Below are 57,671 nucleotides of genomic sequence, written 5' to 3' on the forward strand. Positions count from 1 at the left end.
GTCCTGGAGCGAGCCGTTCAGGTCGTTGGTGATCTCGTCCGCGTGGTTCTTGAAGGAGTCGAACGCGGCCTTCCCCGCCCCGTTGAACTTCCCCTCCAGCGGCTCCGCGGCCGCCACCAACTGCCGGATCAGCGTGCCCAGATCAGAACTCGAACCATCCGTGCTCTTCCCCAGATCGGACAGAGTCGTGGACCCCATATCGAACTTCACGCACACACCCCCGTAATCGTCGTAACCGTTGTAACCGTTCGCAGTGCCGGGCACCTGGTGCCCGAACCCGTTACCGGTCACCCGGTACCCGCGAATCGCCACACGTGCCTCGTGCGACGACTTCCATGTCTATCGAACGCGTGTAGCAGGTGCAACGCGCTTCCGTCGCAGGTTTGTCACCAGAGGTCGTCACCAGAGTTTGTCGATGGGGCCCGGGTGCAGGGCGATGCGCGCCGCCCGGAACGAGGGTTCGGCGGTCCGGGACTTCGCCGTGAAGAACGAGGCCAACGTGACCTTGTCGAACCCCGCCCGGTCGCTCGGGAACGGCTCTTCAGGCGTGCCGCCCACCAGCACGGCTCCCGACAACACCTGCCAGCCCGCACCCTCGTAGAACCCGGCGAGCGGGCGGTCGCAGGTGAACAGGCCGAGGTCGAGACCGTATGAGGGCATCGCCTCGCGGGCCGCGCTCACCAGGCGGTGGCCGCGGCCCAAGCCCCGCGCGGCCCGGCGCGTGACCACCGTGCTGAGGCCGCCCGCGCGCAGCCCGACGCCCGCGTGCTCGATCTCCTTGCGCAGGATGTCAAGGGCGGCGAGCACGACGCCGTCCTCGACGAGCAGCATCGACAGCGGTTCCAGCGCCGGATCGTGGCTCAAACCGCTGCTCGGTACGTCCGGCGGCCAGGCCTCGTCCTGGAGGGCGAGCACCTGGTCGCGCAGCGGGGGCGGGGTGTCCGCCTCGGGGTAGGTCAGGATCGGCATCCGACGATTATCGGCATCCCGCGACTATGGGCGCCGCCCGGCCCGAGGCCCACCGGATTGAAGCCGCAGTCCCGGAGTCCTCGCCGGGCCAGTGGTACATCACACGGCCCTCGGCGGGACGGTACTGGGCCGTGTACACCGTGCCCAGCGACTCGACGCACGCGCTGAGGTACAACGGCCGTCGGTGGCGCCCACTTTTTGTTATCGCCCGCTCCGTGTCCTGTCTCCTTTATGTAGGCACTTTCCCCACGAGAGCCGAGGAACGACGCAGTGACACTTCGGATCAGTCGGCGCAGCATGCTCAAGGCCGCGGGAGCGGCGACCGGCGCGGTCGGTATCGGTATCGGCACGGGCGTGGCCGCCTCACCGGCGACGGCGACGGCGACGGCGGCGGGCACGTCCTTCGCGCACCCCGGGATGCTCCACACCCGGGCCGATCTCGACCGCATGGCCGCCAAGGTGAAGGCGGGCGCAGCCCCTTACACGGCGGGTTTCGCCAAGCTCACCGCCAACCGCCACTCGCAGAGCACATGGCGGCCCAACCCGCAGGCGACCGTCGCCCGGGGAGGGGACGGTCCCCAGAACTACGGCATCCTCTACAACGACATCCACGCCGCCTACCAGAACGCGCTGCGCTGGAAGGTCACTGGCGACACCGCACACGCCGACACCGCGCGGGACATCTGCAACGCCTGGTCGGGAAAGCTGAAGGGCATTGCCGGAGGCTCCGAAGTCGTGCTCCTGGCGGGCATCTACGGGTACCAGTTCGCCAACGCCGGCGAACTCATGCGTGGCTACCCCGGCTTCGACATGGCCCGTTTCCAGGACATGATGGTCACCCACTTCTATCCGATGAACCACCACTTCCTGAACCGCGAGACCAATTGCTGGGGCCACTACTGGGCCAACTGGGACCTGTGCTCCATGGCCTCGCTCATGGCCATCGGGATCCTCTGCGACGACCGGGCCAAGTTCAATGAGACGGTGGACTACTTCCACAACGGCGCAGGCAACGGCTCGCTGGCCAAGGCGATCCCCTACGTCTACGACGACGTGGGCCTGGCCCAGTGGCAGGAGAGCGGGCGCGACCAGGCCCACAGCATGATGGGCATCGGCCTGATGGGCACCATCTGCGAGATGGCCTGGAACCAGGGCGTGGACCTCTATGGCGCGGACGACTCCAAGTTCCGCAAGGCGTGCGAGTACGTCGCCCGGTACAACCTCGGCCACGACGTGCCGTACACCACCTACACCTGGAGGAACGGCCCGCACTGCGTGGAAACGAAGCAGACCATCATCTCCGAAGGCGCCCGTGGCCAGTGGCGCCCGGTCTGGGAGCGGGTCTACAGCCATTACGCCAACAGGCGCGGCATGGCCATGCCGAACACCGGCGACATGGTGGCCCGCATGGGGCCCGAGGGCGGTGGCGGCGACTACGGCGGGAACAGCGGCGGCTTCGACGAACTCGGCTTCGGCACGCTGGCGTTCACCCGGGACAAGGCCACCCCGTCCGGGTCGGCGCCGACGCCTGCCGCCAAGTCCGGTTCACCCGGCCCCAGCGCCCAAGGCGGGAGGAGCGACGGCGATCTGGCCGCCACCGGTTCCTCCGACCTCCCGCTGTGGACGGCCGCGAGCGGCGCCGCCGCCCTCGCCGGCGGCCTCCTCCTGCTCCGCCGCCGCCGGGCCGCCGCGACGCCGAGTGACACCGCCGAGTGAGACCGGTCGTCCCCGGCGGCGTGGCCGAGGCCGGGGACGCACTCCTCACCCGTTGGGTGCGGGCGCCGGTTGGAGCGGTGCGGCCCTGCTCGCACTGGACGCGTACGAGCAGAGCCCGCTGTGCGGCGCCGCCCTCAGGTGAGGGGCGCCCCTTCCCGTGTGCCGGGTCGCCGAGGTGTGCCCGGCGCCCGTCAGGTGAGGGGAGCTGCCCCTTCCCATGACAGGAACGCGGTCCAGGCGTGCGCGGCGATGGAGAACGAGGGGCCGTCGGCCACCTTCGAGTCCCGTATGTGGACGGACTGGGCGCAGGCGGCCACCTCGACGCAGTCGCCGCCGCCACTGTCGCTGTACGAGGACTTCCGCCAAGGGAGGCCTACTTCTACGCAGTCGCCGCCGCTGGAGCTGCTGTACGACGACTTGTGCCAGGTGACCGCCACCTCGATGCACTGGCCTCCGCCGCTGTCGCTGTAGCTGGACTTGAACCACTGGAGGGTGCTGCTCATCTCTGCTCTCCCGCCAACTCCTCGATGAGGCCCAGCGATTCACGAGGATCCAGGGCCTGAGCTCGGATCTTCGCATAGCGCTGGGCGTACGTACTCACCTTTGCAGGGTCGGAGATCAGCAGGCCTTCGCCCTGGATTTCGAGGAAGGCCAGGTGGTCGTGCTCTGGAGTCTCCACCAGTGTCATTCCGCCACGGTCTCCCGCGTATTCGCCATCCATGCCACATTCCAGGGGGAGTACCTGGAGCGTCACGTTGCGCCTGTGTGCGCACGTGATGAGGTGCCGCAACTGATCTCGCATGATCTCGCGGCTGCCGATCGAGGAGGGCCTGGCGTTCCATGCGCGCTTGGACCAGTTCCTCGACCCGCTGCTCCGGGAGCGGCGGGTAACCTCCGCCGATCAAGGCTCGCGCGTACTCCTCCGTCTGGAACAGCCCGTTGATGACCAGGGTCTCGTACATCTGGAGCACCACCGCGTGCTGCTCCAGGGGCGCGAAGCCCTTGAACTGCACCGGGAACTTCTCCAGCCGCACCGGCACCCGCGCATCCTCAAAGATGTCCATCCCATCCCCGAGCACCCGCTCAAGCTCCACCAGCATGTCGTCGGACGCCGGCTGCGCCAGCGTCTCCATGGCGCTCACCGCCGCAGCGGAGAAGCCGAGTTCGGTCCCCAATTGCTCCTGTGTCCACCCCTTCCGTACGCGCAATTTGCGGGCCAGATTGGCCACCATCTGCGCTGTCGGTCCTGCCGTCACCTTGTTTTCCGCTCGTGCCATTTGTGATCACGCTCCGACTCAACCGGTCTCAACCGGTCACGACTCAGCCCCGCCGAATTCGACTCGCCTCAAAGGGAGTTGGAGCTGGTCAACGGCTGCCCGACGGTCCCTGTGCGGCCATGGAAAACGCTAGCGGGACGGATCGAAACTGTCCCCGTGGATACGCAAATTGGCGAGGTGAACCTCGACTGGATTCCGCTGGCAGGGTTCCATCTGAGAAAGGCGGGCGTGCAATTCGACGCCGTACGGATCGAGGGGGACGCGGGGCGCTGCGTGGCGGACTTGATGGAGGAGCTGACCGGGGGCGACCCGGGGCCGATCGTGGCGGATGCGGCGGGGCGGCGGCCGGTGTACTTCCTGGTGCCGCCGCGCAGTACGTCCCATCGGGCGTGGCCGGGGCTGGCGGTGCCGTTCAACTCGGGCCCCGGGAAGGTGAGTTATGTACCGGTTCCGGCGCTGTGCGGGCGTACCTGGCCGTTGTCGTGGCGGTGTCTGCCGTCGGGCCCGGACCGGTTCGTGCATACTCCGCTGCTGAACTCGGTGGTGAACCAGGCCATTTGGCGATAGACGTCCGGGTTGGTGTCTTGTGCCGCTCGTCGTAGGCGTAGGACTGGTCCCAGTGCATCCCGATCAGCGGATGCCCCGGCAGTGCGAAGACACCGCCGTCCGCCAGTGTCACCAGGGTGAAGACAGGTAAAGCCCCAGGCCAGAGGCCTGGGGCTTGCGTTTTGTGCGCCCGGTTCCCGCTTTCGCGCCGCCGGTCGGCACCGGCCGAGAAGTGCTCGGCGGGACGACGGGGCGCGCTGAACGCGGCCCCGTCGAAGGGTGGGCCGACCGGCTGCGGGTGGCTACTTGAGCGGTGTGCCGCCCGAGTTGCGGTACGCGATCGTCTTCCTGATCAGGTTTCCGCCGTCGGACTCGACCGTGGTCTGTTCCTGCTGACCCGGGCCGAACAGGAGGGCGGAGACGTGCGCGTTCGCCACCTGGTCCATGTGCGAGAAGAGCCAGTCGACCTTGTCGTCCTTGTAGTGGCCGAAGGTGTTGTTCTGCGCCATGTTGCCCAGGGGGATCTGCCACAGGACGACCGGCTTGCCCACCGACTCGGCCATCGTCTTGTAGAACCCGAGCGCGGCAGTGGCCTTCTGGTCGTTCCAGAAGGTGTCACGGCCGCCGTGCGCCGGCTGCGCGTACCAGCCCGCGTCGCGGTCCACCACGTCGGAGACCAGGAAGTCGGCGTTCTTCGCCCCGAGCTCCGAGTAGTCCTTGATGCAGCCCGTCGTGTTGGTCTGCCAGTCCCAGCAGGTCAGGTGGAACCCGGCGCCCGTGTTCGGCGCGTACTTGTGCACCATCGATATCAGGCACTGGGCCAGGCCGGCGGCGCTGTTCTCCTGCGATCCGCAGTCCGTCGGATTCGCGGCCTTGACCTGCGCGGCGACCTGGTGCGGATTGCCGAGCGACCGGACGTAGCCCCAGAAGTCGGGCTCGATGTCGAGCATGTCCTGCGATTTGCCGATCTTCTGGAGGAAGAAGCGGTAGTCGTTCATGTAGCGGGTGAGCAGGTCGGTCCTGTTGATGGCCTTGACCTCGCCCGGACCGTCGCCCTCGCCTGCCAGATCTCCGAGGTCGCGGAGCGAGTACCAGGTCCAGAAGAACTTCTGCGGACGCGGCTTGCCCTGGTACGTCGCCTTGGCCGCGCGGTCGTCGTTCCAGGGCACGTAGAAGCCGGGCGAGGTGGTTTCGCCGTTCCAGCAGCCCCACCAGCTCTTCCACTCGGCCTTGCAGCGCGATGCCGAGTAGTAGTCCGACGAGGGAGCGGGCTGGCTGTGGACGTAGGCGTACCGCACGTCGAACGGCGCGGCGTTCGACGAGGCGTCGTTCATCATGCCGCCGGCGAGCACCGTGTTACTGCCCATGAAACGCTTCGTCGAGCTGCCGCCGGTGGTGGCCGGAGACGTCGGGCGGGTACCGCTCGGAGCCTGGCTCGCCGGACCGCTGCCGCCCGGCTTGGTGGGCGTGGCGCTGCCGCCGGAGCTCCCCGCGTTCCCGGTGCCGCCGGCGCTGTCGGCCGGGACGAGCTGCCACTGCTGGTTGGCGCCGCCCCAGTCGTGGTACTGGGCGATGTGGCCCCCGTTGGCCTTTGCGCCGATCGGGACCTCGACGGCCAGGCCACTGAAGCGGTTGATCAGACGCACGTAGCCGTCCGGCGACTTCTCCAGGTGGAACTGCTGGTTGGTGCCGTTCAGGTCGCGCCACTGCACCAGCTCGGAGCCTTCGGTCTTCGACCAGTTGCGGTCGTCAAGGACCTTGCCGGAGTTCCGGTTCTGCAGCCGGTAGTTCCCGTCACCCGAATCGATGAACTTCCACTGCTGATTGGTCCCGCCGTTACGGCTCCAGTGCACCAGCGGAGCACCGTCGTGCGTGGCGTAGCCGAGGTTGTCCAGCGCCTCGCCGGTGTTGCGGTTGACCAGCGTGTACCAGGCGTTGGTGTCCACGGTTACCGCTGAGGCCGTGCTTCCCGCTGAGGCCGTGTTGACCACGACCACGGAGCCGCCCACGACCGCCAGGGTGACGGCCGCCCAGAAGCTCCGACGCTGGTACAGCCGACGGCTGCGATGCGTCTGCCGCCGCCCCAGAACAGCCGAGCGGAACGACCTGCGACCACGGCGGGCGTGGCCGCCGGGTGACGCCTCTGGCGACGCGGATGGGCGAGGGAACATGTCGATGCTCTCTTTCAGCCTTGTCTGTGACCAGACCTCCTGTGTCCGGACACCACCCAGTTGTCACCGCCCCCGGAAAGGTTGCCCCGGACCGCGAAGTCTTTTTTCAAGCACCGCGCGCCGGCCGGCGATCACGTCGTCGGGCGGGGCCATGCTCCGCTGAGCCTGGAGGACCGCTCCCGGCGGCCCGAGTCGACCGCCGGGGGCCTGAACCAGCCTGCGGGCAGGTCCAGTTGACGCACGATGCGGGAAAGGGATGTCCCTCAGCCGCCCCGACTGTTCTCAGCCGCGCGGCGAGTTCGCTACGCTGAACTCCCTTCCCTTAAGCGGCTGTTGGCGGCTCGCACGGCGGGGTTGAATCGGGGGTGGGCATCGTGAGTGATGCCATCGCGCTTGCGCAGGAGATCACGCCCTACATCGCATCAGCGGTGGGGGCCTACGGCGTCGCCGTCCTCAACCGCGCGGAGGACGCCGCAGCCGAAGCCACCGTCTCGTTCGGACAGCGGCTCCTGGGCCTCTTGACCCGCGGAAGCGGTTCTCAAGGGGTGGCGGTCACCGACGCCGTCGCCGCCCTTGCGGACTCGCCCGACGACGCCGACCTGCAAGCCGCACTGCGCCTGGCAGTTCGGCGCGTACTCCAGGAAAGCCCCGGCCTCATTGCCGCGATCAACGAGCTGCCTCGCCCCCCAGGCGCCTCGACCCGGACCAGCATCACCGCTCTGGGGCCGCGCTCGGTTGCCGTGCAGAACAACTCGGGCACCATCACCACCGGCGACAGCCACCGCGACCGTCCCACAAGGTAACGCCATGCCGCACCACACCAACGCCCCCGACGAACAACCCGTAGGCCCACGGGTTTCCGCACCCGGAGAACGGGCGGTGGGAGTGGGGAACAATGACGGGACCATCATCAGCGGTGATGTGACGACCAATGTCGTGAGGCGCGGAGTATCCATCGGCTGGCTGATCCTGCTTTTCGCTCTGCTCCTTTTGATCGCCGGTACCTATCCGGCATGGAAGTCTCTGTTCGTTGCGTCATCTGGTTCGGGAAACCGTGTCGTGCAGCCGGACCTGCTGAGAACGCCACGCATGGGAATAGAGGCGTGGCAGAATAATTCACGTGCTCAGATGTCGTCGGCCAAGGAGGCCAACGGGGACCGGGTCGTCGATGTGACCTTGAAGCGCGAGCCCTTCACCCTTCGCTTCCCCCACATCACCGGGGACCAAGGGCTCAAGATCAATGCCTCGGTCGACGCATCCCACTTCACGCTGGAGGACGGGAACAAGCCGATGGGTCCCCCTTTCTGTAATGGCTGCTCCTATGCGGCCAATGATTATTTCGACGGGAAGCTCGTGCTGGGGCGTGGTGCGAACTATTTCAGAGGGACGCGCGTCACTGAACACTCCAAGGAGCAGGACGAGATCTATGTGTCGGGAGTCTTCAGCGACAGCGACAACAAGGATTCCAGTTTGCAGGAAGTGCCGGACGAGCTGTTTCTGACATGCTGGATCGATCGCAATGGAGACGGCACCTACCAGCTGGGCGAATTCGAGTTCATGCGGCTGACTTTTGTGAAGTGATCGGGTCGGCGGCGCGGCTGCTCTGCGGGGCCTGGCATCGCCTGGCGTCAAGTCGCGGTGTGGTAGGGGGAGTTGACGTACTGGACCGCCGCAGCGGCGCCCGATGCGTGCACCGGGTGCCGCTGCCGCGCACCTTCAGGCCACTGACGTGACCGGCTGGCCCAGATGCGGTCGCCCGCCTCCGGCCCCCACTCAACGCCCCCGCCGCGCAACCCCCCTGCCATGCCTGATGTTGACCGCCGACGCCCTGGCCAGTGCCGCCGGGCTCAGGAATTGGCGGGGGCCTATCAGGCGAGAGGCGAACAGGTGCATGTGGCGGGCCAGGGATTCGTCGCGGGCTGCCGCCGAGAACATCAGGCGCTCCACGGGGTTGAACGGGCGGGCCCGGGCGTAGTCGGCGGCCAGGTACTGGTGGCCTCGCAGGCGGCGGCGGTGTTCGCGGGCGTACGACGCGAGTGCCCTGTCCAGGTCGCCCCGGCCGGTCGTGGCCGGGGCGACGGCCTCGGCCAGCCACTGCGCGGACTGCAGGGCCCACCCGCAGCCCACGCCCCACAGGGGGTCGCTGGTCAGGGCGGCGTCGCCGATGAGGGCGAGGCCCGGTGCGGTCGGTCTGCGGCTGTGCAGCGGGTAGTTGACGGTACCGGTGATCTTCGTGATGCGCTCGGCGGAGTCGATGGGCGGCGCTTCGGGCAGAGCGCGGATGAAGGAGAGGAAGCTGCCCTCCAGGTCCTCCCGGAACGCCGGAAGGCGTTTCTTTGCCGGGAGCACCGCCATGACCGTCACCCCGTCGTCGTTCGGGAACGCGTACGCCATGTCGGGTTCGAGGAACCAGGCTTGACCGATCCCGCCGTGCAGTGGAAGGCCCCGGAAGTGCGCGAGATAGCCGAACCGCTCGTTCTCGTGACTCCGGGTGGGCGACCCCGCGAACTTCGCCACCGCCGAGTCCTTGCCGTCGGCGCCGACCACCAGGCGGGCCCGGATCTCGCGCTCGCCCTGGGGTGTCGAGGTGCGCACCCCCACGGTCCGCCCGGCTTCCCGGACCAGCCCCGTCACCTGGTGCCCCGGGAGCAGATCGACCCCCGGGGTTTCCCCCGCACGGGTTCTGATCAGCGGGTCGAGGGTGCTGCGCCGGACGTTGTACGCATATGGCAGCTCCGGGCCCATCGGCGCGGGCCTCGGCTCGATCCAGCCCCAACGGGTGTACCAGCGCGCCGTGTTGCGGACGGCGCCCGCTTTCTCCAGGGCCGGGACGAGGCCGAGTTCGTCGAGCACCGGGTAGGCGTTGGCCGTGATGGAGTGGGTGCACAGCGCCTTGTACGCCTCGGGGTCCGCGCGGCGTTCCAGCAGTGCGACGCGGGCACCGCGCCGGGCCAGCAGGATCGCCGCGGCACTGCCCGCGAGGCCGGCTCCGCCGATGACCGCGTCGTAGTCGTATCCCGCGCTCTCAGGCCTGGTCATGCGCTGATCGCCCCCTTCGGGTGTGCCGCGGTCCGCGCGAACCATCGCCGACCGGGGTGGTGACGGCGCCTGTCTCATGGACACCTCAAGGTCGCTCCAAGAGTGGCTCAGACCCCCGGCGCCGCGCATCCTTTACGCCGTACGAAATCCCGGCCGGTTTCCGCCAACTCGCCGGTGGCCGACTGGATCCGGCACGGCGCCGGGCTCTTGTGGGGTTCAGCCCCCCACCCTCGTGTAGTCGAGGAACTCCCCCGTCCCCACCGTCTGGCGGTGCAGCCGGCCGTCCGGCATCAGGGTTACGGTGCTCGGCTTGCCCGGGTTGCAGGCGCCCGTCGAGCCCGGGGACACCTCGGAGGGGCCTATCTGGAGCGGAGTGTCCGCGGCGGCGGGGGGCTGGGTCAGGCGGGCCTCGAAGACGCAGTGGTAGCCCGGGCCGTCGGCGGTCAGGGTGAGTACCTTGTCGCCCGCCCGGCCCGCCCGGATCACCAAGTGGCGGGGGTTGTCGCCCTCGTTGCTCGGGATCACCGCCGACCAGCTGCCTATGTAGGGCTGCGGTACGCCATCGAGGGGGGCGGGGGACGTGTTCCTACCCGTGCCATCCGGGCTCGCTCCGCCGGAATGCGTTGAACTCCCTGACGGGGAAGGGGAGTTGATGGCGACCGGCGGCTTCTTCTGGGGCCCGCTGCTCATGAACGCGTACACCGAGCCGCCCGCGATCACCGCCACCACCAGCGCCACCGCGACCAGCGCCGCCGTGGACTTGGCGTTGCGGCTCGGCGGGGGCTCCGGTGCGGGGGAGTAGTACGACGGGGCGAAGGATGGGTGTGGGTGTGGGGGCGAGGGTGGCGGTGGGTACGAGGCCGGGGGTGTGAGCTGGGTCGGGGCCGCGTGCACGTCCGGGGGCGTGTGCATGCCCTGGGGCGGTGTTTCGTCCTGCGGGGAGCCACCCCGTTCCCGGGGGGCGGTACCCGGGTTCTCTATGTCGAGCAACTGGACTGCGTGGCTGCCCAGTTGGGCCACCAAAGGTGCGGGCAGCCACGGGTCGGTGGTGTCCTCGGGGACGCGTTCCAGGATGCGGTCCAGGGTGGGGCGGGCCGACGGGTCCTTGTGCAGGCAGTCGCCGATCAGCTCCTGGAGGGACTCGGGTACGCCGTCCAGGTCCGGCGGTTCCTGCGCGATGCGGAACATCAGCGCGTGCGCCCCGCTCGCCGCCTCCCCGAACGGCAGCCTGCCGCTCGCCGCGTACGACAGGACCGAGCCAAGGCAGAACACGTCGCAGGCCGGGGTGATCCGGTCGCCGCGCACCTGCTCGGGGGCCATGAACCCGGGCGAGCCGACCAGCGCGCCCGTGCGGGTGAGGCCGGCTTCGGTGCTGGTCTCCAGGGCGCGGGCGATGCCGAAGTCGATGACGCGGGGGCCGTCGATGGTGATCAGCACGTTGGACGGTTTGAGGTCCCTGTGGACCAGCTCGGCGGCGTGGATGTCCTTGAGGGCGTGGGCGAGGCCGCGCGCCAGGACCCGTACGGAATGCTCCGGCAGCGGGCCGTGCGGGCCCGCCACCACGGACTGGAGGGAGGGGCCCGCGACATAGCCGGTCGCGACCCACGGCACCGGGGCCTCGGTGTCCGCGTCGAGGACCGGCGCCGTCCACCGGCCGCCGACCCGGCGCGCGGCGATGACTTCCTGGCGGAACCGGCCACGGAACTCGTCCTGCTCGGCGAGGTCGGCGCGGACCAGCTTGACCGCGACGGTACGGCCCCGGTCCGAGCGCGCGAGGTAGACCTGGCCCATGCCGCCTGCGCCCAGGCGGGCCAGCAGACGGTACGTGCCTATTCGCTCCGGGTCGCCCGGACCCAGCCGCTGAGTGCGGTCCATGGTGCCCCCCGCTTTGTTTGCTTTGACGGGGTGAGGATAGTGCGGGGGCCCTCCGGGGGTGGGGGGTGGGTTTGCGTAGTTCCTCGCGCTCCTTAATGGGTTCGTTGTTGGGTGCGGGTTGTTGGTGGCTGGGCGCGCAGTTCCCCGCGCCCCTTAAAACCCTGCGGGACTGGCCGGACCGGCCACCAGATGGCTCGGCCCAGGAGCGCGGCGAGGGCCGGGACCAGTACCAGCGACAGGACGAGCGCGGAGAGCATGATGCCCAGCGCCATCGCGAAGGCGACCTGCTCGCTGCCCGGGGTCGTGGCCAGGCTCGCGAACGAGGCGGCGAGCACCAGGCCGGCCGTCGCGATGGCCGGTGCCGTGTGCCGTACGGCGCGGGCGACGGCCGCGCGGGCCGGGCCCGGGTGGCGCATCTCCTCCCGGATCCGGTCGGTGATCAGGATGTTGTAGTCCGTGCCCAGCGCCACGACGAACAGGAAGAGGACCAGGGGGAGTGTGAAGCTCACGCCCGGTTTGCCGAGGCCGTGCTGGAACAGCAGGGTCGCGGCGCCGAGGGTGGCGGCGAAGCCGAGCCCCACGGAGATCATCAGGATCACCGGGGCCAGCAGGCTGCGCAGGAGCAGCAGCAGGATCAGCCCGATCAGCGCGGCCGCGACCGGGAAGACGATCCTGAGGTCGTGGTCGACGGCGGTCGAGATGTCGGCGATGATCGCGGGCGTTCCGCCGACGTGGGCCGTCGTCCCGGCGGGCGTGTGCCGGGCCACCGCGTCCCTGATCGGCCCGGAGGCCAGGTCCCGGGCCTGCTCGCTCTGCGGATCCGCGGTCGGGTAGAGGTCGATGCGGGCGGCTCGGTGGTCCTTGTTCAGTACGGTCGGCGCGACCTGGCCCACGCCCTTGACCTGGGTCAGCGCATGGGAGAGGCCGTCGAGCCGGGTGACGGTGAGGGGGCCGCCGTCGTTCGCGGTGACGTACACGCTGGTCGGGTCGGACACCCCGGCCGGCAGCGCGCGGGAGATCTCGGCGGCGGTGGCCGCGGCCGGGGTTTTGTCGCCCGAGCCGCCCTGGCCGTAGTCCATGCGGATGCCGATCAGTCCGGCGGCCAGCGCGCCGAGCAGGGCGACGGATGCGGCCAGCATCAGCAGCGGCCGCCGCGTGACCAGCGCGCCCAGGCGGGCGGCCCGGCCCTCGCGCGGCTCGTGGCGCAGCGCCCGGGACGGCCAGAACATCTTGCGCCCGGCGGCCGCGAGCAGCGCCGGAAGCAGGGTGAGGCTGCCGAACAGCATCACCAGGACCGCGACCGCGATCGCCGGGCCCAGCGAGCGGAACTGCCCGAAGGTCGCGACGCCGAGGGTGGCGAACGCGGCCACGATGGTCAGCGCCGCCGAGGTGATCGCGGTGCCCACCCGGGCGCAGACCTCACCGGCCGCCTCGCGCGCCAACTGCTCGGGCCTGGAACGGAGTTGCTCGCGGAAGCGGAACAGGAGGAACAGCAGATAGTCGATGCCGATGCCCAGCAGCACGACGTTGATCAGGCCCGGGGTGCCCGCGTCGAGTTCGAGCCCGGTGAGCATCGCGACCAGCGCGACGGCTCCGGCCGCCGCCCCGCCGATGATCGCGACCGCGAGCAGCGGCAGGACGGCCGCCAGCACGCTGCGGAACACCAGCACGTTCAGCAGGACGATGAGCCCCATCAGGAGGGCGCCCCCGATGGTCGTGGCGGTCTTGTTGGCATCGGTGGTGTCGACGGTGTCGGCGAGCGCACCGGTGAAGCCCGTACGCATCCCCGCCTCGCCGAACTGCGTCCGGGCGGCGTCCCGGAAGGCCCGGTAGACGCCCTGCACCCCGGTGTCCGAGGGATTTCCGGTCAGCTCCACGGAGAGCAGCTCGAAGCTCCGGTCGGGCGCGGTCATCGCCGGGGCGATGCGGGGGGTCTGCGATCGGTCCGGGATCAGGAACTCCGGCCCGTCGTCCTCCCTGGGCATGACGACCCGCCGCCCGCCGAGCTTGGCCGCCTCGGCCTCGACGCGCTGGTGGTCGGCGGCGCCGAGGGCCTTGCCGTCGGCCCGCCCGACAAGGACCGTCACGGTGGTCGCATCCGGGTCCACCCCGAACCGCTCCTCGGCTATGCGCAGAGCGGCGGCGGAATCGTAGCTGCGGGGCAGGAAGTTGCCGGTCTGGTTCTGGGTGACCCGGGCGAACAGGGTCGGGGCAAGGGCGGTCAGGGCGAGCCCGAGGACGGCCCAGAGGGCGATGACCTTCCAGGGGTGTTTGGTGGAGTATCCGGTCAGGGCGCGGATCACGAGGTCCTCCGGCGGACGGGCTTGAAGCAGCGGGCGACTTGAAATGGCGGGCGGACTCGAAGCGGCGGCGGACTTGAAATCGCGGACGTCCGCCGGGTGCTCCCGGCCGCTGTCCAGACCATCAGGGGGAGGGCCGGGTCGGCGTCCTGGCTACGGAGGATCCGGACGGGGGCCCTGGGTCCCGCCCGAGGTGGCGACCAGGACCCTGGTCCTGGTCCGGGTCTCGGTCCGGCTGTGGGTGCTGCGGACGCGGGGGGCGTGACACGCTGCTTGCGGGGGACAGGAGGCCGGCCGGACACAGGGGAGAACGGGCATGCCCAGAAACCGAGACGTAAGACCCAGCGGTGCGGGGGAGCCGCCGGGCGTCGGGTCCGGGCCCGGGGAGGCGCGAGAGGTGCCACGCGTCGGGTCCGGCGAGAGCCCGGAGCCGCCGTACAGCGGGCCGGGCGGCGCGGGGGAGCCGCCGCACGTCGGGCCGGGCGGCACCCAGCCCCTGCCGCGCCCCGGCGACCCTTATGCCTCCGAGGGCCCCCACGCCTCCAACAACGCCGAGCCGCCCCACACCCCCCAACCCCCCTGGACCCGCAACGACGCCCTCGTGGCCGGGGCGTCCTGCGCCATCAACCTCCTCAGCTACGTCTTCGTCAACGACCCCGACGGCCGGCGCAGCGTCAGCGTGGCCGGGTTCCTTCTCGTCGCGCTGGCCGCCGTGCCGCTGCTCGCTCGGCGCACCCACCCCGTGGCCGCCCTCGCCGTCGCCCTTGCCCTCGACTCCGCGGCCTCCCTCGCCCTGCCGCTGGGCAGCCACTTCGGTGCCGTCCTGATGGTCGCGCTGTACTCGGTCGCCCGGGTCCGCCGCGGCCGGGTGACGGCGGTCGCGACCGCCGTGACGGCGGCGGCGACGCTGCTCAGCCAGAGCGGCGGCCGCCTTCCGCCCTGGCAGGAGGCCGTCTCCGCGACCCTGTCCCCGCTGATCGTCGTCGGCGCCGCCCTGGTCGTCGGACGCTGGCAGCGCGAGGTCGCGGCCAACCGCCAACTCCTCGCCGACCGTGCCGTGGCCGACGAACGCCGCCGCATCGCACGGGAGTTGCACGACATCGTGGCCCACCACATCACCACCATGCAGCTCATGGCCGGCGGCGCCCGGGCCAACCTCGCCCGGCCCGAGGTGGCCCGGGACGCCCTCGTCACCCTGGAGGCCTCCGGGCGGCTCGCGCTCAGCGAGATGCGCCAGCTCCTCGACGTGCTGCGGGCCGACGACGAACCCGAGTCCGCGCCGTCCCAGCCCCAACCCGGCGCCGATGACCTCGACCGCCTGGTCGCCGAGTCCCGACTCGCCGGACTGCCCACCGAGCTCAGCGTCCACGGGCCGCCCCGCCCGCTGCCGCCCACCGTCGGCCTCACGGTCTTCCGGATCACCCAGGAGGCCCTCACCAACGCCCGTAAGTACGCCGGGAACGCTCGGGCCACGGTACGGCTGACATACCGTCAAACATCCCTGGTCATCGAGGTGTTGGACGATGGCGGGGGCGCGCCGCCGCAGGACGCCGGCCCCGGCGGGTACGGGCTCATCGGCATGCGCGAGCGCGTCGCCCTCCACGGGGGCACCTTCACCGCGGGGCCGCGGCCCGACGGCGGTTTCGCCGTCCTCGCCGAGCTGCCCCTCCCCACGGACGGGGCCGCCGGCATGCGCGAGCCCCTCACCACCGACGAGGCCCTGACTGCGGACGAGCCCCTCACCGCGGACGACATGGAAACGAAAGGCGTACGCCCGTGACCGAGAGCCCCTTCAAGGCCGAGACCCCCATCAGGGTGCTGATCGCCGACGACCAGCCGCTCGTGCGGCGCGGACTGTCGCTGATCCTGTCCCCCGACCCGTCCTTCGAGGTGGTGGGGGAGGCCGAGGACGGTGCGCGGGCCGTCGACCTGGCCCGCCGACTGCGCCCGGACGTCGTGGTGATGGACATCCGCATGCCCGTCCTCGACGGGGTCGCCGCCACCGCGGAACTCGCCGCCGCCGTGCCCACCTGCCGGGTCCTCGCGCTGAGTACGTTCGACATGGACGAGTACGTGGTGGGCGCGCTGCGTGCCGGGGCCTACGGGTTTCTGCCCAAGGACAGCTCCCCGGAGGACCTCAGCGCGGCGATCCGTACCGTCCACGCGGGCGAGGCCGCCGTCGCGCCGCGCCTGCTCACCCGGCTGATCTCCACCTACGTACGGTCGCCCCGCGACACGCGGCCCGCTCCGACAGGGCTCGGTGAGCTCACGCCCCGCGAGGTCGAGGTGTGGCGCCTGATGGCCACCGGCCTCGACAACACCGAGATCGCCCGCGCCCTGGACCTCAGCCTGTCCACGGTCAAGAACTACATCACCAGCATCTTCGACAAGCTCGCCGTCCGCGACCGCGCCCAGGCGGTCATCGCGGCCTACGAGTCGGGGCTCGTCACCGCCCGCGCGGCGGCCGGGGAGCGGCCCGAGTGACGCGGGGGCCCGACACCTTGCCGAGCCCGGCGGGTCTCGGTGTACAAGATGGTCATGGCCGCCCCCACCTGCGCGTCCTTACCCTGGAAGCATGACCCCTCAAGGCATCCCCGATCCTCAGGCCGGCGCGGCAGTGAAGGCCGCCGACCGTGCGCACGTGTTCCACTCCTGGTCCGCCCAGGGCCTGATCGACCCGCTCGCCGTGGCCGGCGCTGAGGGGTCCTACTTCTGGGACTACGACGGCAACCGCTACCTCGACTTCACCAGCGGGCTCGTCTTCACCAACATCGGGTACCAGCACCCGAAGGTCGTCGCCGCGATCCAGGAGCAGGCCGCGAAGATGACGACCTTCGCGCCCGCGTTCGCCGTGGAGGCGCGCTCGGAGGCGGCCCGGCTGATCGCCGAGCGCACCCCCGGGGACCTCGACAAGATCTTCTTCACCAATGGTGGTGCGGAGGCCGTCGAGAACGCGGTCCGCATGGCCCGCCTGCACACCGGCCGCCACAAGGTGATGAGCGCCTACCGCTCGTACCACGGCGGTACGAACACGGCGATCAACCTCACCGGCGACCCGCGCCGCTGGGCCTCCGACAGCGGCTCGGCCGGTGTCACCCGGTTCTGGGCGCCGTTCCTGTACCGCTCGCCCTTCCACGCCACCACCGAGGCGGAGGAGTGCGCGCGGGCCCTGAAGCACCTTGAGGAGACCATCGCCTTCGAGGGCCCGGCGACGATCGCCGCGATCATTCTGGAGTCGGTGCCCGGTACGGCCGGCATCATGACGCCGCCGCCCGGCTACCTGCCCGGCGTGCGCGAGCTCTGCGACAGGTACGGGATCGTGCTCGTCCTGGACGAGGTCATGGCCGGGTTCGGCCGGACCGGCAAGTGGTTCGCCTCCGAGCACTTCGACGTCGTGCCGGACCTCATGACCTTCGCGAAGGGCGTCAACTCCGGGTACGTGCCGCTCGGCGGCGTCGCCATCAGCCAGAAGATCGCCGAGACCTTCGAGCACCGGCCCTTCCCCGGCGGGCTCACCTACTCCGGGCACCCGCTGGCCTGCGCCGCGGCCGTCGCCACCATCAACGTGATGGAGGAGGAGCGTGTCGTCGAGCAGGCCGCCCACCTCGGGCAGACCGTCCTGGAGCCCGGGCTGCGCGAGATCGCCGAGCGGCACCCCTCGGTCGGCGAGGTGCGCGGCATGGGCGCGTTCTGGGCCCTGGAACTCGTGCGCAGCAAGGAGACCCGCGAGCCGCTCGTGCCGTACAACGCGAGCGGTGCGGACAACGCGCCGATGGCCGCGTTCGGCGCCGCGTGCAAGAAGAACGGGCTCTGGCCGTTCATCAACATGAACCGCACCCACGTCGTGCCGCCCTGCAACATCACCGAGGCGGAGGCGAAGGAAGGACTCGCCGTGCTCGACGAGGCGCTGACGGTCGCGGACCAGCACACCGTGTGACGCTTGTGTCCCGATCCGGGGGCAAAAACCCGCTCTCCTTTGTCCGGTTTCCGGGCACCCCATAGGGTGGCCCGAAGCCGGAGGAGGGGAGCGAGTCATGCCCGCTAGCGGAGCGGTCACCCGCAGCACCCTTCGACAACAGATCGCGGACGCGCTCCGTGACGAAGTGCTCGCGGGGCGTATGCAGCCCGGCGAGGAGTTCACCGTCAAACAGATTGCCGAGCAGTACGGCGTCTCCGCCACACCCGTGCGCGAGGCGCTCGTCGACCTCTGCGCGCAGGGCCTGCTCGACTCCGACCAGCACCGCGGCTTCCGGGTGCGCGTCTTCTCGGTCGAGGACTACAAGGGCATCGTCGAGGCGCGGGCCCTGGTGGTCGACGGGATATTCCGGCGAGCCGCGGTCCCCGGCTCCCTTGAGGCGTACGGGCCGGCCCTCGTCTCGGTACGACGCCGGGGCGAGGAGGCGGCGCGGGCCGCGCGCGGCGGCGACCTGAACATCCTGGTCGGCTACGACCTGCGGTTCTGGCGGGAGCTGTGCGCGCTCGCCGGGAACACCTACATCTCCGACTTCCTGCACCGCCTGCGCATGCAGAGCTGGGTGTTCGCGGTCCCGTACCTGCGCTCCCACTGCGACCTCAGCGACTGGCTGTGGACAGGCCACGGCGAGGTCGTCGCCGCGCTCGGCCGAGGCGACTTCGAAGCGGCGCGGCTGCTGATCGCCGCCTACAACGACGAATCCCTGATGTGGGCGGAGCGGCTCCCCCGGTGATCACCGAAGCGACCGGGCAGGTCGAACTGAGCGTTGTCGTCCCCGCGTACAACGAGGAGCAGCGCCTCGCGCCCACCCTGGACGCGATCCGCGGCCACCTCGGCGACAACTGCAGCTGGGAACTCATAGTCGTCGACGACGGCTCCGCGGACGAGACCGTGCGGGTGGCCCGCGAGGCGGCCGCCGCCGACCCCCGCGTCAACGTCGTCGTCAGCGAGACCAACCGCGGCAAGGGCCACGCCCTGCGGCTCGGGGTGCTCGCCTCCTACGGGCGCCGCGTCCTGATCACGGACGCCGATCTGGCCACCCCCATCGAGGAGTTGGACCACCTCGCCAAAGCGATGACCGAGGGTGAGACGGCCGCCGCGATCGGCTCGCGCGCCCACCCCGAGGCCCGCATCGAGGTCCACCAGAGCCGGCTGCGCGAGGTGCTCGGCCGGATGGGCAACCGGCTCATCCGGGCCGTCGCCGTCCCCGGCATCCGCGACACCCAGTGCGGCTTCAAGCTGTTCGACGGCGAGAAGGCGCGCGCCGCGTTCGCCGACGCCCGCCTGGACGGCTGGGGCATAGACGTCGAGATCCTCCAGTTCTTCCGCCGCAAGGGCTGGGCGGTCTCCGAGGTGCCGGTGCGCTGGTCGCACCAGGACGGCTCGAAGGTGGGGGCCGCCGACTACGGCAAGGTCCTGTGGGAGCTGGCCCGCCTCAAGGCACGCGCGGTCCGCCGCGTCGACCTGGCGCTCGGCGCCCTGTACCTGCTCTCCTCCGTACTGCTCTACAAGAACCTGTGGGGCGGCCTCGGGCGGAGCTATCTCACCGACTCGATGCAGGACCAGAACCAGTGGGAGTGGTTCTTCGCGGTCACCGCGGACAACGTGACCCACCTGCGAGACCCCCTGTTCACGACCGTCCAGAACTTCCCCGACGGCGTGAACCTCATGGGCAACACCCCGATGCTGGGTCTCTCCGTGCCGTTCACCCCGGTCACCCTCGCGCTCGGGCCGACCGTCACCTGGGCGCTCATCCTCACCCTGGGGATATCCGCGACCGCGTACGCCTGGTACTGGCTCTTCGCCCGCCGGGTGACCGAGAACCGCTGGGCGGCCGGGCTCGGCGGGGCGCTCGCGGCCTTCGCGCCGCCGATGATCTCGCACGCCAACGCGCACCCGAACTTCTGCGTCCTGTTCATGATCCCGCTGATCATCGACCGCGCGCTGCGCCTGTGCGAGGGCCGGAACGTGCGCTGCGACGGGGTCATCCTGGGCCTGTTCACGACGTACCAGATCTTCCTCGGCGAGGAGGTGCTGCTGCTCGCCTCGCTGGGCATGGCGCTGTTCGCGCTGTCGTACGCCCTGGCCCGCCGCGATGTCGCGCGTGCGGCGGTGCGGCCGCTGGCCAAGGGGCTCGGGTACGCGCTCGGGGTCTGCCTGGTGCTCATCGCGTACCCGCTGTACCGGCAGTTCGCCGGGGCGCAGAGCTATCACAGCGTGCTGCACGGCGACAACGCGGGCAATTCTCCGCTGGCGCTGATCGAGTTCGCGGGGCGCTCCCTGATGGGCGACGACGTGACCGCCGACAAGCTGGCCCTCAACCGCACCGAGCAGAACGCGTTCTACGGCTGGCCCCTGGTGGCCCTCGCCTTCGCGCTCGTCGTACGGCTGTGGCGGCGGCCCGAGGTCAAGGCGCTGGCGTTCACGGGGGTGGCGGCCGCGGTCCTCTCGCTCGGGCAGAAGATCCGCATCCCGTACACGGACGTGGTGTTCCCCGGCCCCTGGAAGCTGCTCGCCCACCAGCCGCTCTTCGAGTCGGTGATCGAGGGCCGGGTCGCGATGATCTGCGCGCCGGTGCTCGGCGCGCTGATCGCCCTTGCCGCGGGACGCCTCGCGCGCAGCCGGGTGCGGGCCACGCAGGTGGCCGGCTTCACGGCGATCGCGCTCGCCCTGCTCCCGATCGTCCCGACGTCGTTCCCGACCAACGCGCGCCCCGAGGTGCCCGAGTTCATCGCGTCGGGCCTGTGGAAGAAGTACGTGAAGCCGGGGGAGTCGCTCGTCCCGGTGCCGCTGCCCGACCCCGGCTCGGCGGAGGCCCTGCACTGGCAGTCGGCGACGGGCCTCGGCTTCTCCGTCCCCGGCGGCTACTTCAACGGCCCCTGGGGCCCGGACCGCATCGGCATCTACGGGGCCTCCCCGCGCTGGACGTCGAACCTGTTCGGCGACGTGCGCTCCGGCAAGCCCGTCCCGGACATCGGCACGGACTGGCAGAACCAGGCCCGGGAGGACCTCGCGTACTGGCGGGCGGGCGTCCTGGTCCTCGCGCCCCAGCCGCAGGAGCCCCAGCTGTACGAGACGGTGACCCGGCTGCTCGGCCGCGAGGGCACGAAGGTGGGCGGGGTGTGGATCTGGGACGTGTCATCGGTCCGGTGACACGTTCCGCATCCGGGCCGCGCGCTCACGTCCGAGCATCCGAGTAACGGACGGGCTGGTGGGTAAACCGGGCTGGTGGGTAAACCCACCCGACCGGGGCAGCGGGGGATCCGGTCACCCCGCACCGGGAGTTGACGGGCACTCTTCGCGCGGCGTGCCCGGCGCACTACGCTGTCCCGACCATCGCACGAAACGAGTTGAGAGCGAGCCCGTCTTGGCCTGTGACCTGTGGCTGGTCCCCCTCGTCGATGTGCTGTGCCACAGCCCCGACAACCCGTTCGCGGAGGAGATCGCCTCGTACGACAAGGCGCTCGGCGACGCCGGGCTGCCGCCCGTACCGGTCTTCGCGTACATGCCCGGCCTGTCCGGTGACGTGGCGCCTGTCGCGGGGTTCGACTACGACGCGCTGCACTTCCTGCGCCGCGCCTACCTCCTCCAGCTGTGCGGCCTCGCGGTCACGCCCGTCGACGAACTCGGCGGCGACTACGAGCAGCTCCTGGAGATGTTCGAGGCGACCGCCCAGCAGTCGCACCTGGTGTGGCACTACGACCACGCGGGGGCCTACGTCCCCGTCGACTTCGCGATGCCGCTCTCCAACGAGGAGCTCCTCGCGGGCGGCGGACCGCTCGGCTCCGCCCAAGGCCTGCTGCGGGAGCTGGAGTTCGTGGGGCCCGCGATCGGAATAGATCCGGCCAACCCGCCGACCGCACCCGCCCCGCCGGACCGGCCCACCTCGCTGGAAGAGCCGGCCGGCCCCATCCCGTACGACGAGAGCCCCTTCGCGCGCGAGCGGCACGTGTGGCTCGGGCTGCACGCGGCGGCGACCCGCAGCCTCGCCCAGGGCTCGATGATCATCTTCAGCTGAGCAGGACGAACGCCTTCGGCTTAGACACAGGCCCTGGGGGCCCGGACCCTGCCCCCAGCACCTCGCCTACTGACGCGGCCCCTCCGGCGGACGCTGGCGCGGCATGTTCGGCCGGGTGGCCGGGGGGAGGGGGAAGCGGCCGGGCCCCGGGGCCCCGTCCGTGCGCGGGGCCGCCGCGCTCAGGGTCTGCATGACGAGCGGCGCGGGCCCCGAGCGGAACTCCACCATCCAGTCCGCCGTCTCCGAGCGGACCAGCTCGGTGACGTCCTCGGTGAACCGGCGCAGCAGCGAAAGGCAGCGCTCGGCCGCCTCGCCGGCGGTGCCCTCGGTGGGCCCGAGCACCTCCCGCACGCTCTCCGATGCCCAGTCGAACTGGAGGCTCTGGAACCTGCGCTGTACGGCCTGGGCGGTGGCGACGTCCCTCATCCAGCCCGAGGTGAGCCCGAAGTAGCGGTCACAGGCCATGCACGCCGCGCCGAGCAGCAGACACAGATAACCCCAGCCCGCCGCGCCCTCCAGGGCGCCGGTCAGATCGAGCAGCGGAAGCACGGCCCCCGCGATCGCGCCGCTCGCCGTGCCGCAGCGCAGGGTGCGGGCGCCGCGGCGCTTCCAGAGCCGGTCGGCGAGGTACCAGTCCGCGGTGCGCAGGGCGCCGTCCTCGACCCAGCGGTACAGCTCGTCGAGGCGCTCGGCCGGCTCGCCCCAGTCGCCGAGCGGGAACGGCCTCCCGGTCAGATCGCCCGTCTGCGCGCCCTCGTCCCGCCGGGCCTGGCCCGGGGGCCCCTCGGGCTGCATGTCCGGCTGGCTCACCCGGCCGCTCCCTCCGCACTGCTGCTGTGACCCTCTGTGACATCGAGTGACGTACGGGCACCTGGACGTGTATCTGGACGTATGGACGTGTGCTGGACGTGTATGGACGTAGTAAAGGCGGTGACGCTGTGCAGCCGCGTGCGGTGCGCGCGTGCGTATTGACGCGTACTGACGCACCCGACCGCCATTCCTACCGCCGAATGGAGGGCTCACAGGGCGATATCCAGGTATTTCCGCCCGGAAGTGTCCCTTGATCAGGTATAGGAACACGCACCGCATCACTCGAAAGAGTTGCGGAGCAGGGCGCCTGTCGACCACGTAGGCTCGGAGTGCCGAAAGCGACAGCGGCATCGCGCTGTCCTGTCGGACCGTTCCGCCGAACCGCCTTACCAAGACCTGGAGTGAAACGTGATCCCTGGTGGTGGCCAGCCCAACATGCAGCAGCTTCTCCAGCAGGCCCAGAAGATGCAGCAGGACCTCGCCCTTGCCCAGGAGGAGCTCGCGGCGACCGAGGTCGAAGGACAGGCCGGCGGCGGTCTCGTCAAGGCGACCGTGACCGGCTCGGGCGAGCTGCGCGCCCTGGCCATCGACCCGAAGGCGGTCGACCCGGAGGACACCGAGACCCTCGCGGACCTCATCGTCGCGGCCGTGCAGGCCGCCAATGAGAACGCGCAGCAGCTCCAGCAGCAGAAGCTGGGCCCGCTGGCGCAGGGCCTCGGCGGCATGCCGGGCCTGCCGTTCTAGGACCGGGCCACCGGCGTGCGCCCGCCCCCGCGGACGTACCCGTGCGTCTCCCTTACTGAGGCGGACGCACAGCAACTACCGTAGGCGTCAGAGCAACCCACGAGAGGCGTTCCGTTGTACGAAGGCGTGGTTCAGGACCTCATCGACGAACTGGGCAGGCTGCCCGGCGTCGGTCCCAAGAGCGCGCAGCGGATCGCCTTCCACATCCTGCAGGCCGAGCCGACCGACGTGCGCCGTCTCGCGCACGCCCTCCTGGAAGTCAAGGACAAGGTCCGGTTCTGCGCGGTGTGCGGCAACGTGGCGCAGGAGGAGCGGTGCAACATCTGCCGCGATCCGCGCCGCGACGAGACGGTCATCTGCGTCGTGGAGGAGCCCAAGGACGTGGTGGCCATCGAGCGGACCCGAGAATTCCGCGGCCGCTACCACGTGCTCGGCGGCGCCATCAGCCCGATCGAGGGCGTCGGCCCGGACGACCTGCGCATCCGCGAGCTGCTCGCCCGCCTCGCGGACGGCACGGTCACCGAACTGATCCTGGCCACCGACCCGAACCTGGAGGGCGAGGCCACGGCGACGTACCTCGCCCGCATGATCAAGCCCATGGGCCTCAAGGTCACCCGGCTCGCCAGCGGCCTGCCGGTGGGCGGCGACCTCGAATACGCCGACGAGGTCACCCTGGGCCGGGCCTTCGAAGGAAGGCGGCTGCTCGATGTATGACGCCCACGAGGGGTACGAGGAAGGTCAACTCGATGTCTGACGCAACGCTGCACGCGACCAACCAGGACCCGGACTCCTTCGCGGTCCAGATCGCCGACCAGGTCGAGTCCTTCATCGTCGCGGTCACGGAAGTGGCCAAGGGCGACGAGCCCGACAGCGCCGTGCCGTTCCTCCTCCTGGAGGTCTCCCAGCTGCTGCTCGCCGGCGGCCGGCTCGGCGCGCACGAGGACATCGTCCCGGACGAGCGGTACGAGCCGGACCTGGGCCCGGAGGCCGACGTCGACGAGCTGCGCGAGCGCTTCGCCCGCCTCCTCGAACCCATCGACGTGTACTCCGAGGTCTTCGACCCGTACGAGCCGCGCAAGGCGCCGGTGGCGTGCCGGATCTCCGACGACCTCGCCGACGTCGTCACCGACCTGCGCCACGGCCTGGCCCACTACCGCGCGGGCCGCACCACCGAGGCCCTGTGGTGGTGGCAGTTCTCGTACTTCTCCAACTGGGGCTCGACGGCCTCCGCCGCGCTGCGCGCGCTGCAGTCGCTCGTCGCGCACGTCCGCCTCAACCAGCCGCTCGAAGCGCTGGACGGCCTCGACACCGACGAGGACCTGGCGGAGGACGCCCTGGAGGAGGAGGCGGGCCGCGTCATGGTCGAGGAGCTCGCGGGCCCGCTGGGTCTGCGCGAGACGAAGTAGGCACTGTTCGGGTCAAGTGGCTTCCCGTGCAGGCGAGTTGGGGTCGGACCGGTCTCAACTCGCCTTCCATGCGGGGGAGTTCGTGGGCCAGTGACCCAGGGCATCACAGCGGGTGGGGCCAGCGCTCGATGCGGAGTGTGGGCGGGGCCCCTGTGACCCCGCCCACACAACGCGTATCCCGGGGCGAAAGGGGCAGGCGGATCTCGCGAGCGGTTCGGAGAACGCCCGGTGATCAACTCGTGAGCGGGACATCTCACGAAGTGATACGGCGCGGGCGAATCCGGCCCGCTCGTTAGACTGAGCCGACCGCAGTAATGAACTGAGCGAGGAGCGCACGTGGGCCTTGTCGTGCAGAAGTACGGAGGCTCCTCCGTTGCCGATGCCGAGGGCATCAAGCGCGTCGCCAAGCGGATCGTGGAAGCCAAGAAGACCGGCCACCAGGTGGTCGTCGTGGTTTCCGCGATGGGCGACACGACGGATGAGTTGATCGAGCTCGCGGAGCAGGTGTCACCGATGCCTGCCGGGCGGGAATTCGACATGCTGCTGACCGCCGGAGAGCGGATTTCCATGGCGCTGCTCGCCATGGCGATCAAAAACCTGGGCCACAAGGCCCAGTCGTTCACGGGCAGCCAGGCCGGTGTCATCACTGACTCGGTCCACAACAAAGCGCGGATCATCGATGTCACGCCGGGCCGGATCCGTACCGCGCTCGACGAGGGCAACGTCGCGATCGTCGCCGGGTTCCAGGGCGTGTCCCAGGACTCGAAGGACATCACCACGCTCGGCCGCGGCGGGTCCGACACCACCGCGGTCGCCCTCGCTGCCGCGCTCGACGCCGAGGTGTGTGAGATCTACACGGACGTCGACGGCGTCTTCACCGCAGACCCCCGCGTCGTGAAGAAGGCGAAGAAGATCGACTGGATCTCCTTCGAGGACATGCTGGAGCTGGCCGCGTCCGGCTCCAAGGTGCTCCTGCACCGGTGCGTCGAGTACGCCCGCCGCTACAACATCCCGATCCACGTGCGGTCGTCCTTCAGCGGACTTCAGGGCACCTGGGTCAGCAACGAACCACGTTCCCAGTCGGAAGGCCAGCAGGTGGAGCACGCCATCATCTCCGGAGTCGCCCACGACGTCTCCGAGGCGAAGGTCACGGTCGTCGGAGTGCCCGACAAGCCGGGCGAGGCCGCGGCGATCTTCCGCACGATCGCGGACGCCGAGATCAACATCGACATGGTGGTGCAGAACGTCTCCGCCGCGTCGACGGGACTCACCGACATCTCGTTCACGCTGCCCAAGGCCGAGGGCCGCAAGGCCATCGACGCCCTGGAGCGGTCCAAGCCGGCCATCGGCTTCGAGTCGCTGCGCTACGACGACCAGATCGCCAAGATCTCGCTCGTCGGCGCCGGCATGAAGACCAACCCGGGCGTCACGGCGGGCTTCTTCGAGGCCCTGTCCGACGCGGGCGTCAACATCGAGCTGATCTCGACGTCCGAGATCCGCATCTCGGTCGTGACCCGCGCCGACGACGTGAACGAGGCCGTGCGCGCCGTGCACACCGCCTTCGGTCTCGACTCCGACAGCGACGAGGCCGTCGTCTACGGAGGCACCGGGCGATGACCCGCAGGCCGGCGCTCACGGTCGTCGGAGCGACCGGGGGCGCCGGTTCGGTGATGCTCCAGATCCTGTCCCAGCACGCCGATGTCTGGGGCGAGGTCCGGCTCGTCGCGTCCGCGCGCTCGGCCGGCGGCAAGCTGCTCGTACGGGGCGAGGAGTGCGAGGTCCTCGCGCTGAGCGAGGAGGCCCTGGAGGGGGCCGACGTCGTCGTCTTCCTGGTGCCCGACGAGATCGCCGCCCGCTGGGCACCGGTCGCGGCCGCCAAGGGCGCGGTGGTGGTGGACAGTTCGGCCGCCTTCCGGATGGACCCGGACGTCCCGCTCGTGGTCCCCGAGCTCAATCCCCATGCCGTACGGATGCGTCCGCGCGGCATCGTCGCGAGCCCGCACGCCACCACCCTCGCCATGATCGTGGCGGTCGGCGCGCTGCACGCCGAGTTCGGCCTGAGCGAGCTGGTCGTCTCCACGTACGAGGCGGTCAGCGGTGAGGGGCAGGCCGCGGTCGAGGCGCTGCGCCGGCAGATCTCGCTGGTGGCCGGGACCGGCCTCGGTACGAGTCCGGGCGATGTGCGCCGGGCCGTGGGCGACGGGCTCGGGCCGTTCTCGGCGCCGGTCGCCCTGAACGTGGTGCCGTGGACCGGGGAGCTGGCCGAGGACGGCTGGTCCTCGCAGGAACTCGGCCTCCGGGACGAACTGCGCAAACTGCTCGACCTGCCGAGGCTTCCGGTGGCCGCGACCTGTGTGCGGGTCCCGGTCGTCACCACGCACTCGGTGTCGGTGCACGCCCGCTTCGAGAACGAGGTGGACGTGGCGCGGGCCCACGAGATCCTGGCGACCGCGCCGGGAGTGGTGCTCTTCGACGACCCGGCCGCCGGCGAGTTCCCGACGCCCGCGGACGTGGTCGGTACCGACCCCACATGGGTCGGCCGGGTACGAAGATCGCCGGACGATCCGCACGTACTGGAACTTTTCGTCTGCGGCGACAACCTCCGCAAGGGCACGGCCCTGAACGTCGCGCACATCGCGGAGCTGGCGGCCCGCGAATTCACCGCATGATGAAGGCCACCGATTTGTAGGATCTGTGAACGCTCTGTGAGCAAGTCGCTGGTCTGTACCACTTGAACTGCGCCAATGCCTTGTTACACGATTCATTTCCGTGTCCCTGCAACCGCAGTCCGGCATGGAGCGTCTATGCGGTCGCCCCTCAAGGTGCCGTAAAAATCGGGGCATTGGGGAAGAGCGGGTACGGATGAGGGCATGTGGTGCACCGCCAAAAACAGTGTCGTACGCGTACAACCCTGACGGGGAGGAACGTGTCCAACAGGCGTGGCAGAGGTACTCGATTTCCGAGCGGTCCCGGCACGCGGCGGCATGGCCGTCCGCCCGCGTCGGCGCCTCGGTGCGCCCGGCGGCATGCCGGTGATCGCGCCCATGCCCGCCACCCGTCCGGCCCGCGTTCCCTCGTCAGCGCCCTCGCGCGAGAGCGCTGACGAGGTCATGGCGGCCGGCACCACTGTCGATCACCTCACCGAGACCTACCGCGCGCACTACCGCTCGCTCCTCGGCCTCGCGGCCCTGCTCCTGGACGACACCGCCTCCTGCGAGGACGTCGTGCAGGAGGCGTTCATCCGGGTCCACTCGGCGCGCAGCCGGGTGCGCGAGCCGGAGAAGACCCTCGCCTACCTGCGCCAGACCGTCGTCAACCTGTCGCGGTCCGCGCTGCGCCGCCGCATCCTCGGCCTGAAGCTGCTCTCCAAGCCGATGCCCGACATGGCTAGCGCGGAGGAGGGCGCGTACGACCAGCTGGAGCGCGACGCGCTGATCAAGGCGATGCGCGGGCTCCAGCGTCGCCAGCGCGAGGTGCTCGTGCTGCGCTACTTCGCGGACATGACGGAGGCCCAGGTCGCCGAGACGCTCGGGATATCCCTGGGCTCGGTGAAGGCGTACGGATCGCGGGGCATCGCCGCACTGCGGATCGCCATGGAGGCACCGGCATGACGGGCCCCGACAGGAACGGCGACAGGGATGGAGCCAGGGACGGCGACAGGCGGCCGGAGAACGGCGCCCATGGCGAACAGGGCGCCTATGGGGAACAGGGCACCCACGGGGAGCGCGGTGCCTACGGGGAACACGGGAAGAAGGGGCCGGACCAGCGGCCCAGGAATGACCTGAACGACCTGACTGGATACGGATTCGTGGACAAGACGCCGGAAAAGAACAGCACCGGCAATTTCCCCTTCGGCCCTCCCTTCGGCCTCCCGCCCGCCTCGGCGGGTTCGGACGCGGCCGACGAACTGGCGCTGCGCAGGCTGCTGCACGACGCGGTGGACGACCTGTCGCCCTCGGACGGGGCGCTCGAACATCTGCGGGCCGCGGTGCCCGTGCGGCGGGCCCGCAAGCGGCAGGCCGTCGTCGGCTCGGTCGCCGCGGCCCTCCTGGTGGCCACCGCCGTACCGGCGTTCATCCACGTCGCCAACACCTCGGGCAGCGCGGGCGACCAGCCCGCCGTCGCCGGACACGGCGAGCAGACGCGCGCCACCTCCGGCTCCGCGTCGGGCGACCCGGACGACGTGCGGGAGAGCGCCCCGCCCTTCGGCGGCGGCCGCCCGTCGGGCACGCCCGACAGCACGGGCCGTACGCCCCAGCCCAGCAAGGGCACGACCGGAGCCACCGCCGGTGGCTCGACCGGAGCGGGCAGCGGGCCCGTGCAGGCGAACTCGCCGGTGTGCGAGGCGGGCGAGCTGAGCGTGAAGTCGGCGAGCGTCGGCAAGCCCGACTCGACCGGCAAGGTGTACGGCGCGTTCCGCATCGTCAACGCGTCCAACAAGCAGTGCGCGATCGGCGGGGCCGGCAAGTTCAACGTCCAGGCGCAGGGCGCGGCCAACCCGGCGAAGATCACCGTCGTCGAGCACGCCGCGGGCGACCCCGCCCCCGGGCTCCCCGACCCCTCGCAGGACACCACAGGCCTGGTCCTGAAGCCGGCCGCGGCGTACGAGGTGCGGTTCGCCTGGGTGCCGTCGGACACCTGCCCCAAGGCCCCGCCGTCGCCCGCCCCGAGCCCGTCGACCGCCGGCTCCGGAAGCACCAGCGGGATCGTCTCCCCGACGACGGCGGCGGCCGGCGGCCAGACCACCCAGCTCGGCGCGGACGGCACCAGCCCGACCGCCACGGCGGACGGCACGGTCGCGGTGACCCACGTGGCCGAGCCGGGCGCGCCGTCCGCCGAGGCGAAGATCCCGAACGCGTGCGCCGGAACGATCTACAAGACGGGCGTGCTGGACGCGGGGGAGCCGTCGGAGGCCCCGCATTAGTTCTGCGGTGGGTCCGCGTCGGTTCCGCCGGGAAGCGGAATGCGCGGAATCAGGGACGGCTCCTCGTTCGCGGAGGGGGAGGAGCACGAAGGGGGCCCGCCTGGTGGCGGGCCCCCTTCTCATGTGACTAGCCGCTGGGGAGTGGCGCGGTGGGCGAGTCGTCCGTCTCGGTTTCGTTCTCCGTCTCGGGGACGAGCCCGAGCTCGGCGTCCTCCAGGGCTTCGGCCTCGCGGCGTACGAGCCGGAACCACATGAAGACCACGAACCCGGCGAAGACGAACCACTCGCCGGTGTAGCCGAGGTTCTGGAACGCCTTGAGGTCGAGCCCGCTGTTCTGCGGGGCGCTGGCGGGTACGGGAGTCATCCCGGCGTCGGCGCCGGGCAGTGTCACCCAGGCGTCGTACACCGGGTACGGCACCAGGTTGACCAGGGCCGCCGCGCTGATCATGCCGACCTGGTCCCGCGGAAGCCCGCCCTGGGCGTGCACCCCGTTGGAGCCGGCGTTCTCGGAGGCCTGGAGTACGCCGGTGACGGAGAGGTCGCCGGCGGGCGCGGCCGGGGCCTTGGCACCCTGCGGGATCCATCCCCGTACGACGGGCAGCGCCTTGCCCCCGTCGGTCCGCAGCAGAGTCAGCACATAACTGCCCGACTTGCCGTCGACCTGGCGGTCGGGCACCAGGAACTGCTCGGCGTACCGGCCGCGCGCCACGGCCGGGCGGCCGGAGGTGCGCTGGTCCACGGGGAGCAGGTCGGCGAGCGGCTCGGCCTTCCGCGTGGCGGGGTCGGGTGCCTTCTCGGCCGCGTCGTGGGACTGCACGCGGTCCTCGAAGCGGCCCAGCTGCCAGCTGCCCATGAAGACGCAGACGGGGATGGCCAGCAGGACGAAGACGTGGATTCCCCACCAGCGGGGTGTGAGCAGGAACCGGTACACATCCTCCACGGTACGGAATCCTGCCGGGGGGCGGGGCTGCGGGGTCCCCGCAAGCCCCCCGGGGCCTCGGCCCCGGGCCCCCTCGGGGGCGCTGCCCCCGGGCCCCCGCTCCTCAAACGCCGGAGGGGCTGGATGGGCTCGTCGATCGGCTGCGGGCCGGTTGTGGCCGGTCGCGCGATGGTTCCCCGCGCCCCTGGCAGCGCTGGTCATGGCCGGCACCGGCATCCCTAGCCCGTCATGGGGGTCCCCCCCTGGCCCTTAAGAGCCTGGGGGAGTGTGAGGACGAGCGCCCTTAAGGCGCGAACGGGGTCTGGGGCGGAGCCCCAGGGGCGCTCTTACCCCGCCAAGTGGCGCGCCGCGAAGTCGAGTTCGAGGCGGACTTGTTTGATGCGTTCCTCCACCACCAGCGACCCGTGCCCCGCGTCATAGCGGTACACCTCATGCGCCGCCCCCCGCGCAGCGAGCCGGTCCACATAGTTCTCGACCTGCCGGATCGGGCAGCGCGGGTCGTTCACGCCCGCCGAGATGTAGACGGGAGCCCGAACCGCGTCGACGTACGTCAGAGGGGATGACGCCCGGAAGCGGTCGGGGACCTCGTCCGGGGTGCCCCCGAGCAGCGTCCGGTCCATCGCCTTCAGCGCCTCCATCTCGTCGTGGTACGCCGTGACGTAGTCCGCGACCGGCACCGCCGCGAGGCCGAGCGCCCACGCGTCCGGCTGGGTGCCGAGGCCGAGCAGCGTGAGGTAGCCGCCCCAGGAGCCGCCCGCCAGGATGAGGCGCGAGGGGTCGGCGAGGCCCGAGGAGACCGCCCAGTCGCGGACCGCCGCGATGTCCTCCAGCTCGATGAGCCCGACCCGGTGCTTGAGCGCGTCGGTCCAGGCCCGCCCGTACCCCGTGGAGCCCCGGTAGTTGACCCGCACCACCGCATAGCCGTGGTCGATCCAGGCCGCCGGACCGGAGGCGAACGCGTCGCTGTCGTGCCAGGTCGGCCCGCCGTGGATCTCGAAGAGGGTGGGGAACGGGCCGTCGCCGGCCGGGCGTTGGACCAACGCGTGGATGCGGCCGCCGGGCCCCTCCACCCAGGCGTCCTGCACCGGCACGGACCCCGGCGCCTTGAACCCGGGCGGGTCGAGCACGACCTCGCCCGTCGTGGAGCGCACCTCGGACGGGCTCGCCGCCGACGACCACAGGTACTCCACCGTGCCGTCGGGCCGGGCCGTCGCCCCGGACACCGAACCGGCCGGGGTCTCGATCTCGATCAGCGAGCGCGTCGCGAGGTCGAAGCGGAACAGTCCGCTGCGCGCCTCGAAGCTGTGGACGACGAGCAGCCCCGAACCGTCCGGGTACCACTCGGCCGAGACGTCGCCCGGCAGGTCGAGCGCGAGGTCGCTCTCCTCGCCGGAAGCCACGTCCCAGATCATCGGCTCCCAGCGGCCGCGCCGCTGGTGCGCGACCAGCAGCCGGGTGTCGCCCGCCAGCGGTGCGAACCCGAGGACTTCGAGCCCGAGCTCCTCGGTACCGCCCTTGGTGTCGTCGAGCTCGGCGACGGCCGAGCCGTCCGGGCGCACCACGCGCAGCGCCGAGTGCATCGCGTCGCCGTGCTCGGTGTGCTCGATCGCGATCAGCGTCCCGTCGTGCGACAGGTCGCCCACGCCCGCCGACTCGCGGTGCCGGTAGATCTCGACGGGCGCGGAGCCGGGGCGTACGACGTGGATCGTGGAGCCGTCGTCGTCGGTGGAGCGGCCCACCACCGCCGTGCCGTCCCGGCCGAGCGCGAGGCCCGCCGGGTAGGACGGTTCGAGGCCGGGCACGGCCGTCTCGTCGTCGCCGCCCGCGAAGGGCTGGCGGCGCCACACCCCGAACTCGTCGCCGTCGGTGTCGTCGAACCACCAGATCCACTCGCCGTCGGGCGTCAGCACCCCGTCGGTGGTGCCGTTGGGCCGGTCGGTGGCCCGGCGCTGGTCGTCGGTCGTCCGGTCCCAGGCATACAGCTCATACGTCCCTGTCGCGTTCGACACGAACAGTGAGCGGTCCGGGGCGTCCTCCGCCCACTCGGGAAGCCCCACCCTCGGCGCCCTGAACCGCTTCTCCCACTCCGGCATCTCGTTCATGCCCCCATCATGCCGCGCCGCTCCGCGAGGGTGGCCGGGGTTCCGGCTCGGGGCCGCCGGGGCCATTTGCACAGTTCCCCGCGCCCCTTAAACCCGCTTTCGGCTGCGGGCCGTGCGTGGCTGATCGCGCAGTTCCCCGCGCCCCTAATCCCGCTTTCGGCCTCGGGCCGTGGGTGGCTGGTCGTGCCCGCGCGGCGGAGCCGCAAATGTCACAGCCCCGCGCCCCTAGCAGGATCATGCTGGCCCAGATCGGCATCTTCAGCCCGTCATGGGGGTCCCCCCCTGGCCCTTAAGAGCCTGTGTCTAAACCCCGCCCGGGCCCGGGGCGTCTGGCACGCACTCCCCCAAGGCCTTAAGGGCCAGGGGGGACCCCCATGCGGCGTTGCCGAAACGCGCTAGTAGCTCCTCCCCCAAGGTCTTGAAGACCAGGGGGTACCCCCATCGAGGGCCTTCCGGCGCCTTGCGATCGCACGCACCAGACGCCGCGGTCTGATCCGGGCGGGGTTTAGACACAGGCTCTAAGGCCTTGGGGGAGTTTGAGGACGAGCGCCCTTAAGGCGCGATACGGGGTCTGGGGCGGAGCCCCAGGAAACGCAACCTGGCTTCACCCCTTCCCACCCCCGGAGGGTCTCGGGAAGGGGCGGGGTGGGGGGACTAACCCACCAGCTCCGCAAAGCGGCGCACGTCCACGTTCCCCCCGCTCACGATCACCCCCACCCGCCGCCCCCGATACCGCTCGGCCAGAGCAGTCGCCCCGGCCAGCCCCAGGCACCCGGTCGGCTCCACCACCAGCTTCATCCGCGACGCGAACAGCCGCATACAGTCCACGAGTTGGGCGTCCGACGCCGTCACGATGTCCGTCACGCGGTCCCGGATCACCGGGAAGGTATGCGCACCCAGATGCTGCGTCTGGGCGCCGTCCGCGATGGTCGCCGGGGTGTCGATGTGCACGATCCGGCCCGCGCGCAGCGACCGCCGGCCGTCGTCGCCCGCCTCCGGTTCGACCCCGTACACCTCGCAGGAGGGTGACAGTGCGCCCGCCGAGAGCAGGCTGCCCGACAGGAGTCCGCCGCCGCCGAGCGGGACGAACAGGGCGTCGAGCGGGCCGGTCTCCTCGAAGAGTTCCTTCGCGGCGGTGCCCTGGCCGGCCATGACGTGGGGGTGGTCGTACGGCGGGATCAGCGTCAGGCCGCGCTCCTCGGCGAGCGCTTTGCCGATCTCCTCGCGGTCCTCGGTGTAGCGGTCGTACGAGACGACGTCCGCCCCGTACCCCTTGGTGGCGGCGAGCTTGGCCGCCGGGGCGTCGTGCGGCATGACGATGGTGGCCGGGATGCCGAGCAGTGAGGCGGCGAGCGCGGCGGCCTGGGCGTGGTTGCCGGACGAGTAGGCGACCACGCCCGCGCGGCGCTGCTCCGCGTCGAACCGGGACAGCGCGTTGAACGCGCCGCGGAACTTGAACGCCCCCATCCGCTGGAGGTTCTCGCACTTGAGGAAGAGGCTCAGGCCGAGCTCGGCGTCGGTGAGCCGCGAGGTCAGGACCGGGGTGCGGTGGGCGTGTGGGGCGATCCGCTCATGGGCGCGGACCACGTCGTCGTACGTCGGCAGCTGTTCCATGCCTGCCGAGCGTACGGGCGGGGCTATTGAGCCGGGCGCGGGGGCGCGTCCGTGGGGGTGTGGGCCGCCGTCTGGACCGGGGCCTGAGCCGGGGTGACCTGCGGGGCCGGGGCCGCGGCAGCGGGTGCGGACTCGCCGGAGTCCTCGCGCATCGCCTTGGTCTCGCTCTTGAGGATGCGCAGGGACTTGCCCAGCGCGCGTGCCGTGTCGGGCAGCTTCTTCGAGCCGAACAACAGGATCAGTACTACGGCCACGATCAGCAGGTGCCAGGGCTCAAGGCCGTTGCGCAGGAACATCCCGCCGTCCTCCCTCGTTCGCGTCCTACAGCCGTTTTCGTCCAGCCGATTTCTGTGTACGGCTGGGGCTGATGGCTCTCAGTGAGACTTGCTACATTGCGCAACTGTACAACCAGAGCGTGCGACTCACCGTCTCCTCTACAGAAGAGGCGTGAATGAGGGATGAGGGGTCCGATGGCGGGCAGCCACAAAGCGGGAGCGGCCGGCAGGCGCGAGAGCGGCAGCTCCGGCGCGCCACGGCGCCGCAACAAGCGCAGCCGCGCCCGCATCGCCGGGGTCACGGCCCTCTCCGTCGTCGTCCTCGCGGTCGCCGGAGGCGGCTGGATCTACTTCCAGCTGAACGGCAACATCAGGACGTTCGACGACGGCGGAGTCTCCGCCAATCGCCCCGCCGCCTCCACCAACGGCTCGAACGTCCTGGTCATCGGCTCGGACACGCGCTCCGGCGACAACGCCGAGTACGGCCACGGCAAGGGTGACATCGGCCGCTCGGACACCGCGCTCCTGCTGCATGTGTACGCCGACCAGAAGCACGCCGTCGCCGTGTCCATACCGCGCGACTCCCTGGTCGACATACCCCCGTGCAAGCTGCCGAGCGGGACGTGGACCAAGGAGAAGCACAACGAGATGTTCAACTCGGCCTTCGAGGTCGGTGAAACGGTCGAGGGCAACCCGGCCTGCACCCAGAACACCGTCGAGAAGCTGACCGGTCTGCGCGTGGACCACACCATGGTCATCGACTTCGCGGGCTTCGCGAAGATGACCGAGGCCGTCGGCGGCGTCCAGGTCTGCGTCCCCAACGACGTCTACCAGGGCGACCTCAACCCCAAACTGGGCCGCAAGGGCGACCGGATCTTCTCCAAGGGCCCGCAGACGGTCTCCGGCCAGAAGGCGCTCGACTACGTCCGCATCCGGCACGGCATAGGCGACGGCTCCGACATAGGCCGCATCCAGCGCCAGCAGGCCTTCGTCGGCAGCCTGATCAAGAAGGTCAAGGGCAACGGGCTCGACCCGACCACCCTGCTGCCGCTCGCCACCGCGGCCACCAAGTCGATGACGGTCGACCCGGGCCTCGGCTCGCCGAACAAGCTGATCTCGTTCGCGATGTCGATGAAGGACATCGACCTGCACAACACCAAGTTCGTGACGCTGCCCTGGCGGTACGAGGGCGCGCGCGTCGCGGTCGTCAAGCCCGAGGCCGACGCGCTGTTCGCGGCGCTCAGAGCGGACCGTACGGTCGACGGCCAGGACGCCGCGGGCAAGGGCAAGGACGCGAGCGCCGCGCCGAGCCCCACCGCCCCGGCCGCCCCCGCCTCCGGCCAGGGGATCAGCGTCGCCGTCTACAACGGCACCCTGGAGAAGGGCCTCGCGGGCAAGGCCTCCGAAGCGCTGAAGGCCGCGGGCTTCACCGTGACCGGCGCCACCACCGCCGCCACCCAGGACTACACGCACACCGTCATCGAGTACGGCGCGAACGACGAGGCCAAGGCCAAGACGCTCGCCACGCACTTCCCCGGCGCGCTCATGCGCCAGTCGAAGACGCCGGGCCTGAACGTCATCCTGGGCACGCAGTACAAGGAGGGCGGCGCGGACGCGGCGCCCAGCACCCCCGCCTCGGTCCCGCCCTCCGTCGCCGACAAGGCCCGCTCGGCCGACGACAACATCTGCTCCAACCTGTCGTACGGGTAAGAAACGGGTAAGGAGCCGACGGGCCTCCGGGCAAGGGAAACGCCCTGAGCGGGCAAAGGGCCGGAACGTAAAAGTTATGCGGCAGGCAAAGGCGTTCGCCTCGCGGTCGCCTGGACCTCCCGGTCCGTTCACATCCGGCTCATAGCTTCACCGCCATGACACACAAGGCAATGAAGGTGCTCGCGGTGTTCGCGGCGGCCTCCGCGGTCGCCGCGGGCACGGCCGTCACCGCCAACTCCGCACCCCAGCACGGCGGTCACGGCGGCGGTCGCGAGATACGCAACGTCATCTACCTGCTCGGCGACGGCATGGGCCGCACCCACGTCACCGCGGGCCGCGAGCGCTACTACGGCGCCCACGGAAAGCTGAACATGGAGCGCCTGCCCTACACCGGCGCGGTCGCCACGTACGCCGTCGAGAAGGGCAGCGACCAGCCTTCCCTGGTCACCGACTCGGCGAGTTCCGCCACCGCGTGGGCATCGGGCGTCAAGACGTACAACGCCGCGATCGGCGTGGACAGTTACGAGAAGAAGCGCGTCACGCTCATGGAGCAGGCCAAGGCGGCCGGCTTCGCCACCGGCAACGTCTCGACCGCCGAGGTCACCGACGCCACGCCCGCCGCCCAGTTCAGCCACGCGCTGCTCCGCGGCTGCCAGGGCCCGACGTACTCGGACGCGGCCTGCCTGCCGAAGAACGCCGACGGTTCGTACGAGAAGGCGCCCGCCGACAAGACGCTGGTCACCCCGATCGCCGAGCAGATCGCCCGCAACGGCACCGCCGACGTGGTGCTCGGCGGCGGCCTCGCCCGCTTCGAGCCGGACGACCAGAAGGCGCTCCAGGCGCAGGGCTACCAGGTGCTCGGCTCGTTCGGCGACCCGAAGCTGCCCGCGCAGACCGCCGATTCGCAGAAGGTCGCCACCAAGGCCGACCTGGACAAGGCGCGCGGCAAGAAGGTCGTCGGGCTCTTCAACCGCGGCAACCTCACCGTCGAGCAGGCGAAGGCGGGCCTGCCCGCGGGCGCCCCGCAGAAGCAGGAGCCGACGCTCGCCGAGATGGCGAAGAAGTCGATCGACCTGCTCGACGGCCGCTCGAAGAAGGGCTTCTTCCTCCAGGTCGAGGGCGCCCAGATCGACAAGCGCTCGCACGCCAACGACGCCGCCCAGACGCTCGCCGAGGTCAAGGCGTTCGACGACGCGGTGAAGGCGGCCACCGACTTCGCGAAGAAGGACGGCCACACCCTGGTCATCGTCACCGCGGACCACGAGTGCGCGGGCTTCAACATCATCGAGAAGGGCACGTACACCAACGCCGAGGCCGTGGCGCCGCCGGCGAACGTGGACGCGGGCAACCCGGCCAACAACTCCAAGCCGTCGCGTGAGAAGTCGGGTGCCAAGGACCCGGCCCGCTCGACCGGCATCGTGAACGGCGCGGGCTCGGGCGACGCCAAGAACTTCGGCCCGGCCACCTTCCGCACCCCGGACGACCCCAAGGACGTCAAGGACGGCAGCCCCGAGGCGAGCCTGTGGCTGACCTACCTGTCCGGCAACCACACCGGCGCGGACGTCCCGATCTTCGCGTACGGCCCGGGCGCCGACCGCTTCGCGGCCAGCCAGATCAACACGGAGCTGTACGGGAAGATGTACGGCTCGCTGTTCGGCCGCTCGCCGCGCGGCTGACCCACCCGGTCCCACCGATGAGGGGCCGGGGGCAGGCAGCCCCCGGCCCCCGCGCACACCTCCGCACGAGCCCCAGGAGCACCCACGCCATGAGACTGAGCCGCATCGCAGCCCCGGCCGTCCTGGCCGCCCTCACCCTCGCCCTGGCCACGGCCTGCGGCGGCGGATCCGGCGAGAACAAGGCCGAGGACGCCCCGGGCCCCGTCCCGTCGGTGAGCTTCCCCGCGCCGAAGCAGGCCGCCGCCCCCGCCGCGTACCAGAAGCTGGCGCAAGGTGAAGTGCGCCTGGAACAGGGCCCGTTCACGGACCGCGTGAAGGTGACGGGCGGCGCCCTGACGGCCGGGTCCGCCGTGACCGGTCACCTCGCCGTCACATCGGACGTCAGCGAACTCATCGCCCTGGAACTGAGCGCCGCCTACTACGACGCGGACGGCAAGCTGCTCGGCACGGGCTCGTTCCAGTACGCGGAGGAGGGCCACGACGACCACAAGGGCGCCCACACCCCGGCCGCCGAGGGCAAGGGCATCGACTTCGAGGTCAAGCCCAAGGCCCTGACCGGCACGCCGACCAGCGCGGTGCTCTCCATCCCCGTACTCGTCAACGAGTGAGGGAGTAGGGGGAGTTCGGGCTCCGTTCTGGTCGGCCGGCCGATGGATTCGGGGGGTTCAGAGGCGTACGGTCATCTCGCTCAGCTCGTCGTCGAGGTCCGGGCCCGCGTTCCAGCTGCCCACGCCGATCTCCGCGGTGATGCCGGGGCCGAAGCCCGCGATGAGGCCGCGGGCGCCGTCGTCCAGGCCGCCCTCGTCGAAGAGGCGGGCCAGCGCGTCGAAGACCACCGAGCTGGCGATGTTGCCGCGTTCGGTGAGGGTGGTGCGGCTGAAGCGGAACATCTCCGGGCCCAGGCCCAGGAAGTGGCACAGGTCGTCCAGGATGCGGGGGCCGCCCGCGTGGATGATGTAGAAGTCGAGCTCGCCGACGTCCCAACTGTGCTCCGCCGCAAGGGACTTGAGGGCGGGGGCGAGCATTTCCATGGTGCCCGGGACGCGTTTGTCGAGCTGGAAGTGGAAGCCCGTCTCACGCACGGCGTACGAGATCCAGTTCTCGGTGTCCGGCACCAGGTGTGAGCCGTTGCGCTCGATCCGCATGCCGGTGCCGCCCTCGCCGCGCACCACCGCGGCCGAAAGGGCGTCCCCGAACAGGCCGTTGGACAGCAGCGAGCCCACACCGATGTCGGTGGGCTGGTAGAGCAGCGAGCAGAACTCGCACGACACGATCAGCACGTTGGAGCCCGGGTAGGCCGTGATGAAGTCGTGTGCGCGGTTGATCGCGGCGCCGCCTCCCGCACAGCCGAGCTGGGCGATGGGCAGCTGTCTGGTGTCGGAGCGGAAGCCCATCGTGTTGATCAGCCAGGCGGTCAGCGAGGGCATCATGAAGCCCGTGCACGACACGAAGACGATCAGGTCGATGTCGGTGGTCTCGACCTTGGCGTGGGCGAGGGCCTGGCGCACCACGACGGGCACCCGGGCCTTGGCCTCGGCTTCGTACACGCGGTTGCGGCGCTCGAAACCGGGGTGGCGCAGTGTCTCTTCGAGGGGCTGCACCAGGTGCCGGGTCAGGACACCGGTGTTCTCGATGAGTCTGAGTACGAGATCGCGCTGCGGATGCCCGGCGTGCGTCTCGCGGGCGAGCGCGAGGGTCTGCTCCTGGGTGATGACGTAGTCGGGCACGGCGATCGCCGGTCGGCACAGGGTAGCCATCGAACTTCCCTTCATCGGTGGGGGGTTGATCACCAGGCGACCGGAAGGCTCAGCGGGTAGCGCCAGATGGAGTGGGTGTTCCACGGCACGTCGGCGGCGTCGCCCGCCGCCCGGATTCCGGGGAAGCGGGTGAGCAGGGTGGTGAACGCCACCTCCAGTTCCATCTGGGCGAGCGGGGCGCCGAGGCAGTGGTGCGCGCCCCAGCCGAAGGTCATGTGCGGGACCGAGCCCCGGTCCAGGTCGACCTCGTGGGGCCGGTCGAACTTGAGGGTGTCCCGGTTGGCGGTGAGGTACGAGACATGGACGATGTCCCCGGCCTTGATGCGCACCCCGCTCAGCTCGACGTCCTCGGTGGCGACGCGGGGGATGCCGACGCCCTTGCGGAACGGGATGAAGCGGAGCAGCTCGTCGAGCACGGCGGGGAAGCGGCCGGGGTGCGCACGCAGGGCATCGAGGACGTCCGGCTTGGTCAGGAGCGTGTACGCGATGTTCCCGAGCTCGTGCGTCGTGGTGTCCTGGCCGGTGATGAGCAGGAGCATCGCCATCACGGCGAGCTCCTGGTCGTCCAGGAGCTCTTCGCCGTCGCGGGCGGTGGCGAGGGTGGAGATCAGGTCGTCGCCGGGATCGCGGCGGCGGGCGGCGGTGAGGTCGGTGAAGTAGGCGCGCAGCTCGGCCTTGGCCCGTACGGCCGCCTCCCGGTTCGCGGCGCCGATGTTCGTCATGGTCAGGGCGTGGCCGCGCAGCCAGGCCCGCTCGCCGTCCGGGATCGCGAGGACCTCGCAGATCGTCGCGAGGGGGAGCGGGGCGGCGACGTGCTCGACGAAGTCGGCGGGGGAGCCGTGCGCGGCCATCGTGTCGAGCAGTTCGTCGACCATCCGCTGGGTGCGTACGCGCATCCGGGCCACGTGCCCCGGGGCGAAGCTCTTGGCGACGAGCCTGCGCAGCCGGGTGCTGGCCGGCGGGTCCATGAGGTTGATCGACTCGGCCTGCACGATGGGCTCGGGGGTCATCCGCGGGAAGTCCCGCCCGGTGACGGCGCTGCGGCTGAACCGGCGGTCGGTGGTCACCGTCCGCACGTCCTCGTACCGGGTGACCAGCCAGGCCTCGCCCTCGCCGTACGCCATCCGGATCCGCGCGACCGGCTCCTCGGCCAGCATCCGCTCAAGTTCGGGGTCGAATTCGAGCGCCTCCGCGTAGTCGAAGGGGCAGCTCCGCACGGTGTCGGGGGTCTCCACGAGGCGTACTCCGGTGTGTCAGGGACAGGCTGAGACCGCTGGGCAGCGGACTAGCCCTGTATCCCCGATTCGGGTCATGAACATGTCCGCATTCTGCCTAATTAACCGATTAGAGGGAAAGTGTGCGGAGCCGAGGTGACAAAACCGCTCCGGTAGGGATGAGGGTCCGCGATGACGGTCCGCTCCGGTACGGATTCCGGGGCGGCGGCGCCGGTCCGGGCGGAGGCTGATGCGGGGCCCGCGCGCCACCACGGACGGCTGGGAGAAGCGCTGCTTGGACACAGGCTCTTACGACAGCGGTGTGCGGCAGAAGCGGCTCACCACGTGCAGGTCGGCCTCGATGGCCGATGCCGTGGCGCGCAGGTGGGGCAGCACCTCGGTGAGGCACTCCGGCACGGTCCGCCGCGTGGTGTGCATGGCCACGTTCACCGCGGCCACCGCCCGACCGTCGGAGTCCCGCACCGGCACGGCGATCGAGCGCAGCCCCTCCTCCAGCTCCTCGTCGACGACCGCGTACCCCTGGTCAGCCACCCGCTCCAGGACCGAGGCCAGCGCGGCGGGGGAGGTGACCGTGTGCGGGGTGAGCGCCGGGAGCTCCGTACGACCGAGCCGGGCGGCGCGCTCCCCGGCGTCCAGATCGGCGAGCAGCACCCGGCCCATCGAGGCGGCGTACGCGGGGAAGCGGGTGCCCAGGGTGATGTTGACGCTCATGATCCGGGTGGTGGCGACCCGGGCCGTGTACTGGATGGAGTCGCCGTCGAGCACCGCGAGCGAGGCCGAATCGTGCACGTGACGCACCAGCGCGGCCAGGTGCGGCGCCGCGATGTCGGACAGTGTCGTACGGGACAGGGGCGGGCAGCCGAGCGCCAGGACGCCCGGGGTGAGGCGGAAGTCGCGGCCCTCGGTGGCGACGAGGCCGAGGTGGTCCAGGGTGATCAGGGCGCGCCGGGCGGTGGCGCGGGGCAGGCCGGTGGCCTCGGCGACCGCGCTGAGCGTGAGCTCGGCCCGGCCCGCGCCGAACGCGGTGAGCACGGTCAGGCCGCGGGCCAGCGATTCGACGAACTCCGAGCCGAGCTCCTGCTTCGAGGCGGAGGTCCAGGCGGCGAGGGGGCGGGGCTGCGGCGGGGTGGGGGCGTGGTCGCGGATGTGGCCGGGGTCCGGCTCGGCGGGGATGTGGTCGCGGGCCGACTTGGCCTCCGTCGCGGTGGTGGCCGAGCTGTGGTCGCGGGCCAGCTCGGCTTCCATGGCGGCGGCGGCCGCGCGAAGGCGGGGCAGCACGGCCTCGCGGAGCGACTCCGCGCTGTGGCGGCTGGTGTGGCTGACCACGCTGACGGCGCAGACCGGGGTGTTCGCCGAGGTGCCCGCCGGGGCGCGGAGCGGCACGGCCACGGCGATGAGGCCCGGCTCGATGAGTTGGTCGTCGATCGCCCAGCTCGCGGTGCGGGCCGCCTCGACGCGCTGCGCGAAACCGGCGGCCGTGGTCTCGGCGGGAGGGGCCGCGGGGAAGGCGAGGCCGTCGGGGTCGGCCGACCTCCGCTCGTGCCAGGCCGCCCACTCTTCGGGCGTCCAGTGTGCGGCGAACAGGGGGCCCGGCGCGGTGCGTTCGGCGGGGAGGAGGTCGCCGATGCGGAAGGTGAGGGACATCGCGCGGCGCCGGGTGCTCTGGTGGACGAAGCGGATGCCGTCGCCGTCGGGCACGGCGAGGGACACCGACTCGTCCAATTCCTCGGCCAGTTGGACCGCGTACGGGCCGAGCAGGGCGGGCAGCCGCAGGGAGCCGAGGTAGGCGTTGGCGAGTTCCATGAGGCGCGGGGCGAGCGTGACGGTGGGGCCGTCGAGCCGCAGATATCCCATGCGGACCAGCGTCGCGGCCACCCGGTCGGCGGTGGAGCGGGCGAGCCCGGTCGCCCTGACCAGCTCACCGAGGCTGAGCCGCCCATCGGCGGCACTGAGCACGCGCAGCACGGCGACCCCGCGCATCAGCGGGCCGACGGCTTCGGCGGGGGCGGTGCTCATATGGCCTCCGGGGACGAGGAGTTGAGGCGCGTGGAATGGGGGCACGGGGCATTGGGCCACGGAGAGTCGGGGCACGGGGTGTTGACGCGTGCGGCGGCTGAACGCACACTCGGGGGGCGAGCGCAACCATGAACTCTAGTTCATCTGGCGAACAGATGGCGAGAGTTCGCAGCGGGCGGCTCCTCAGCGGGCAACCGAAGTGCGAGGGCGTGAGCTTCCATGGACAAAGTCGTACGGGTCCCCGCCGACGCGGTGGCCGACATCCCCGACGCGACCTCCCTCGCGGTCGGCGGCTTCGGCCTCAGCGGGGTGCCGAACGTACTGATAGCCGCCCTGTACGCGCAGGGCGCCACAGCGTTGAGCGTGGTCTCCAACAACTGCGGGGTGGACGGCGGCGGCCTGGGCGTCCTGCTCGCGGCCGGCCGCATCGCCCGCGTGACCTGCTCGTACATCGGCAGCAACAAGGAGTTCGCCCGCCAGTACCTGGGCGGCGCGCTGGAGGTGGAGCTCGTTCCGCAGGGCACCCTCGCCGAGCGGCTGCGGGCGGGCGGCTGCGGCATCCCCGCGTTCTACACTCCGGCGGGCGTCGGCACCCAGGTCGCCGAGGGCGGACTGCCCCTGCGGTACGGAGTCGACGGCGAGGTGGCGGTGGCCTCACCGCCCAAGGAGGTGCGGGAGTTCGGCGGGCGCGCGCACGTCCTGGAGCACGGCATCACCACGGATTTCGCGCTCGTACGGGCCTGGAAGGGCGACCGGCACGGAAACCTGGTCTTCCGCCGCGCGGCCCGCAACTTCAACCCGCTCGCGGCCATGGCCGGTCGCGTCACGGTGGCTGAGGTCGAACACCTCGTGGAACCGGGTGAGTTAGACCCGGACGGGGTTCATGTGCCCGGCGTGTTCGTGCAACGGGTCGTACCCATGACCCCAACTCAAGCCGCCGACAAGGGAATTGAGAAACGAACGGTACGTATGGGGGTACGTGTGGAGGAGTGCCGGTGAGCGGGTGGACGCGGGAGGAGATGGCGGCTCGGGCGGCCGCCGAACTCGGGGACGGCAGCTGTGTGAATCTCGGCATCGGGCTGCCGACCCTGGTCCCGGGCCATCTACCCCCGGGCGTGGACGTGGTGCTCCACTCGGAGAACGGCATTCTCGGCGTCGGACCGTACCCCCTGGAGGCGGACGTGGACCCGGACCTCGTCAACGCGGGCAAGGAGACGGTGACCGTGCTGCCGGGCGCCGCGTTCTTCGACTCCGCGCTGTCGTTCGGGATGATCCGCGGCGGCCACGTCGACACCGCGATCCTCGGCGCGATGCAGGTCTCGGCGGGTGGAGACCTCGCCAACTGGGCGGTGCCGGGGCGGCTGGTGAAGGGGATGGGCGGCGCGATGGACCTCGTGCACGGGGTGCGCCGCGTGATCGTGCTGACCGAGCACACCGCGAAGGACGGCACCCCGAAACTCGTGGACCGGTGCACCCTGCCGCTCACCGGCCGGGCCTGCGTGCACCGCGTCATCACCGACCTGGCCGTGCTCGATGTGCACCCCGACGACGGGTTCGTACTGGTCCAGACGGCGCCGGGCGTCGAGGCGGAGGAGGTGCGCGCGAGAACGGGGGCGCCGGTTCACGTCCGTACGGCAGGCGAGGAGGCGGGGTTGGTTCACATCCGTACCGCAGGCAGCGATTCGGGCTCAGGAGAGGCACAGGGAGAGGTGGTGGGGCGATGACGCTCACTCAAGGGCGGGCCGGAAGCGTCGAGGAGGCGCCCGCGCGGGGCGTCGTGGGGCCGTACCGCAGCGGCGCGTTGCGCGAGCCGTTACGGGCACCGATAGCCGTGGGCGGTGATCCGGAGGCGGTCGAGCTGTACGGCCCGGTGTTCGGCGTCACCGAGGTCACGCCGCTCGACGCCGACCTGACCCGCCAGCACGTGGGAGACCCGCACGGCGAGCGAATCACCGTATCGGGCAAGGTGGTCGACCGCACGGGCCGACCTGTCCGGGGCCAGCTCGTGGAGATCTGGCAGGCGAACGCGTCCGGCCGTTACGCCCATCAGCGCGACCAGCACGCGGCCCCGCTCGACCCCCACTTCACCGGCGCGGGCCGATGCCTGACGGATGCCGAGGGGAGGTACGCGTTCACGACGGTCAAGCCGGGCGCGTACCCCTGGGGCAACCACGAGAACGCGTGGCGCCCGGCCCACATCCACTTCTCGCTCTTCGGCCGGGCCTTCACGCAGCGCCTGGTCACCCAGATGTACTTCCCGGGCGACCCGCTCCTGGCGTACGACCCGATCCTGCACACGGTCACCGACCAGGCGGCCCGGGACCGGCTCGTGGCGGCGTACGACCCCGAACTCTCCGTCCGGAACTGGTCGTTGGGATACCGCTGGGACATCGTCCTCGACGGCCCGGCCGCCACGCTGCCCGACCCGGAGGTGACCGCGTGATGCCGGAGCCGGAGCCGGTTGGATTCCGCCCGACCCCGTCGCAGACGGTCGGCCCCTTCTATGGTTACGCCCTCCCCTTCCCCGGCGGTGGGGAGATCGCGCCCACCGGGCATCCGGCCTCGATCACTGTTCACGGGTACGTGTACGACGGGCACGGGGAGCCGGTGCCGGACGCGCTCCTTGAGTTCTGGCAGGCGGCACCCGACGGCTCACTCGCGGGCGCGGCCGGCTCGTGGCGACGGGATGCGGCGAGCGGGGGCTTCCTCGGGCGGGACGGCATCGGCTTCACGGGCTTCGGCCGGGTGGCGACGGGCGCGGACGGCCACTGGTCGGTACGCACTCTGGCTCCGCCGCCGGCCGCGCCCTACCTCGCGGTGTGCCTGTTCGCGCGAGGCCTTTCGCGCCACCTCTTCACGCGGGTGTACGTCGAAGGGCTGGGCGGGGAAGGGGAGTTGAAGGCGCTCGCGGGGGAGCGGGGGGAGACGATGCTGGCCCGGCGGGAGGGCGGTGGGTCCCCGGCGGGGGCTCGGGAGGAGGCCCGGGTGAGCGCCCAGGAGGAGACCCGGGTGGGTGCCCGGGAGGAAGCCCGGGTGGGTGCCCGGGAGGAAGCCCGGGTGGGCGCCCGGGAGGGGCTCTTCCGCTTTGACATCCATCTGCAGGGGGAGAAGGAGACGGTTTTCCTTGACTTCGGGTGATTCATATTCGGGTGATTCATGTACGGCGGGGCGTGCGCCTGAAGGGGATGTCGGTCTGCTCACGCCGGTGAGTGCGGGGAGTCCGGCCGAGGCGGCGACGGGGGACGGGGCGTTGCTGCGGGCGATGCTCGACGCCGAGGCTGCGCTGCCCCGGGCGCAGGCGGAGATCGGGGAGGTGCCGAGGCGGGCGGCGGAGGCCGTCACGAAGGCGGCGGGGTTGGACGGGTTCGACGCGCGGGGGCTTGCCCTGCGGGCCGGGGCGGGTGGCAATCCGGTGATCCCGCTGGTGGCCGACCTGAGAGCGGCGGTGTCGGAACTCTCCCCAGGTGACGGGGAGTTCGTCCATCGGGGTGCCGCCAGCCAGGACATCCTGGACACCGCGCTGATGCTGGTCGCCGCCCGCACCCTCGACCTGATCGCGGTGGACCTGGCGGCGACGGCCGCGTCCCTGGCCACCCTCGCCGACCGGCACCGGACCACCGTGATGGCGGCCCGCACCCTGACCCAGCACGCCGTCCCGACGACGTTCGGCCTGAAGGCGGCGGGCTGGCGCGCCCTGGTCCTCGACGCCCACGACCGTGTCGTACGGGTCCGGGCCACGCTGCCCGTACAACTGGGCGGCGCGGCGGGAACCCTGGCGGCGTTCGAGGCGGACGGGACAGCGGGCGAGGAGCTGGTGTCGGCCTATGCTGCCGAACTCGGCCTGTGCGCCCCGCAGTTGCCCTGGCACGTGTTGCGTACGCCGGTGGCGGATCTGGCCGGGGCGCTGGCGTTCTGCGCCGGGGCGCTGGGGAAGGTGGCGGCGGACGTACTGGTGCTGTCCCGCACGGAGGTGGGTGAGGTGGCCGAGGGCACCGGCGGGGGCTCCTCCTCGATGCCGCACAAGAACAACCCGGTGCGCTCCGTGCTGCTCGCCTCGGCGGCCCGGCAGGTCCCGGCGCTGGCCTCGGTCCTGTACGCCTCGATGGCGGCGGAGGACGAACGCCCACCGGGGGCGTGGCACGCGGAGTGGTCCCCACTGCGGGAGGCGCTGCGGCTGTGCGGGGGTGCGGCGCGGGGTGCGGCCGTGCTGTGCGGGGAGCTGTCGGTCTTCCCCGCGCGGATGCGGGGCAATCTGGCGCGGGGCGAGTTGGCCGGCTCCGCGGGGTGTGTGGGGGCGGCGGAGGGGATGGTTGCCCGGGCCCTGGAGAGGGGGGTGTCCGGCTTACCGGGGCACTGAGGGGGGCTGGCCGGGGCTCCGCCCCAGACCCCGGGGGCGCTTACCCACCCACCCGCCCGTGCGGGGGTGGAAGGGCTGAACCCCTGGGGCTCTGCGTGCCGCCGGTGCTGCTGGACGCCGGCGGTGCTGGGGCACCTCCGGTACTGCGAGGCGTCCTCCCTCTTCCCCTCGGTAGGCCGAGCGCTGGGCGGCGAGCGCCGAGCTGCCAACGCCGGGCTGTGCCCGGGCTGTTGGGTGCTTCCGTCGATGTGCGGTTCGGTCGGCTGCGGGCCGTGCGTGGCTGGTCGCGCAGTTCCCCGCGCCCCTGTAGGGCAGTCAGCGCTGCCGGTGGCTTCCCCGAAGCTTTGAGGGCCAAGGGGGCCAGGGCCTCAACGCTCTCCGACGCGGCCGAACGGGCGGGCGGGTGGGTGACCCCTCCGCCTCAGCCGAGCAGACCCGCACTCACCCTCACCCCTCCCGGAGGCTCCCGTGCTGAACCACCACCTGACCCCCGCCGCAGCCCCCACCTTCACTTCCCGAACCATCGCTTCCCCCGCCCCCACCCTCGTACTCGGCCCCTCCCTCGGTACGACCCTCGCCGTCTGGGATCCCCAACTCCCCGTACTTTCAACGCACTTCAACGTCCTCCGCTGGGACCTGCCGGGCCACGGAAGCTCCCCGGCATGGGATCCGTCACCGCGGCAGCCCACCGTCGAAACCCTGGCCACCCTCCTCCTGAACCTCCTCGAAGAGCTCCGCATAGACACCTTCGGCTACGCCGGAATCTCCCTGGGCGGAGCCGTCGGCGCCTGGCTGGCCGCTCACCACCCCGACCGGGTCGAAGCCCTCGCCCTCCTCTGCACCTCGGCCCACTTCGGCCCGCCCGAACCCTGGCTGGAGAGGGCCGGCACCGTACACGCCAAGGGGATCGGAGGGGTGGCCGACAGCGCGCCGGACCGCTGGTTCACCCCCGCCTTCCGCGCCCCGGAGCACCTCCCCGCCGACCACCACCGCGTGGACCCGGAGTCGTACGCCACCTGCTGCGAGGTTCTCGCCGGGCTCGACCTGCGTCCAGAACTCGCCCGCATCACCGCCCCCACCCTGGTGATCGCGGGCCGGAACGACGTCGCCACCCCGCCCTCCCACGCCCGCGAACTCGCCGACGGCATCCGGGATGCCCGTCTCATGGAACTCCCCCGAGCCGGGCACCTGGCCAACGTGGAGCAGCCCGAAGAAGTGACCGACGCCCTGCTCAGCCACTTCACCAGCACCAGCACCAGCACCAGCACCAGCACCAGCACCAGCACCAGCACCAGCACCAGCACCGGCACCGGCACCGGCACCGGCACCGGCACCAATACCAATACGGGCGCCGGCACCCTGCGAACCGTCGGGGAAGCCGCCCGCCGAGCGGTCCTCGGCGACACCCACGTGGACCGAGCAGCAACCCGCACCACCTCCTTCACCGCCCGCTTCCAGGACTTCATCACCCGCTACGCCTGGGGCGAGATCTGGGGCGGCGGCACCCTGGACCGGCGCACCCGCAGTGTCATCACGCTCACCGCACTCGTCGCGGGCGGCCACAAGGACGAGCTGGCGCTGCACGTGCAGGGCGCCCTGCGCAACGGCCTGAGTCCCGACGAGATCGGCGAAGTACTGCTCCAGTGCGCCGTGTACTGCTCCGTCCCCGCCGCCAACTCCGCCTTCGCCATCGCGGAACGGGCGATCAACGAGTACGCGGCCGCCTCCGACCCGAGGGACAACTGACATGCGGCACACCACCAAGGCCCCCACCCGCACCACCATCGGCATCATCGGCGCGGGCCCCGCCGGACTCCTGCTGGCCCGCCTGCTGCACGACGCCGGGATCGACTGCGTAGTCCTGGAGAGCCGCGACCGCGCGTACGTAGAGCAGCGTCAGCGTGCCGGCATCCTCGAACAGACCACCGTCGACGTCCTGAGGGCCGCGGGCGCGGGCGGGCGCATGGACCGCGAGGGGCTGCCGCACGACGGCATCGAGCTCCGCTACGACCGCCGCTCCCACCGCATCGACTTCCCCTCCCTCGCCGGCGGCCGCCGGGTGATGGTCTACGCCCAGACCGAAATGGTGAAGGACCTGGTGGCCCGGCAACTCATCGACGGGCCACCCCTGTTGTTCGAAGCGGAAGTGACCGGCATCGAAGGGCTCCGCGCAGCGGAGGACACCACCGGCATGAAAGGCGCCACCGGCACGAAAGGCCCCGCCCCCACCACCATCCGCTACCGCCACCCGGCCCGCGAGCCTGGGGCGGGGTCCGGGACCGCCACCCTCACCTGCGACCACATAGTGGGCTGCGACGGCTTCCACGGAGTCGCCCGGGACGCCATCCCCGCTGGGCTCCGCAGAACGTACGAGCGCACCTACCCCTACTCCTGGCTCGGCATCCTGGCCCAAGCCCCGCCCGCGTACGACGAGTTGATCTACGCCCACTCCTCGCGCGGCTTCGCGCTCGCCAGCATGCGTTCGCCCACGGTCAGCCGGCTCTACCTCCAGGTCCCCAACGGCACCGACCCCGCCGACTGGCCCGACGCCCGCATCTGGGACGAGCTCGACACCCGCCTCGCGACCGACGCCGACCCGGCCTGGAAGCTGGAACGTGGCCCCATCGTCGCCAAATCCGTTCTCCCCATGCGGAGTTGGGTCATGGAGCCCATGCGATACGGGCGGCTCCTGCTGGCCGGGGACGCCGCGCACATCGTCCCGCCGACCGGCGCCAAGGGCCTCAACCTCGCCGTTGCCGACGTCGTCGTGCTGGCCCGCGCGCTGGTCCAGCGGCACGTCACCGGGTCGACGGAACTCCTCGACGCCTACTCCGAGACCTGCCTGCGCCGGGTCTGGCGCGCCGAGCACTTCTCGTACACCATGACCGAGCTGCTCCACACGGACCCGGCGCACTCCGCGTTCGAGACCCGGCTCCAGCTGTCCCAGCTCGACCGCATCGCCCACTCGCGGCACGCGGCCGCCGAGCTCGCCGAGAACTACACGGGCCTGCCGATCGCCCCGCCGTCGCCGTAGCCGAGAACCACCGCGAGCTGATCGAGTCCCCGACGGTGCCGACGCCGGTGCCGGCCCCGCCGTGCGCACGTACGCCTCAGAACCGCCCCTCCAACTCACGCGCACGCAGCCCCGCCTGGAAGCGGGAGGTCGCCCCCAGCGCCGCCATCAGCTCGGCGACCCGTCGCCGATACGTACGCAGCGACATCCCGAGCTGCCGCGCCGCCGACTCGTCGGTGTGGCCGCCGCCGAGCATCCGCAGGATCTGCCGCGCCTGCGCATCCAGCCCCGCGGGCCGTCGGCGCAGATGATCGCCGAGGTCCGGGGACGACTCCCAGGCGGCATGGATCAGCGACCTGAGCCCGGCGACGACGTCGGGCGTACGGATCACCGTGTACGTACGGGTCCCGCAGCCGGGAGCACCCGCGAGGATCGCGATGCGCCGGTCCAGGACGATGGTCTCCTGGGCGAGCGGCGCCGCGCAGATCCGGATGTGCGCTCCTCCGGCGGCCATCCTGGCGAGCCGTCGCTCGGCCCGCGCGTCGGGCAGGGCCTGCGGGGTGTAGAGCTTGCGCAGGGCGACGCCGCCGGGCTCCGTGGCGGGGCGCAGCCCGGCGGCGAAGGCGGTGCGCACCCCGACCGACCAGGTCACCGGGTCGGCGGCGGCCACCAGGAACTCGTGCCGTGCCCCCGCGAACAGATGCCCGGCCCGGTCGATGAGCGCCCGCTCGCCGTGGAGCGTCACGATCTGTTGGTCGTCCATGATCCGGCCAGTGTGGGCCGCCCGCCGGATGCGGTCAACGCGCGGCGGGGGCGCCGGGGCGGCCGGAAACTCCTGGCCCCTTCCCACCGGCCCGGAGCGCCCGGCCCCCTCCCGCCTGTTCCCACCTGTTCCGTGTGCGGCCGTGACCTGCCACGCTATTGCGATGACAGAGGTGTTCTTGCGGCGGCTGTCCCGATGGCAGGCCGAGCAGCAACGGGAATCCGTCGCGGACCTGTACGTAGCGGCGTACGAAGATGTCGAGGGCGCGGAGTCGCTGGGGCGGCAGGGGTTTCTGCGCCGCTTCGCGGAGGATGTGCAGCGGCCGGGCTTCGACATGATCATCGCGGGGGATCCGTTCCTGGTCGGCTGTGCGTACGGCTACCCGCCGGGCCGTGAGGGCGAGTGGTGGCACGGCTTCCGGGGCGCGAAGACCGACGGCGACGAGGAACTCGCCACCGCCGACCGGGTGTTCGCGCTGGCGGAACTCATGGTTCTGCCGTCCCGCCGACGCAAAGGCATCGCGACGCGCCTCCAGCAAAGACTCCTGGAACGCCAGGAGGCCGACGTGCTCACCACCCTGATCAGCCCCACCAACACCCCCGCGGCAGCGGCGTACGCGGCCTGGGGCTGGACCAGAACCCCCCGCCCGGCGACCACCACGACCACCCTGGACGCCTGGAACCGCCGCACGACGGGGTGAGGCCCGCCGCGAGTAGCCGCACCGGCGGGACTCCCGTCGCCGCCTACGTCGAAGTCCGTGTCGGCGTTCCAGTCCGGCCCGGCGGCGGCGTCCAAGGCATTCGCCAGGATCCGGGCCAGCCGGTTGTGCCGCTTGGATGCGTGGGGAGTCACCGTGACCATCCCGTCCACGATCTCGATTCCCGCGCACTGCTCCTCGGACCAGGAGTCGTACTGCTCAGCCGTGATCTGCTCGTGCATCCATGCAGGGGCCACCATTGCGGCAGTCATCACGCACCTCCCGGACACCATGCGGGCGGGCCGGATCCCACTGGTTTCAGCGTACTGGCTCAGCCTGGTCGGCACGCTGGACGACCGGCGCACGGCCGCCCCTGCCCGATTGGCGGCCCCATCGCCCGAGCCACACCTCATCCCCCCACCTCCCGAAACGCCTCCCCCAGCGCCAGCAGGCTCTGCGTGAGCCCCGAGCAGGCCACCGTCGCGTAGCTCAGGACCAGGGCGGGGGGACGGGTCGTGTCCGAGAGGGTGTAGAAGGCGCCGCCCCGGGTGAGGACCGAGCGTTGGCGGGCGGCGCGGAGCAGGGGGGCTTCGGCTATGTGGGGCGGGAGTTGGACGTATGCCTGGAGGCCGCTGTCGCCGCCGGTCAGGTGCGCGCCGGGCAGGCACGCGTCCACCTGGCGGCGGATGGTCTGGCGGCGACGGTGCAGTTCCGTACGGAGCTGGCGCTGGTGGCGGTCGAGCGCGCCCGTGTCGATGAAGCGGGCGAAGGCCAGCTGCTCCAGGCCGGAGCAGCCGATGTCCCAGCCCGCGCGTACGTACTCCACCGACGCCATCAGCTCCGAGGGCGCGGCGAGCCAGCCGAGCCGCAGTGCGGGGGCCAGGGTCTTGCTGGCGCTGCCCGCGTACACGACCCGGTCCGGGGCGAGGCTCTGCAGGGCCGGGAGCCGGTCGCTGCGGTGCAGGAAGGCGTTGTCGAAGTCGTCCTCGATGATGTAGCCGCCGACCTCGCGCGCCCAGGCGATCAGCCGCTCCCGGCGCGGCACGCTGAGCCGCACGCCGGTCGGGAACTGGTTGGCCGGGGTCAGCAGGCACGCCCGTACGCCGCTCTGCTCCAGGAGGTCGACCCGGAGCCCGTCATCGTCCACCGGGATGCCCACCACCTGCAGACCCGAGCTCGTGACGAACTCCCGCTCGCCCGGATGCCCCGGGTCCTCCACGGCGAGCCTGGTGTGGCCCCGGTCGAGCAGCACCCGGCAGATCAGGGCCAGGCCCTGGGCGAAGCCCGCGGTGACCATGAGGTCCTCGGGGCGGGTGCGCACCCCGCGCACCCGGCCGAGGTAGCCGGTCAGGACCCGCCGGGCCTGCGGGACCCCGGCGGGTGGGGAGTAGCCGAGCTCCTGGTGGCCCGCGTCGGCGACCACCGCCGTCATGCAGCGGATCCACTCCTGGCGCGGGAAGTCCACCACGTTGGACGTGCCCGTACGCAGGTCCCACATCGCCTCGGGCGCCCCCTCGGGGTCGGGCGGCACGAGGGTGGAGCGGGTGTCCGGGGCGCCGGCCCGCTCCGAGACCGTGGTGCCCGAACCGTGCCTGGTCCGCAAATACCCCTCTGCCGACAGCTGTTCATACGCCTCTACCACGACGCTGCGGGACGCCCCTATATCCAGGGCGAGTTGACGGCTGGACGGGATCCGCGTACCCGGCCATAAAGTTCCGTCCTCAATTAGTTTGCGCAGCGAATTGCGTATCTGAACGGCCAGCGGCAGGCGGGATTCACGGTCCAGAGTGAGGGCGAGCTGCAGAGACAAAGTGGTCTCCTCTCCAGAGGGTGAAGTGGTATGGCTGGGGCGGTCCCGCGTTTGATGGAGTCATTGGGCACACACATTCGTCGCCGGGGGAAAAATCGGCGAGTGGGGGTGGCACGGGGGAGTCCGGCCGAGCAGCCGGGACGTGCGTGACGTGCGGCGCCGAGTCTTCGGCGCGCTGTCGACGTGCTTGATCATTCCTCGAAGCCCCTACGGTCCAGCCGGATCAGGAAGGCTTTCGACGTGTCCTTGTTGTCAGACCTGTCAAACCTGTCAGACGTGTCAAACCTGTCTCATTTGCCAAACCCGCGAGACCTGTCACACCTTTCACATCCGTCAGGGCCATCAGAACTGCCGCAACCGTCAGAAGTACCAGCGTACGACGGCGAATTGCCTCACTCCGAAGCGGTCGCGAGCATTCCGGTCCCGGTCGTTCCGGTCCCGGTCATTCCGGTCCGGGTCGTTTCCGAGGAACTTCCGCAGGTCGACGCGCTGGGTCTCTACGAAGCCCTTGCCCGCACCCGGGAACAAGGTGACGTCTATCTCTTCGAAAGCCTCGACGGCCCGGACCAGGACCGCCACTACGCCGCCGTCGGCTATGGCCGCCTCGCCGAACTACGAGTTCACGCCGACCGGCTGGAACTCGTCGCCGCCGGGCCGCTGGGCGACCGGCTCGCCGCGGCGCTCTCGGTAACCACCGGTGAACCGGGCGCAGTTGCGGGCGCAACGGACGCGGCGGGCGCAACGGGGGTCGTCCGCCAGTGGGCCGTGGGCGACTCCGGCACCGTCTGGCGGGTCCTGCGCGCCGTCCAGGCCCTGTTCGACGTCGACACCACCGTCCCCACGGGCACCTTCGCCTTCGGCTTCCTCACCACGCTGTCGTACGAAGCGGCCTGGGCCATGGAGGAACTGCCCTCCAGCCAGCCCGAGTCGGGACTCCCGCGCTGCACGCTCACCCTCTTCAAGGACACCGTCTGGTACGACCTGAAGAGTGGGCGCGTCCATCACCTTGCCGCCGACGGGCCTCAGCTGGCGCCCGAGGAAGCCGGCCATCCGCCGCTGCGTACCGTGGTCGATTCCGTACGGGCCCGGGGGGCGTCCGACGAGCGCATACCGGAGGCGCCCGTCGCGTCCTCCGTGCACGACACCGTCGACGAAGCCACCTTCATCGAGCGCGCCGAACGCTGCCTCCACCACATCGGTATCGGCGACAGCTATCAGATCCAGATCGGTCATCGCATCGACGTCGAGACCGAGTTGACGCCGCTTGAGGTGTACCGGCGGCTGCGGCACCGTAATCCGTCCCCCTACATGTACCTCGTCCCCTGGGCGGGCCGGACCGTCATCGGCGCCAGCCCCGAGCTGTTCATCAGGGTCGAGGACGACGCCATCTCCATGCGGCCCATCGCCGGGACCGCGCGGCGCGCCGCCGACCCGGACGAGGACGCCCGCCGGGTGGCCGAGCTGCGCGACAGCGCCAAGGAGCAGGCCGAGCACGTCATGCTCGTCGACCTGTGCCGCAACGACATCGGCCGGGTCTGCGAACCCGGCACGCTCTCCGTCGACACGATGATGGAGGTCGAACCCTTCGCATACGTACACCACTTGGTGTCCACCGTGTCCGGCAAGGTCAGGAGCGGTACGGACGTGTGGGCGGCGATCTGCGCCACCTTCCCCGCCGGCACCATGACCGGCGCGCCGAAGCTGCGCGCCATGGAGATCATCAACGATGTCGAGGACCACCCGCGAGGCATCTACGCCGGAGCCCTCGGCCTGGTCGACGTACGTGGCTTCGCGGTGCTCGCCCTGTGCATCCGCACCGCCGTCCACGACGGGGTCCGCTACAGCACCCAGGCATCGGCCGGGATGGTCGCCGACTCCGAACCCGCCGCCGAATGGCGGGAGACACTGGCCAAGCTGAGCGCCACGTACTGGGCGCTGACCGGCGAGGAGCTCCAGAAGTGAAGGTCCTTCTCGTCGACGCGTACGACAGCTTCAGTCACATCATCGACCAGTACCTGCTCAGCCTCGGCGCCGAGACCGAGGTGGTGCGCTCGCGCACCCGCTCCGTGGAGCAGCTCGTCGCCTCCGCCCCCGACGCGGTGGTCCTCGGGCCCGGCCCCGGGCACCCGGTGGACTCGGGGCACGTCGAACTCGTGCACGCCTTCGCAGGACGGGTGCCGCTGCTCGGCGTCTGCCTCGGGCACCAGGCCATCGGGCTCGCGTACGGGGCGCGGATCGCCGTCGCCGAGCGGCTGATGCACGGCAAGACGAGCCCCGTCCGGCACGACGGGCTCGGCGTCTTCGCGGGCGCGGCCCAGCCGCTGACCGTCACCCGGTACCACTCCCTGATCGTCACCGAGCCGCCGTCCTCCGTGCTGGCCGTGACGGCGACCTCGCAGGACGACGGTTACGTCATGGGCGTACGGCACCGTTCGCTGGCCGTCGAGGGGGTGCAGTTCCATCCGGAGAGCGTGATGACCGAAGACGGGATGCGGTTGTTCGGGAACTTTTTGGAGGGGGCGAGAGTGCCCAGCGCCGCGGGCTGAGCGACCCAGCGCTTCGCGCTGGTAGCGCGCAGCCCCGCGCCCCTGAAGGGGCGCGCCCCCTCACCCCGCACGCATCGTGCTGCCCACTTTCTCGGCACCACCCTTGAGAGGAACCCACCCATGTGGCTGCCCAGCACTGGACCCGCCGCGGACTTCGCCGCGCGCTATCTCGAACTTCACCGTGCCTTCTACGACCGCACCCTCACCGACACGGCCCTGCGCGACTGGCGTACGCGGCAGCTCGCCACCGTCCTTGAGCAGGTCAGCACGCGATCCCCTTTCTACAAGCGGCACTTGGAGGACGTCGACCTGGCGTCCGCCACACCGGACGACCTCACCGCGCTGCCCTTCACCACCAAGGCCCACCTGCGTGAGGAGATGCTCGACGTTCTCAGCCGGCCCCTCGCCGACTCCCTCTTCTTCTACGAGACGACCGGCACCACCGGCCGGGCCACACCGTGCCCGCGCGACGGCCGCGAGATCGTGGCGAGCAACGCGCACATCACCGAGTCCTGGGCATCCATCTTCCGTCACCACTTCGGCGAACACGCCCCGCGCATCGGCCTGATGGGCCCCACCGAGGTGCACTCGTTCGGCGACACCCTCGGGGACATCGCCCGCAACACCGGCTCGATGAACGCCAAGATCTGGCCGTATTCGCCCGTCATCGGCTTCGAGAAGGCCCTCCAGCTGATGAAGGACCTCGAACTGGAGGTCATCTGCTGCACGCCGGGCGTCGCCCTCACCCTCGCCAAGGCCGCCGAGCACTACGGCTACGACCTGCGGAAAGACTTCTCCGTCAAGCTGCTCTTCGTCACCGGCGAGATGTGCACACCGGCACTCGCGCACAACCTGGAGACGGTCTGGGGCGCCGACGTCTACAACATTCTGTACGGCTCGCAGGAGGCGTTCGTCATCGCGACCGCCTGCCGCAACAAGCGGATGCACCTCTCGCAGACGAACTACGTCATCGAGGTGGTGGACCCGGAGAGCGGCGAGTCACAAGGGCCGCGCGGGAGTGGCGAGTTGACCGTCACGATGCTGGTCGACGGGGTCAAGCCGCTCGTTCGCTATCGCACCGGCGACGCGGTCGTCGTCGAGGAGTCCGACTGCGACTGCGAGCTGCCGGGCGATCTCGTACGCATCGTCGGACGCACCCTGGACCGGCTCGACCTGGGCGGGCAGCGGTTCACCGCCGGGCAGATCGAGACGGCGGTCATGACCGGAGTCACCGGGTCCGCCGGATACCAGGTGGTCATCGAGCGGGACGAGGCCTCGGGCCAGGACCGGTTGACCGTACGGCTCGAACTGCTCAAGGGGCTTGTCGAGGACGCGGCCGCGCTCAGCGAGACCGTGCGCACCAGGGCCTCCGAGGCGCTCGGGGTGCCCGTC

General features: G+C 71.0%; 47 protein-coding genes and 3 pseudogenes (1 of these 50 running past the window's edge). 31 read left to right on the plus strand and 19 right to left on the minus strand.

Annotated features, from left to right (window positions below):
- Together ACWC2B_RS22535 and ACWC2B_RS22540 are read right to left on the minus strand one after the other, a co-directional pair.
- Positions 1 to 210, minus strand: a pseudogene (locus ACWC2B_RS22535) (hypothetical protein); the annotation flags it as partial.
- A 189-nt stretch (positions 211 to 399) separates the two neighbouring features.
- Entirely contained in the window at positions 400 to 969 is a 570-nt protein-coding gene (locus ACWC2B_RS22540; protein ID WP_450719271.1) for a GNAT family N-acetyltransferase, read from the minus strand.
- 270 nt (positions 970 to 1,239) lie between these two features.
- On the opposite strand from ACWC2B_RS22540, the gene ACWC2B_RS22545 reads away from it, so the two are divergent.
- Positions 1,240 to 2,685: an alginate lyase family protein gene (locus ACWC2B_RS22545; RefSeq protein ID WP_450719273.1), complete on the plus strand. Its 1,446-nt coding sequence runs from the start codon at positions 1,240 to 1,242 to the stop codon at positions 2,683 to 2,685.
- Positions 2,686 to 2,876: 191 nt separating this feature from the next.
- Here the strand turns inward: ACWC2B_RS22545 and ACWC2B_RS22550 are convergent, their stop codons facing one another.
- Together ACWC2B_RS22550 and ACWC2B_RS22555 are read right to left on the minus strand one after the other, a co-directional pair.
- Positions 2,877 to 3,188 (minus strand): DUF397 domain-containing protein, encoded by a 312-nt coding sequence (locus ACWC2B_RS22550; protein WP_450719275.1) that lies wholly within the window; start codon positions 3,186 to 3,188, stop codon positions 2,877 to 2,879.
- Positions 3,185 to 3,962, minus strand: a pseudogene (locus tag ACWC2B_RS22555) (helix-turn-helix domain-containing protein). The gene ACWC2B_RS22550 and the pseudogene ACWC2B_RS22555 overlap by 4 nt, the downstream one beginning before the upstream one ends.
- Before the next feature lie 156 nt (positions 3,963 to 4,118).
- Here ACWC2B_RS22555 and ACWC2B_RS22560 point away from each other — a divergent pair.
- Positions 4,119 to 4,529: a hypothetical protein gene (locus tag ACWC2B_RS22560; protein WP_450719277.1), complete on the plus strand. Its 411-nt coding sequence runs from the start codon at positions 4,119 to 4,121 to the stop codon at positions 4,527 to 4,529.
- 281 nt (positions 4,530 to 4,810) lie between these two features.
- Here ACWC2B_RS22560 and ACWC2B_RS22565 read toward each other — a convergent pair whose 3' ends face one another.
- Complete coding sequence (locus ACWC2B_RS22565; protein ID WP_450719279.1) at positions 4,811 to 6,517, minus strand: RICIN domain-containing protein; 1,707 nt, start codon at positions 6,515 to 6,517, stop codon at positions 4,811 to 4,813.
- A 536-nt stretch (positions 6,518 to 7,053) separates the two neighbouring features.
- Between ACWC2B_RS22565 and ACWC2B_RS22570 the strand changes: the two genes are divergently transcribed.
- Together ACWC2B_RS22570 and ACWC2B_RS22575 are read left to right on the plus strand one after the other, a co-directional pair.
- A complete protein-coding gene (locus ACWC2B_RS22570; protein WP_450719281.1) occupies positions 7,054 to 7,482 on the plus strand; it encodes a hypothetical protein in 429 nt (142 codons plus the stop codon).
- A 4-nt stretch (positions 7,483 to 7,486) separates the two neighbouring features.
- Entirely contained in the window at positions 7,487 to 8,260 is a 774-nt protein-coding gene (locus tag ACWC2B_RS22575) for a hypothetical protein (RefSeq protein WP_450719283.1), read from the plus strand.
- A 192-nt stretch (positions 8,261 to 8,452) separates the two neighbouring features.
- Here the strand turns inward: ACWC2B_RS22575 and ACWC2B_RS22580 are convergent, their stop codons facing one another.
- The 3 genes from ACWC2B_RS22580 to ACWC2B_RS22590 all read right to left on the minus strand — a co-directional run bounded on the left by ACWC2B_RS22580 (position 8,453) and on the right by ACWC2B_RS22590 (position 13,896).
- Complete coding sequence (locus ACWC2B_RS22580) at positions 8,453 to 9,718, minus strand: NAD(P)/FAD-dependent oxidoreductase (protein WP_450719285.1); 1,266 nt, start codon at positions 9,716 to 9,718, stop codon at positions 8,453 to 8,455.
- A 216-nt stretch (positions 9,719 to 9,934) separates the two neighbouring features.
- Positions 9,935 to 11,593 carry a serine/threonine-protein kinase gene (locus ACWC2B_RS22585; RefSeq protein WP_450719287.1) on the minus strand — a complete coding sequence of 553 codons (1,659 nt, stop codon included), beginning with the start codon at positions 11,591 to 11,593 and terminating at the stop codon, positions 9,935 to 9,937.
- Between the two features lie 92 nt (positions 11,594 to 11,685).
- On the minus strand, positions 11,686 to 13,896 hold the full coding sequence (locus ACWC2B_RS22590; protein ID WP_450719289.1) for an MMPL family transporter: 2,211 nt from the start codon (positions 13,894 to 13,896) through the stop codon (positions 11,686 to 11,688).
- A gap of 394 nt (positions 13,897 to 14,290) precedes the next feature.
- On the opposite strand from ACWC2B_RS22590, the gene ACWC2B_RS22595 reads away from it, so the two are divergent.
- From ACWC2B_RS22595 to ACWC2B_RS22620, 6 genes are all read left to right on the plus strand, one after another.
- Complete coding sequence (locus ACWC2B_RS22595; RefSeq protein ID WP_450719291.1) at positions 14,291 to 15,673, plus strand: sensor histidine kinase; 1,383 nt, start codon at positions 14,291 to 14,293, stop codon at positions 15,671 to 15,673.
- Positions 15,670 to 16,377, plus strand: coding sequence for a response regulator (locus ACWC2B_RS22600; RefSeq protein ID WP_450719293.1), 708 nt, complete (start codon positions 15,670 to 15,672; stop codon positions 16,375 to 16,377). Before ACWC2B_RS22595 ends, ACWC2B_RS22600 begins: the two co-directional genes overlap by 4 nt.
- 91 nt (positions 16,378 to 16,468) lie before the next feature.
- Positions 16,469 to 17,830, plus strand: a complete 1,362-nt coding sequence (locus tag ACWC2B_RS22605) for an aminotransferase class III-fold pyridoxal phosphate-dependent enzyme (RefSeq protein WP_450719295.1) — start codon at positions 16,469 to 16,471, stop codon at positions 17,828 to 17,830.
- 97 nt (positions 17,831 to 17,927) lie between these two features.
- Entirely contained in the window at positions 17,928 to 18,599 is a 672-nt protein-coding gene (locus tag ACWC2B_RS22610; RefSeq protein ID WP_450719297.1) for a GntR family transcriptional regulator, read from the plus strand.
- Positions 18,596 to 21,019, plus strand: coding sequence for a dolichyl-phosphate beta-glucosyltransferase (locus ACWC2B_RS22615; RefSeq protein WP_450719299.1), 2,424 nt, complete (start codon positions 18,596 to 18,598; stop codon positions 21,017 to 21,019). The genes ACWC2B_RS22610 and ACWC2B_RS22615 overlap by 4 nt, the downstream gene beginning before the upstream one ends.
- A gap of 214 nt (positions 21,020 to 21,233) precedes the next feature.
- Positions 21,234 to 21,884 carry a hypothetical protein gene (locus ACWC2B_RS22620; RefSeq protein ID WP_450719301.1) on the plus strand — a complete coding sequence of 217 codons (651 nt, stop codon included), beginning with the start codon at positions 21,234 to 21,236 and terminating at the stop codon, positions 21,882 to 21,884.
- Positions 21,885 to 21,950: 66 nt separating this feature from the next.
- Here ACWC2B_RS22620 and ACWC2B_RS22625 read toward each other — a convergent pair whose 3' ends face one another.
- Positions 21,951 to 22,694 carry an SLATT domain-containing protein gene (locus ACWC2B_RS22625; protein ID WP_450719303.1) on the minus strand — a complete coding sequence of 248 codons (744 nt, stop codon included), beginning with the start codon at positions 22,692 to 22,694 and terminating at the stop codon, positions 21,951 to 21,953.
- Positions 22,695 to 23,102: 408 nt separating this feature from the next.
- On the opposite strand from ACWC2B_RS22625, the gene ACWC2B_RS22630 reads away from it, so the two are divergent.
- The 7 genes from ACWC2B_RS22630 (at position 23,103) to ACWC2B_RS22660 (ending at position 29,768) form a co-directional block, all read left to right on the plus strand.
- Positions 23,103 to 23,438, plus strand: a complete 336-nt coding sequence (locus ACWC2B_RS22630; RefSeq protein ID WP_114039697.1) for a YbaB/EbfC family nucleoid-associated protein — start codon at positions 23,103 to 23,105, stop codon at positions 23,436 to 23,438.
- A 114-nt stretch (positions 23,439 to 23,552) separates the two neighbouring features.
- Positions 23,553 to 24,152 carry a recombination mediator RecR gene (gene recR / locus ACWC2B_RS22635; RefSeq protein WP_329464422.1) on the plus strand — a complete coding sequence of 200 codons (600 nt, stop codon included), beginning with the start codon at positions 23,553 to 23,555 and terminating at the stop codon, positions 24,150 to 24,152.
- Positions 24,153 to 24,184: 32 nt separating this feature from the next.
- On the plus strand, positions 24,185 to 24,844 hold the full coding sequence (locus tag ACWC2B_RS22640; RefSeq protein WP_450719306.1) for a DUF5063 domain-containing protein: 660 nt from the start codon (positions 24,185 to 24,187) through the stop codon (positions 24,842 to 24,844).
- Positions 24,845 to 25,180: 336 nt separating this feature from the next.
- Complete coding sequence (locus ACWC2B_RS22645; RefSeq protein WP_450719308.1) at positions 25,181 to 26,461, plus strand: aspartate kinase; 1,281 nt, start codon at positions 25,181 to 25,183, stop codon at positions 26,459 to 26,461.
- The gene (locus tag ACWC2B_RS22650) at positions 26,458 to 27,513 is read left to right on the plus strand and encodes an aspartate-semialdehyde dehydrogenase (protein WP_450719310.1); all 1,056 of its coding nucleotides are present in this window, start codon (positions 26,458 to 26,460) and stop codon (positions 27,511 to 27,513) included. Before ACWC2B_RS22645 ends, ACWC2B_RS22650 begins: the two co-directional genes overlap by 4 nt.
- 315 nt (positions 27,514 to 27,828) lie before the next feature.
- Positions 27,829 to 28,455, plus strand: a complete 627-nt coding sequence (locus ACWC2B_RS22655; protein WP_450719510.1) for a SigE family RNA polymerase sigma factor — start codon at positions 27,829 to 27,831, stop codon at positions 28,453 to 28,455.
- Positions 28,452 to 29,768 carry a hypothetical protein gene (locus ACWC2B_RS22660; protein WP_450719312.1) on the plus strand — a complete coding sequence of 439 codons (1,317 nt, stop codon included), beginning with the start codon at positions 28,452 to 28,454 and terminating at the stop codon, positions 29,766 to 29,768. The genes ACWC2B_RS22655 and ACWC2B_RS22660 overlap by 4 nt, the downstream gene beginning before the upstream one ends.
- Positions 29,769 to 29,895: 127 nt before the next feature.
- Here the strand turns inward: ACWC2B_RS22660 and ACWC2B_RS22665 are convergent, their stop codons facing one another.
- The 4 genes from ACWC2B_RS22665 to tatA form a co-directional block, all read right to left on the minus strand.
- The gene (locus ACWC2B_RS22665; RefSeq protein WP_450719512.1) at positions 29,896 to 30,699 is read right to left on the minus strand and encodes an SURF1 family protein; all 804 of its coding nucleotides are present in this window, start codon (positions 30,697 to 30,699) and stop codon (positions 29,896 to 29,898) included.
- A gap of 335 nt (positions 30,700 to 31,034) precedes the next feature.
- A complete protein-coding gene (locus ACWC2B_RS22670) occupies positions 31,035 to 32,810 on the minus strand; it encodes a prolyl oligopeptidase family serine peptidase (RefSeq protein WP_450719314.1) in 1,776 nt (591 codons plus the stop codon).
- A gap of 654 nt (positions 32,811 to 33,464) precedes the next feature.
- Complete coding sequence (locus tag ACWC2B_RS22675) at positions 33,465 to 34,424, minus strand: threo-3-hydroxy-L-aspartate ammonia-lyase (RefSeq protein WP_450719316.1); 960 nt, start codon at positions 34,422 to 34,424, stop codon at positions 33,465 to 33,467.
- Between the two features lie 23 nt (positions 34,425 to 34,447).
- On the minus strand, positions 34,448 to 34,720 hold the full coding sequence (tatA, locus tag ACWC2B_RS22680) for a Sec-independent protein translocase subunit TatA (RefSeq protein ID WP_450719318.1): 273 nt from the start codon (positions 34,718 to 34,720) through the stop codon (positions 34,448 to 34,450).
- A 174-nt stretch (positions 34,721 to 34,894) separates the two neighbouring features.
- Between tatA and ACWC2B_RS22685 the strand changes: the two genes are divergently transcribed.
- From ACWC2B_RS22685 to ACWC2B_RS22695, 3 genes are all read left to right on the plus strand, one after another.
- On the plus strand, positions 34,895 to 36,409 hold the full coding sequence (locus ACWC2B_RS22685) for an LCP family protein (protein WP_450719320.1): 1,515 nt from the start codon (positions 34,895 to 34,897) through the stop codon (positions 36,407 to 36,409).
- A 155-nt stretch (positions 36,410 to 36,564) separates the two neighbouring features.
- A complete protein-coding gene (locus ACWC2B_RS22690) occupies positions 36,565 to 38,085 on the plus strand; it encodes an alkaline phosphatase (protein ID WP_450719322.1) in 1,521 nt (506 codons plus the stop codon).
- An 89-nt stretch (positions 38,086 to 38,174) separates the two neighbouring features.
- Complete coding sequence (locus ACWC2B_RS22695) at positions 38,175 to 38,693, plus strand: hypothetical protein (RefSeq protein WP_450719324.1); 519 nt, start codon at positions 38,175 to 38,177, stop codon at positions 38,691 to 38,693.
- A gap of 57 nt (positions 38,694 to 38,750) precedes the next feature.
- Here ACWC2B_RS22695 and ACWC2B_RS22700 read toward each other — a convergent pair whose 3' ends face one another.
- From ACWC2B_RS22700 to ACWC2B_RS22710, 3 genes are all read right to left on the minus strand, one after another.
- On the minus strand, positions 38,751 to 39,842 hold the full coding sequence (locus ACWC2B_RS22700; RefSeq protein ID WP_450719326.1) for a type III polyketide synthase: 1,092 nt from the start codon (positions 39,840 to 39,842) through the stop codon (positions 38,751 to 38,753).
- A gap of 29 nt (positions 39,843 to 39,871) precedes the next feature.
- On the minus strand, positions 39,872 to 41,077 hold the full coding sequence (locus ACWC2B_RS22705) for a cytochrome P450 (RefSeq protein WP_450719328.1): 1,206 nt from the start codon (positions 41,075 to 41,077) through the stop codon (positions 39,872 to 39,874).
- 288 nt (positions 41,078 to 41,365) lie between these two features.
- Positions 41,366 to 43,093 carry an IclR family transcriptional regulator domain-containing protein gene (locus tag ACWC2B_RS22710; RefSeq protein ID WP_450719330.1) on the minus strand — a complete coding sequence of 576 codons (1,728 nt, stop codon included), beginning with the start codon at positions 43,091 to 43,093 and terminating at the stop codon, positions 41,366 to 41,368.
- 219 nt (positions 43,094 to 43,312) lie between these two features.
- Between ACWC2B_RS22710 and ACWC2B_RS22715 the strand changes: the two genes are divergently transcribed.
- The 7 genes from ACWC2B_RS22715 to ACWC2B_RS22745 all read left to right on the plus strand — a co-directional run bounded on the left by ACWC2B_RS22715 (position 43,313) and on the right by ACWC2B_RS22745 (position 50,484).
- Positions 43,313 to 44,092, plus strand: a complete 780-nt coding sequence (locus ACWC2B_RS22715) for a CoA transferase subunit A (protein ID WP_450719332.1) — start codon at positions 43,313 to 43,315, stop codon at positions 44,090 to 44,092.
- The gene (locus ACWC2B_RS22720) at positions 44,089 to 44,817 is read left to right on the plus strand and encodes a 3-oxoacid CoA-transferase subunit B (RefSeq protein ID WP_450719334.1); all 729 of its coding nucleotides are present in this window, start codon (positions 44,089 to 44,091) and stop codon (positions 44,815 to 44,817) included. Before ACWC2B_RS22715 ends, ACWC2B_RS22720 begins: the two co-directional genes overlap by 4 nt.
- Positions 44,814 to 45,536, plus strand: coding sequence for a protocatechuate 3,4-dioxygenase subunit beta (gene pcaH, locus ACWC2B_RS22725; protein WP_450719336.1), 723 nt, complete (start codon positions 44,814 to 44,816; stop codon positions 45,534 to 45,536). The genes ACWC2B_RS22720 and pcaH overlap by 4 nt, the downstream gene beginning before the upstream one ends.
- Positions 45,536 to 46,231 carry a dioxygenase family protein gene (locus ACWC2B_RS22730; RefSeq protein ID WP_450719338.1) on the plus strand — a complete coding sequence of 232 codons (696 nt, stop codon included), beginning with the start codon at positions 45,536 to 45,538 and terminating at the stop codon, positions 46,229 to 46,231. The genes pcaH and ACWC2B_RS22730 overlap by 1 nt, the downstream gene beginning before the upstream one ends.
- 67 nt (positions 46,232 to 46,298) lie before the next feature.
- Entirely contained in the window at positions 46,299 to 47,450 is a 1,152-nt protein-coding gene (gene pcaB / locus ACWC2B_RS22735; protein ID WP_450719340.1) for a 3-carboxy-cis,cis-muconate cycloisomerase, read from the plus strand.
- 468 nt (positions 47,451 to 47,918) lie between these two features.
- Positions 47,919 to 49,196 carry a bifunctional 3-oxoadipate enol-lactonase/4-carboxymuconolactone decarboxylase PcaDC gene (pcaDC, locus tag ACWC2B_RS22740; RefSeq protein WP_450719342.1) on the plus strand — a complete coding sequence of 426 codons (1,278 nt, stop codon included), beginning with the start codon at positions 47,919 to 47,921 and terminating at the stop codon, positions 49,194 to 49,196.
- A 1-nt stretch (position 49,197) separates the two neighbouring features.
- Complete coding sequence (locus ACWC2B_RS22745; protein ID WP_450719344.1) at positions 49,198 to 50,484, plus strand: 4-hydroxybenzoate 3-monooxygenase; 1,287 nt, start codon at positions 49,198 to 49,200, stop codon at positions 50,482 to 50,484.
- Positions 50,485 to 50,560: 76 nt separating this feature from the next.
- On the opposite strand, the gene ACWC2B_RS22750 is transcribed toward ACWC2B_RS22745, so the two are convergent.
- Positions 50,561 to 51,226 carry a DNA-binding response regulator gene (locus tag ACWC2B_RS22750; RefSeq protein WP_450719346.1) on the minus strand — a complete coding sequence of 222 codons (666 nt, stop codon included), beginning with the start codon at positions 51,224 to 51,226 and terminating at the stop codon, positions 50,561 to 50,563.
- A 163-nt stretch (positions 51,227 to 51,389) separates the two neighbouring features.
- Between ACWC2B_RS22750 and ACWC2B_RS22755 the strand changes: the two genes are divergently transcribed.
- Positions 51,390 to 51,926, plus strand: coding sequence for a GNAT family N-acetyltransferase (locus ACWC2B_RS22755; protein ID WP_450719348.1), 537 nt, complete (start codon positions 51,390 to 51,392; stop codon positions 51,924 to 51,926).
- A 44-nt stretch (positions 51,927 to 51,970) separates the two neighbouring features.
- On the opposite strand, the pseudogene ACWC2B_RS22760 reads toward ACWC2B_RS22755, so the two are convergent.
- A pseudogene (locus ACWC2B_RS22760) lies at positions 51,971 to 52,195 on the minus strand (Uma2 family endonuclease); the annotation flags it as partial.
- Between the two features lie 137 nt (positions 52,196 to 52,332).
- Positions 52,333 to 53,733, minus strand: coding sequence for a MocR-like pyridoxine biosynthesis transcription factor PdxR (gene pdxR / locus ACWC2B_RS22765; RefSeq protein WP_450719350.1), 1,401 nt, complete (start codon positions 53,731 to 53,733; stop codon positions 52,333 to 52,335).
- Positions 53,734 to 54,120: 387 nt separating this feature from the next.
- Here pdxR and ACWC2B_RS22770 point away from each other — a divergent pair, with 387 nt between their 5' ends.
- From ACWC2B_RS22770 to ACWC2B_RS22780, 3 genes are all read left to right on the plus strand, one after another.
- The gene (locus ACWC2B_RS22770) at positions 54,121 to 55,695 is read left to right on the plus strand and encodes an anthranilate synthase component I family protein (RefSeq protein WP_450719352.1); all 1,575 of its coding nucleotides are present in this window, start codon (positions 54,121 to 54,123) and stop codon (positions 55,693 to 55,695) included.
- Positions 55,692 to 56,279, plus strand: coding sequence for an anthranilate synthase component II (locus ACWC2B_RS22775; RefSeq protein WP_450719354.1), 588 nt, complete (start codon positions 55,692 to 55,694; stop codon positions 56,277 to 56,279). The genes ACWC2B_RS22770 and ACWC2B_RS22775 overlap by 4 nt, the downstream gene beginning before the upstream one ends.
- Before the next feature lie 120 nt (positions 56,280 to 56,399).
- Positions 56,400 to 57,671: the 5' portion of a phenylacetate--CoA ligase family protein gene (locus ACWC2B_RS22780; protein WP_450719356.1), read on the plus strand. Its footprint extends 153 nt past the window's final position; the window shows 1,272 of its 1,425 coding nt (coding positions 1–1,272); it begins with the start codon at positions 56,400 to 56,402; the stop codon falls past the right edge of the window.

It is taken from the genome of Streptomyces sp. NPDC001415, from assembly GCF_053597395.1.

Bases quoted from the DNA above. Each gene is read 5' to 3' on its own strand.
- ACWC2B_RS22540 (WP_450719271.1), bottom strand. From the start codon at position 969: ATGCCGATCCTGACCTACCCCGAGGCGGACACCCCGCCCCCGCTGCGC.
- ACWC2B_RS22580 (WP_450719285.1), bottom strand. From the start codon at position 9,718: ATGACCAGGCCTGAGAGCGCGGGATACGACTACGACGCGGTCATCGGC.
- tatA (WP_450719318.1), bottom strand. From the start codon at position 34,720: ATGTTCCTGCGCAACGGCCTTGAGCCCTGGCACCTGCTGATCGTGGCC.
- ACWC2B_RS22640 (WP_450719306.1), top strand. From the start codon at position 24,185: ATGTCTGACGCAACGCTGCACGCGACCAACCAGGACCCGGACTCCTTC.
- ACWC2B_RS22585 (WP_450719287.1), bottom strand. From the start codon at position 11,593: ATGGACCGCACTCAGCGGCTGGGTCCGGGCGACCCGGAGCGAATAGGC.
- ACWC2B_RS22710 (WP_450719330.1), bottom strand. From the start codon at position 43,093: ATGAGCACCGCCCCCGCCGAAGCCGTCGGCCCGCTGATGCGCGGGGTC.
- ACWC2B_RS22750 (WP_450719346.1), bottom strand. From the start codon at position 51,226: ATGGACGACCAACAGATCGTGACGCTCCACGGCGAGCGGGCGCTCATC.
- pcaH (WP_450719336.1), top strand. From the start codon at position 44,814: ATGACGCTCACTCAAGGGCGGGCCGGAAGCGTCGAGGAGGCGCCCGCG.
- ACWC2B_RS22650 (WP_450719310.1), top strand. From the start codon at position 26,458: ATGACCCGCAGGCCGGCGCTCACGGTCGTCGGAGCGACCGGGGGCGCC.
- ACWC2B_RS22715 (WP_450719332.1), top strand. From the start codon at position 43,313: ATGGACAAAGTCGTACGGGTCCCCGCCGACGCGGTGGCCGACATCCCC.
- ACWC2B_RS22685 (WP_450719320.1), top strand. From the start codon at position 34,895: ATGGCGGGCAGCCACAAAGCGGGAGCGGCCGGCAGGCGCGAGAGCGGC.
- ACWC2B_RS22675 (WP_450719316.1), bottom strand. From the start codon at position 34,424: ATGGAACAGCTGCCGACGTACGACGACGTGGTCCGCGCCCATGAGCGG.
- ACWC2B_RS22670 (WP_450719314.1), bottom strand. From the start codon at position 32,810: ATGAACGAGATGCCGGAGTGGGAGAAGCGGTTCAGGGCGCCGAGGGTG.
- ACWC2B_RS22610 (WP_450719297.1), top strand. From the start codon at position 17,928: ATGCCCGCTAGCGGAGCGGTCACCCGCAGCACCCTTCGACAACAGATC.
- ACWC2B_RS22575 (WP_450719283.1), top strand. From the start codon at position 7,487: ATGCCGCACCACACCAACGCCCCCGACGAACAACCCGTAGGCCCACGG.
- ACWC2B_RS22690 (WP_450719322.1), top strand. From the start codon at position 36,565: ATGACACACAAGGCAATGAAGGTGCTCGCGGTGTTCGCGGCGGCCTCC.
- ACWC2B_RS22655 (WP_450719510.1), top strand. From the start codon at position 27,829: ATGGCCGTCCGCCCGCGTCGGCGCCTCGGTGCGCCCGGCGGCATGCCG.
- ACWC2B_RS22695 (WP_450719324.1), top strand. From the start codon at position 38,175: ATGAGACTGAGCCGCATCGCAGCCCCGGCCGTCCTGGCCGCCCTCACC.
- ACWC2B_RS22550 (WP_450719275.1), bottom strand. From the start codon at position 3,188: ATGAGCAGCACCCTCCAGTGGTTCAAGTCCAGCTACAGCGACAGCGGC.
- ACWC2B_RS22745 (WP_450719344.1), top strand. From the start codon at position 49,198: ATGCGGCACACCACCAAGGCCCCCACCCGCACCACCATCGGCATCATC.
- ACWC2B_RS22660 (WP_450719312.1), top strand. From the start codon at position 28,452: ATGACGGGCCCCGACAGGAACGGCGACAGGGATGGAGCCAGGGACGGC.
- ACWC2B_RS22605 (WP_450719295.1), top strand. From the start codon at position 16,469: ATGACCCCTCAAGGCATCCCCGATCCTCAGGCCGGCGCGGCAGTGAAG.
- ACWC2B_RS22700 (WP_450719326.1), bottom strand. From the start codon at position 39,842: ATGGCTACCCTGTGCCGACCGGCGATCGCCGTGCCCGACTACGTCATC.
- ACWC2B_RS22730 (WP_450719338.1), top strand. From the start codon at position 45,536: ATGCCGGAGCCGGAGCCGGTTGGATTCCGCCCGACCCCGTCGCAGACG.
- ACWC2B_RS22755 (WP_450719348.1), top strand. From the start codon at position 51,390: ATGACAGAGGTGTTCTTGCGGCGGCTGTCCCGATGGCAGGCCGAGCAG.